The organism is Microbacterium timonense (assembly GCF_900292075.1).
GTDB lineage: Bacteria > Actinomycetota > Actinomycetes > Actinomycetales > Microbacteriaceae > Microbacterium > Microbacterium timonense.
The window spans coordinates 452428-509510 of sequence record NZ_OLMV01000002.1 but is presented as its reverse complement, the minus strand read 5'-3'; the positions used below and the strand labels follow the sequence as shown (position 1 = coordinate 509510).

The 57083-nt window shown below is 66.5% G+C and carries 49 protein-coding genes, 2 tRNA genes and 1 pseudogene (1 of these 52 running past the window's edge); 20 read left to right on the top strand and 32 right to left on the bottom strand.

What is annotated here, in order from left to right:
- Positions 1–54 precede the first annotated feature (54 nt).
- From C9992_RS08225 to C9992_RS08210, 4 genes are all read left to right on the top strand, one after another.
- A tRNA-Ser gene (locus tag C9992_RS08225) sits at positions 55–139 on the top strand.
- A gap of 45 nt (positions 140–184) precedes the next feature.
- Entirely contained in the window at positions 185–1471 is a 1287-nt protein-coding gene (locus C9992_RS08220) for an LCP family protein (RefSeq protein WP_235008122.1), read from the top strand.
- On the top strand, positions 1471–2805 hold the full coding sequence (locus tag C9992_RS08215) for an LCP family protein (RefSeq protein ID WP_200826261.1): 1335 nt from the start codon (positions 1471–1473) through the stop codon (positions 2803–2805). Before C9992_RS08220 ends, C9992_RS08215 begins: the two co-directional genes overlap by 1 nt.
- Positions 2806–2880: 75 nt before the next feature.
- Positions 2881–2969, top strand: a tRNA-Ser gene (locus tag C9992_RS08210).
- A 161-nt stretch (positions 2970–3130) separates the two neighbouring features.
- Here C9992_RS08210 and C9992_RS18385 read toward each other — a convergent pair.
- From C9992_RS18385 to C9992_RS08100, 24 genes are all read right to left on the bottom strand, one after another.
- The gene (locus C9992_RS18385; protein WP_235008120.1) at positions 3131–3499 is read right to left on the bottom strand and encodes a tyrosine-type recombinase/integrase; all 369 of its coding nucleotides are present in this window, start codon (positions 3497–3499) and stop codon (positions 3131–3133) included.
- Between the two features lie 4 nt (positions 3500–3503).
- Positions 3504–3860, bottom strand: a complete 357-nt coding sequence (locus tag C9992_RS18380) for a site-specific integrase (protein ID WP_235008118.1) — start codon at positions 3858–3860, stop codon at positions 3504–3506.
- Positions 3861–3863: 3 nt separating this feature from the next.
- Positions 3864–4259 carry an Arm DNA-binding domain-containing protein gene (locus tag C9992_RS18375; protein WP_235008116.1) on the bottom strand — a complete coding sequence of 132 codons (396 nt, stop codon included), beginning with the start codon at positions 4257–4259 and terminating at the stop codon, positions 3864–3866.
- Positions 4252–4473, bottom strand: a complete 222-nt coding sequence (locus tag C9992_RS18200) for a hypothetical protein (protein WP_200826260.1) — start codon at positions 4471–4473, stop codon at positions 4252–4254. Before C9992_RS18200 ends, C9992_RS18375 begins: the two co-directional genes overlap by 8 nt.
- 229 nt (positions 4474–4702) lie before the next feature.
- Complete coding sequence (locus tag C9992_RS08195; RefSeq protein WP_106815327.1) at positions 4703–4918, bottom strand: dodecin; 216 nt, start codon at positions 4916–4918, stop codon at positions 4703–4705.
- Between the two features lie 57 nt (positions 4919–4975).
- Positions 4976–5872 (bottom strand): intradiol ring-cleavage dioxygenase, encoded by an 897-nt coding sequence (locus C9992_RS08190; RefSeq protein ID WP_106815082.1) that lies wholly within the window; start codon positions 5870–5872, stop codon positions 4976–4978.
- The gene (locus C9992_RS08185) at positions 5869–6948 is read right to left on the bottom strand and encodes a maleylacetate reductase (RefSeq protein WP_106815081.1); all 1080 of its coding nucleotides are present in this window, start codon (positions 6946–6948) and stop codon (positions 5869–5871) included. Before C9992_RS08185 ends, C9992_RS08190 begins: the two co-directional genes overlap by 4 nt.
- Positions 6945–8756: an FAD-dependent oxidoreductase gene (locus C9992_RS08180; protein ID WP_106815080.1), complete on the bottom strand. Its 1812-nt coding sequence runs from the start codon at positions 8754–8756 to the stop codon at positions 6945–6947. The genes C9992_RS08185 and C9992_RS08180 overlap by 4 nt, the downstream gene beginning before the upstream one ends.
- Before the next feature lie 109 nt (positions 8757–8865).
- Positions 8866–9885 (bottom strand): helix-turn-helix transcriptional regulator, encoded by a 1020-nt coding sequence (locus tag C9992_RS08175; RefSeq protein ID WP_160150851.1) that lies wholly within the window; start codon positions 9883–9885, stop codon positions 8866–8868.
- A gap of 73 nt (positions 9886–9958) precedes the next feature.
- On the bottom strand, positions 9959–10981 hold the full coding sequence (locus C9992_RS08170; RefSeq protein ID WP_106815078.1) for an acyl-CoA dehydrogenase: 1023 nt from the start codon (positions 10979–10981) through the stop codon (positions 9959–9961).
- Positions 10978–11757: an enoyl-CoA hydratase-related protein gene (locus C9992_RS08165; RefSeq protein ID WP_106815077.1), complete on the bottom strand. Its 780-nt coding sequence runs from the start codon at positions 11755–11757 to the stop codon at positions 10978–10980. Before C9992_RS08165 ends, C9992_RS08170 begins: the two co-directional genes overlap by 4 nt.
- The gene (locus C9992_RS08160) at positions 11754–12614 is read right to left on the bottom strand and encodes a 3-hydroxyacyl-CoA dehydrogenase family protein (RefSeq protein ID WP_106815076.1); all 861 of its coding nucleotides are present in this window, start codon (positions 12612–12614) and stop codon (positions 11754–11756) included. Before C9992_RS08160 ends, C9992_RS08165 begins: the two co-directional genes overlap by 4 nt.
- A gap of 30 nt (positions 12615–12644) precedes the next feature.
- Positions 12645–13523, bottom strand: coding sequence for a 3-hydroxyacyl-CoA dehydrogenase family protein (locus C9992_RS08155; RefSeq protein ID WP_106815075.1), 879 nt, complete (start codon positions 13521–13523; stop codon positions 12645–12647).
- On the bottom strand, positions 13520–14779 hold the full coding sequence (locus tag C9992_RS08150) for an acyl-CoA dehydrogenase family protein (RefSeq protein ID WP_106815074.1): 1260 nt from the start codon (positions 14777–14779) through the stop codon (positions 13520–13522). The genes C9992_RS08155 and C9992_RS08150 overlap by 4 nt, the downstream gene beginning before the upstream one ends.
- A complete protein-coding gene (locus C9992_RS08145; protein WP_106815073.1) occupies positions 14776–15561 on the bottom strand; it encodes an enoyl-CoA hydratase/isomerase family protein in 786 nt (261 codons plus the stop codon). Before C9992_RS08145 ends, C9992_RS08150 begins: the two co-directional genes overlap by 4 nt.
- Positions 15558–16823: a CaiB/BaiF CoA transferase family protein gene (locus C9992_RS08140; RefSeq protein ID WP_106815072.1), complete on the bottom strand. Its 1266-nt coding sequence runs from the start codon at positions 16821–16823 to the stop codon at positions 15558–15560. The genes C9992_RS08145 and C9992_RS08140 overlap by 4 nt, the downstream gene beginning before the upstream one ends.
- 11 nt (positions 16824–16834) lie before the next feature.
- Positions 16835–17272 carry a carboxymuconolactone decarboxylase family protein gene (locus C9992_RS08135; protein WP_106815071.1) on the bottom strand — a complete coding sequence of 146 codons (438 nt, stop codon included), beginning with the start codon at positions 17270–17272 and terminating at the stop codon, positions 16835–16837.
- Positions 17273–17283: 11 nt separating this feature from the next.
- On the bottom strand, positions 17284–18501 hold the full coding sequence (locus C9992_RS08130) for an acetyl-CoA C-acyltransferase (protein ID WP_106815070.1): 1218 nt from the start codon (positions 18499–18501) through the stop codon (positions 17284–17286).
- 31 nt (positions 18502–18532) lie between these two features.
- The gene (locus tag C9992_RS08125; protein ID WP_160150850.1) at positions 18533–19408 is read right to left on the bottom strand and encodes a VOC family protein; all 876 of its coding nucleotides are present in this window, start codon (positions 19406–19408) and stop codon (positions 18533–18535) included.
- An 85-nt stretch (positions 19409–19493) separates the two neighbouring features.
- Positions 19494–20549 carry an ABC transporter permease gene (locus tag C9992_RS08120; protein WP_106815068.1) on the bottom strand — a complete coding sequence of 352 codons (1056 nt, stop codon included), beginning with the start codon at positions 20547–20549 and terminating at the stop codon, positions 19494–19496.
- On the bottom strand, positions 20546–22075 hold the full coding sequence (locus C9992_RS08115; protein WP_106815067.1) for a sugar ABC transporter ATP-binding protein: 1530 nt from the start codon (positions 22073–22075) through the stop codon (positions 20546–20548). The genes C9992_RS08120 and C9992_RS08115 overlap by 4 nt, the downstream gene beginning before the upstream one ends.
- Before the next feature lie 4 nt (positions 22076–22079).
- The gene (locus tag C9992_RS08110) at positions 22080–23225 is read right to left on the bottom strand and encodes a sugar ABC transporter substrate-binding protein (RefSeq protein WP_160150849.1); all 1146 of its coding nucleotides are present in this window, start codon (positions 23223–23225) and stop codon (positions 22080–22082) included.
- Between the two features lie 176 nt (positions 23226–23401).
- The gene (locus tag C9992_RS08105; protein ID WP_106815065.1) at positions 23402–24103 is read right to left on the bottom strand and encodes a FadR/GntR family transcriptional regulator; all 702 of its coding nucleotides are present in this window, start codon (positions 24101–24103) and stop codon (positions 23402–23404) included.
- Between the two features lie 145 nt (positions 24104–24248).
- Entirely contained in the window at positions 24249–26237 is a 1989-nt protein-coding gene (locus C9992_RS08100; RefSeq protein WP_106815064.1) for an acetoacetate--CoA ligase, read from the bottom strand.
- Between the two features lie 227 nt (positions 26238–26464).
- Here C9992_RS08100 and C9992_RS08095 point away from each other — a divergent pair, with 227 nt between their 5' ends.
- Positions 26465–27220 (top strand): SDR family NAD(P)-dependent oxidoreductase, encoded by a 756-nt coding sequence (locus tag C9992_RS08095; protein ID WP_200826258.1) that lies wholly within the window; start codon positions 26465–26467, stop codon positions 27218–27220.
- A 56-nt stretch (positions 27221–27276) separates the two neighbouring features.
- Positions 27277–28509: an acyl-CoA dehydrogenase family protein gene (locus C9992_RS08090; RefSeq protein ID WP_160150848.1), complete on the top strand. Its 1233-nt coding sequence runs from the start codon at positions 27277–27279 to the stop codon at positions 28507–28509.
- A gap of 60 nt (positions 28510–28569) precedes the next feature.
- Here the strand turns inward: C9992_RS08090 and C9992_RS08085 are convergent, their stop codons facing one another.
- Entirely contained in the window at positions 28570–29460 is an 891-nt protein-coding gene (locus C9992_RS08085) for a fumarylacetoacetate hydrolase family protein (RefSeq protein ID WP_106815061.1), read from the bottom strand.
- Between the two features lie 150 nt (positions 29461–29610).
- Positions 29611–30348: a FadR/GntR family transcriptional regulator gene (locus C9992_RS08080; RefSeq protein ID WP_106815060.1), complete on the bottom strand. Its 738-nt coding sequence runs from the start codon at positions 30346–30348 to the stop codon at positions 29611–29613.
- A 125-nt stretch (positions 30349–30473) separates the two neighbouring features.
- Here C9992_RS08080 and C9992_RS08075 point away from each other — a divergent pair, with 125 nt between their 5' ends.
- Positions 30474–31625 carry an alcohol dehydrogenase catalytic domain-containing protein gene (locus C9992_RS08075; protein WP_106815059.1) on the top strand — a complete coding sequence of 384 codons (1152 nt, stop codon included), beginning with the start codon at positions 30474–30476 and terminating at the stop codon, positions 31623–31625.
- A gap of 11 nt (positions 31626–31636) precedes the next feature.
- On the opposite strand, the gene C9992_RS08070 is transcribed toward C9992_RS08075, so the two are convergent.
- Positions 31637–32866: a flavin reductase gene (locus C9992_RS08070; protein ID WP_160150847.1), complete on the bottom strand. Its 1230-nt coding sequence runs from the start codon at positions 32864–32866 to the stop codon at positions 31637–31639.
- 373 nt (positions 32867–33239) lie between these two features.
- On the opposite strand from C9992_RS08070, the gene C9992_RS08065 reads away from it, so the two are divergent.
- The 5 genes from C9992_RS08065 to C9992_RS08045 all read left to right on the top strand — a co-directional run bounded on the left by C9992_RS08065 (position 33240) and on the right by C9992_RS08045 (position 41245).
- Positions 33240–34691 (top strand): ABC transporter substrate-binding protein, encoded by a 1452-nt coding sequence (locus C9992_RS08065; protein WP_160150846.1) that lies wholly within the window; start codon positions 33240–33242, stop codon positions 34689–34691.
- Between the two features lie 208 nt (positions 34692–34899).
- Entirely contained in the window at positions 34900–35841 is a 942-nt protein-coding gene (locus C9992_RS08060; RefSeq protein ID WP_106815056.1) for an ABC transporter permease, read from the top strand.
- Entirely contained in the window at positions 35838–37820 is a 1983-nt protein-coding gene (locus C9992_RS08055; RefSeq protein ID WP_106815055.1) for a dipeptide/oligopeptide/nickel ABC transporter permease/ATP-binding protein, read from the top strand. The genes C9992_RS08060 and C9992_RS08055 overlap by 4 nt, the downstream gene beginning before the upstream one ends.
- Positions 37813–38820 carry an ABC transporter ATP-binding protein gene (locus C9992_RS08050; protein ID WP_106815054.1) on the top strand — a complete coding sequence of 336 codons (1008 nt, stop codon included), beginning with the start codon at positions 37813–37815 and terminating at the stop codon, positions 38818–38820. The genes C9992_RS08055 and C9992_RS08050 overlap by 8 nt, the downstream gene beginning before the upstream one ends.
- A gap of 178 nt (positions 38821–38998) precedes the next feature.
- The gene (locus C9992_RS08045) at positions 38999–41245 is read left to right on the top strand and encodes a zinc-binding dehydrogenase (RefSeq protein ID WP_106815053.1); all 2247 of its coding nucleotides are present in this window, start codon (positions 38999–39001) and stop codon (positions 41243–41245) included.
- Between the two features lie 52 nt (positions 41246–41297).
- On the opposite strand, the gene C9992_RS08040 is transcribed toward C9992_RS08045, so the two are convergent.
- Entirely contained in the window at positions 41298–41834 is a 537-nt protein-coding gene (locus tag C9992_RS08040; RefSeq protein WP_106815052.1) for a cupin domain-containing protein, read from the bottom strand.
- Positions 41835–41942: 108 nt separating this feature from the next.
- Between C9992_RS08040 and iolM the strand changes: the two genes are divergently transcribed.
- Entirely contained in the window at positions 41943–43109 is a 1167-nt protein-coding gene (gene iolM, locus C9992_RS08035) for a scyllo-inosose 3-dehydrogenase (protein ID WP_160150845.1), read from the top strand.
- A gap of 45 nt (positions 43110–43154) precedes the next feature.
- Here the strand turns inward: iolM and C9992_RS18480 are convergent, their stop codons facing one another.
- A complete protein-coding gene (locus C9992_RS18480) occupies positions 43155–44663 on the bottom strand; it encodes an FAD-binding oxidoreductase (RefSeq protein WP_160150844.1) in 1509 nt (502 codons plus the stop codon).
- 124 nt (positions 44664–44787) lie between these two features.
- On the opposite strand from C9992_RS18480, the gene C9992_RS08025 reads away from it, so the two are divergent.
- The 4 genes from C9992_RS08025 to C9992_RS08010 all read left to right on the top strand — a co-directional run bounded on the left by C9992_RS08025 (position 44788) and on the right by C9992_RS08010 (position 49813).
- Positions 44788–46467 carry an FAD-dependent monooxygenase gene (locus C9992_RS08025; protein ID WP_200826257.1) on the top strand — a complete coding sequence of 560 codons (1680 nt, stop codon included), beginning with the start codon at positions 44788–44790 and terminating at the stop codon, positions 46465–46467.
- Positions 46468–46636: 169 nt separating this feature from the next.
- Positions 46637–47446, top strand: a complete 810-nt coding sequence (locus tag C9992_RS08020; protein ID WP_160150843.1) for a nuclear transport factor 2 family protein — start codon at positions 46637–46639, stop codon at positions 47444–47446.
- Between the two features lie 94 nt (positions 47447–47540).
- Positions 47541–48182, top strand: a complete 642-nt coding sequence (locus C9992_RS08015) for an NADPH-dependent FMN reductase (protein WP_327317186.1) — start codon at positions 47541–47543, stop codon at positions 48180–48182.
- Positions 48183–48808: 626 nt separating this feature from the next.
- Positions 48809–49813 (top strand): acyl-CoA thioesterase, encoded by a 1005-nt coding sequence (locus C9992_RS08010; RefSeq protein ID WP_106815047.1) that lies wholly within the window; start codon positions 48809–48811, stop codon positions 49811–49813.
- A gap of 910 nt (positions 49814–50723) precedes the next feature.
- Here the strand turns inward: C9992_RS08010 and C9992_RS08000 are convergent.
- The 3 genes and pseudogenes from C9992_RS08000 to C9992_RS07985 all read right to left on the bottom strand — a co-directional run.
- Positions 50724–50948, bottom strand: a pseudogene (locus C9992_RS08000) (hypothetical protein); the annotation flags it as partial.
- A gap of 1053 nt (positions 50949–52001) precedes the next feature.
- Positions 52002–52988, bottom strand: a complete 987-nt coding sequence (locus C9992_RS07990; protein ID WP_106815045.1) for an alpha/beta hydrolase — start codon at positions 52986–52988, stop codon at positions 52002–52004.
- A 400-nt stretch (positions 52989–53388) separates the two neighbouring features.
- Positions 53389–54063 carry a TetR/AcrR family transcriptional regulator gene (locus C9992_RS07985; protein WP_106815044.1) on the bottom strand — a complete coding sequence of 225 codons (675 nt, stop codon included), beginning with the start codon at positions 54061–54063 and terminating at the stop codon, positions 53389–53391.
- 189 nt (positions 54064–54252) lie between these two features.
- Here C9992_RS07985 and C9992_RS07980 point away from each other — a divergent pair, with 189 nt between their 5' ends.
- The 3 genes from C9992_RS07980 to C9992_RS07970 form a co-directional block, all read left to right on the top strand.
- On the top strand, positions 54253–55782 hold the full coding sequence (locus C9992_RS07980; protein WP_106815325.1) for an ABC transporter substrate-binding protein: 1530 nt from the start codon (positions 54253–54255) through the stop codon (positions 55780–55782).
- Positions 55783–55848: 66 nt separating this feature from the next.
- Complete coding sequence (locus C9992_RS07975; RefSeq protein WP_106815043.1) at positions 55849–56790, top strand: ABC transporter permease; 942 nt, start codon at positions 55849–55851, stop codon at positions 56788–56790.
- Positions 56787–57083: the beginning of a dipeptide/oligopeptide/nickel ABC transporter permease/ATP-binding protein gene (locus C9992_RS07970; RefSeq protein ID WP_106815042.1), read on the top strand. It continues 1572 nt past the right edge of the window; the window shows 297 of its 1869 coding nt (coding positions 1–297); the start codon lies at positions 56787–56789; its stop codon lies off the right edge, out of view. Before C9992_RS07975 ends, C9992_RS07970 begins: the two co-directional genes overlap by 4 nt.

Genomic DNA, 57083 nt, shown 5'->3' with positions numbered 1-57083 from the left:
TCCGCTAGACTCGACGCCTGTTCGACGGATGCCTCCCCGGGGGCGGCGTCGTCGGGAGGGTTGTCCGAGCGGCCGATGGACCTGGTCTTGAAAACCAGTGGGCAGCAATGTCCCGTGGGTTCGAATCCCACACCCTCCGCAGAGACGGGGTGAACGAGAGACGGCAGCGTCCGAAAGGAACCGAGTGAGCTCGACGCACAGGCCCGGCAAGCGGGGCCGCCGCACGGTGGCCCGCCACGGTGAACTGTCGTCTCCGAGCCCGGTCGGGTTCGTGCTCAAGCTGCTGGCCGTCATCGTCGCCGTCGTGGCGGTCTCGGGGGTCGGGGTCGCCGCGTACGCGACGTATGACCTGACCGCCAGCTTCGCCGACGACGCGGTGGAGCTCCAAGGGCAGAAGTCGGTTCCGCCCGACATCGGGGCGATCGAGGGCGGCGTCGACATCCTGCTCGTGGGCACCGACGAGTGCGAGGAGCAGTACGCGTACCTCTTCGGCGCACGGTGCACGGGGGCGGATGCCGGCGGTCAGCTCAACGACGTCAACATGCTCGTGCACATCTCCGACAACCCGCGCCGCGTGACCGTGGTGTCGTTCCCGCGCGACCTCATGCTGGGGCTGCCGTCGTGCACCCGCGAGGACGGGTCGACGAGCTCGGCGACCTCCAAGTCGCAGATCAACGAGGCGTGGGGCCGTGGCGGTCTGTCGTGCGTCGCCCGCACCATCTCGGATCTGAGCGGTCAGAACATCCCCCTGGCCGCCAAGGTGAGCTTCGGCAATGTCATCAACATCACCGATGCCATCGGCGGCGTCGACGTCTGCATCGGCAACGGCGGCATCAAAGACAAGTACACGGGCATCAACTGGCCGGCCGGTCCCCGGACCATCCAGGGCGTCGAGGCGCTGCAGTTCCTGCGCACGCGCCACGGTCTCGAGAACGGCAGCGACCTCGCGCGCATCTCGAACCAGCAGCAGTACATGTCGAGCCTCGCACGCAAGCTGGTCAGCGACGAGGTGCTCTCCGACCCCGCAACTCTGTACAAACTCGCCACGACGGCGGTCGACAACATCACCCCGAGCAAGTCGCTGACCAACCCGATGACGCTCGTGCAGATCGCCCTCGCCGTGAAGGACGTGCCGTTCGAAGACATCGTGTTCGTCCAGTACCCGGTGCTCACCGATCCCGCCGACGTCAACCGCGTCGTACCCGACTACGACTCCGCCGAGAAGCTGTGGGAGGCGCTGGCCGCCAACGAGCCGCTCGAAGTGACGCACGACCAGGACCTCACTGGCGGCGTGATCGTCGCCGACCCGCCGCAGACCGAGACTCCGGTCGACCCGGTCCCGACCACCGAGCCCACAGAGGGCGCGACTCCCGCGCCCAGTGAGACGGCGGTGGCGCTGCCGAACAACATCCCCGGCCAGAACGCCGCCCAGCAGACCTGTTCGGCCGGAAACGTCAGGGCCAACGGCTGATGGCGCGCTCGAAGCGGTCCTCGGCAGAGGGCCAGGCGCCGATCGCGCGTCACGGGGCGCTGAAGTCGCGGCATCCTCTCGTCACGATGCTCGCGATGCTGGGCGTCGTGCTCGGCGTGGTCGGGCTGAGCGCCACGGGCGTCGCCGCGTACAACGTGTGGGACGCGACGCAGGCGATCACGGCGAACGCGGTCGTGCTCGACGAGGAGAAGCCGCTGCCCCCGTCGCTGGGTGCGATCGAGGGCGGCGTGAACATCCTCATGGTCGGCACGGACTCGTGTGAGGGGCAAGACGTCAGCATCTTCCCGCGCTGTGCGAACGACGATTCGCCGGGGGAGCGCAACGACGTCACGATGCTCGTGCACATCTCCGACGAGCCGCGCCGTGTGACCGTGGTGTCGTTCCCGCGCGACATGCTGGTGCCGATCCCGTCGTGCCAGAAGCCCGACGGCAGCGGCAGCATCTCGGCGATGTCGTCGCAGATGATCAACGCCTCGTACTGGTACGGCGGGCTGGGCTGTACGGTCGACACCGTCGAGGCACTGGTCGGCGATGAGCGCTTCCACATCGACTTCGCGGCCGCCATCCGGTGGACCGGCGTGATCAACATGTCGGACGCCATCGGGGGTGTCGACGTGTGCGTGGCCGGTGACATCAGCGACAAGCACACCGGCCTGAAGCTCACCGCCGGCAATCACACCCTGAAGGGCGTCGAGGCCCTGCAGTTCCTGCGGATCCGCCACGGCATCGGCGACGGGTCCGACCTCGGTCGCATCTCGAACCAGCAGCAGTTCATGGGGTCGATGGTGCGTAAGCTCCAGTCCGACGCGGTGCTCGCCAATCCCGCCACGCTCTTCAATCTCGCGACGACCGCGGTGAGCCAGGTGCAGCAGGGGCAGCTGGTGCTGAGCTCGGGCCTGACGAACCCGACGCTGATGGTGCAGATCGCCATGGCCGTCAAGGACGTGCCCTACGAAGACATCGTGTTCGTGCAGTACCCCACCCGTTACGCCTCCGGTGAGGGCGCCAGCCGGGTGCTTCCGGTGAAGGATGCCGCGAAGGTGCTGTTCGACGCGATCCTCGCCAACGAGCCGCTGGCGCTGACCGGCGATGCGAGCCAGGGCTACGGTGTCGAGGTGACCGGCGAGGCCACCCAGCCCGTGACGCCCGACCCCACCGCCACGGCCGACGCCGGCGGCGCTCCGAGCGGCGAGGCGCCCCCGGCCGGTGACGCCGGTGCCGAGACCCCTGCTTCCGGGCAGCGTGTGGAGCTTCCCTCCGACATCGCCGGGCAGACCGCCAAGGACATCACCTGCACGCAGCCGGAGAAGTGACGCCGGTTCGGAACCGCGGCGCCGACCCGTTATGATCGATGGGCGCGACCAAACCGCTTCGGCGTCCGGTCGCCTGGAGACGTCGCATAGTCAGGCCTAGTGCACCACCCTGCTAAGGTGGAGTCCCCGTAAGGGGACCGAGGGTTCAAATCCCTCCGTCTCCGCAGTATCTTCCCGCCCGGATCTGTTGATTTTCTGCGGATTTTCGGCCGCCTTCGAGTTCCTCGATTGATTCCGTGCCCACATTCTGCCCACATCTGATTCGTGGCGGGCATCGTGCGCTGCCGGAAAGCATGCGGGCCGTGCCGGGTGCCGAAGTGCGGCGTCAATCTCGTGCGAGCGGCGCGCGCCCTGCGCGGGCGTCAAGTTGTGCGGCGCGCGCCTGATCCAGCGCGGTCGAAACGGCGTCGAGGTCGTCGTCGAACAGGTCGGCGTACACGTCCAAGGTCATCGCGGCGGAGGCATGACCGAGCATGCGCTGGATCGCTTTCACGTTTGCGCCGGACTGCAGAGCGAGCGATGCGGCCGTGTGGCGCAGATCGTGGATGTGCAGTTGGGCGACTCCGATCGACTCCGCGGAAGTCTTGAACCACGACTTCGAGGCTGCGCTGGTACGAACTGGCCTCAGGTAGGTCCCCTCCTTGTTGGGGAACACCAGATCGTCGGGGCCGAGTCGCGCGACGCGTCCCGCCAACTCGTCACGCAGGAACCCGGGGCATCGGCACGCTTCGTATCTTGTGAGACTTCGGGGTGCCGACGTAGATCTCGCCATTGACCTCGACGGCGTTCGTGACGACCCAGATCCGGGAACGCGTGAAGTCGATGTTCTGCGCGGCGAGCCCCGATATTTCCGCCCAGCGCGTGCCGGTATACGCGAGAGTTCGAACCAAGGTCGCATACTCTCCGCTCGCGCTTGCGAGATCCTCGACTTGCGCGTGGTTCAAGTAGATGTGCCGCGATGTGGTCTTCTTCGGTAGACCGATCTTGCCGCCACGAGCCGGATTGACGGCGATGCGGCGATCGTGGACCGCATCATCGAGAATCGACGCCAGCACGCCTTAGGTGCGAATCACAACCGAGGCGCCTAGGCCCCGGTTGAGCTCCGTAACCCACGCTTTGACATCCGAATGGGCGATGTCTGTGATCGCTATCCGGCCCCATCGCGGGTTGACGCGCAACCGCCACGCCGTCTCGATTGGCGAGTAGGCCGAAGGCTTGAGCGACGCGTGCTTCGATTCGAGCCACGGAATCGCGAGCTCTGCGACCGCCACACGAGATCTGCTCGGAGCGACGAATGTGCCCTGAGCCTTGCTGACTTGGATGCTCGCGAGAAACTGCTCGGCGTCCCGCTTCGTCTTGAATCCGCGTTTGTCGGTCTGCGAACCGTCGGGGCGGCGATACCTCACCCGGTAACGCCTGCCCTGCGTCGTTGAGTACGAAGCGACGCTACCCATAAGCGGGCCGCCCGATGTTGGAGGTGAGGCCGGTGAGCCATCCCGCGGCGCGCGCATTTTGGATCCACTCGGAGGCGGTGCGCTCCGGAATGTCCAGTTCGGCGGCGATGAGTTTGACGGGTGGCAGGTCGGCGAGCGCGGCCGTGCCGTAGAGGATTTCGATGACTTGCCACCGTTCGTCCTTGACGCCCCGCTTGATGACGGCCTCTGCCATCCAGGGTGGGATGATGCGGCTGTCGCTGCTGGTGAGGTCTACGACGGTGGTCCAGGGTGCCGGGGTTGTCGTCGAGTTGGAGCGCGATGCGACGGGGGGATGGCGGTCTGCACGATCGCTTGTGGGGCGGTGTGCTTAAGGCGGTCCTCATTGAAGTCGTCGGCGATCGCGCGGTTGCCGATCGCGGTGATGAGGTACCGGCCTCGCTGCGCTGTGTAGTGCGCCTCGACTACTCGGTGTCGTCGAGTCGGAACCCGACCTTGAGTGTCACCTGGACGTGGTGGATGCTGTTCTGCTCAAGGTGACCCCGAATGGAGACGACCTCGAACCAATCCAGATTGTGGAGCGTCTTCGCGGCTCTTTCGATCCCGCTTCTGATCGCTGCATCCACTCCATCGGTGGACGTACCCACGATCTCGGTGACGCGGTAGGTGTGTTCAGTCATCACGTGCCTTTCGTCGAGCGGTCAAGCGGCAACTTACTCCACCTTCTCCGACGTGCGTCAGACGTCCGCAGGAGCCAGGACGATGTCGAATCGGGCGCTTGACCACGTGTGCCCGTCGAGGTCGCGCCCATCGGGAGTCGCCTCGTCCGCGTCGTGAGAGACGAAGTCCTTGATCAGCGACTCCTTCACGCCGAAGACGGCGTCGCGTTCGAGCAACTCGTCCCCTCTCACGAAGATATGGGTGACGAGAGTGCGCTTCTCGGGGGCCGTGACCATGAAGTGGAGATGCGAGGCACGCATGGGGGACCGGCCGACGGCCTCGAGCATCTTGCCCACGGGGCCGTCGTACGGAATGGGGTATGGCGTCGGGGTGAGGCCCCAGAAACGGTATCCGCCGTTCTCATCGCTGAACAGACGAGCGCGCGCGGCTTTGCGATCATCGCTGTACTGGATGTCGTAGAAGCCGTCCTCGTCGGCTTCCCAGACCTCGATCCGGGCCCCCGCGATCGGGTTGCCCTCGGTGTCTGTGACCGTGCCCTCCACCCAGCAGGGTTCGCCGGCCGCCCCGAACGCGATGTCCGCACCGTTCTCGACCAGCGGCGCATCCTGGTCGAAGAAGGGCCCGAACACCGTCGCCTCAGTCGCGTTCGCGTACGCCTCGTTGTTGACGGCGACGACCTGCATCGAGGCGCCCAGCACATCCGACAGGAGGATGAACTCCTGGCGCCTGTCGTCGGTGATGTGTCCGCACGCGGTCAGGAAGGCGATCGCGGAATTCCACTCCTCCTCGGTGAGGCGCACGTCACGGATGAAGGCGTGAAGATGCCGTACGAGTGCCTGCATCACCGTTCGCAGCCGATCGTCCGGGGCATTGCTGAAGGACTCGACGACGGTCTGGATCAGTTCCTCCTCGCGAGCGCTCTGCGCGGCGGAGATGTCAGCGGTGGCGGTCATGCGGGAACCTCCCTTTCTGTGATCGGTGTTCCGGCCCACGCGTCTCGGAGCAGACTTTCGATATCGGCGACGGCGGCCTGACGGGGATTGGATGCCGGGATGGCCTCCGCCGCGAGCAGTGCCGCCTCGGAGATCTGGTCTTCTTCGAATCCGATCTCGCGCAGGGAGGCCGGAGCGCCGAGCTCCTCGCGCAACGCCCAGAGTCCGGGTGCTGCCGGCTCACCGTCGAGAGCCGCCGAGATCCGGCTGCCGGCGTCGGGTGCGGCGGGCACGTTGAACGCCGCAACGTAGGGAAGCACGACTGCATGCATCTCCGCGTGCGGCAGGTTGTACGCGCCGCCCAGCACGTGGCAGATCTTGTGGTGCAGGCCGGAACCAGCCGACGCGAATGCGACTGCGGCGAGATAAGCGCCATAGAGGGTCTGCTCTCGGGCGTCCATGTCATTGCCGTCTCGCGCGACGGCGCGCAGTCCCGGCACGAGCGCACGAAGCCCCTCGCTGCCCAGGGCCCGGTTGATCGGGTCGGCGCGCGGCGCCCAGAAGCCGTCGACCGCGTGGGCGAGGGCGTTGAGGCCGGAGGCGACCGCCTGACGTCCGGAGAGCCCGGCGCTCAGCGACGCGTCGTAAACGATGACGCGAGGCAGTACCCGCGGGTCGGATCCGGTGGTCTTGCGCTGATTCTCCGTCAGCCCCCAGACATTCGTCGCCTCGGATCCCGCGAAGGTCGTGGGAACGGCGATGATCGGGATGCCGGTGCGCAGCGCGACGATCTTGCCGAGTCCCGTCGCCGAGCCACCGCCGATCGTGATGATGGCGTCCGCACTTTGATGCTCTGCGAGCTCTGTGGCGGCATCCGCTCGGTCGCTCGGTACGTGCTGGATCACATCATCGATCCGCGCGACGGGGTTCACTCTGGCGGCGACAGCGTCGGCGAGGTCGGTCACGAAGGCGTCCGCGATCAGGAGCACGCGCTCCGCCTGCAGAGCAGCGGCGGCGGCGACCGTGTTCTCGAGCGCCTGGCCCGCGCCGAACAGCACGCGCTGCCCCAACGTGGTGTGGTCGAAGACGACGGTCACCGGCGAACCTCGGAGCTCACGCGGCTCAGGGCCTGCGTGAGAGCGTCCTCCAGGGCGAGCGCCGGATCCTCGACGAGGGACATGGAGCGCCAGGCGATGATCTTGTCCGGCCGTACCAGGATGACCCCGTCCTCGTCGATCTCGCGTGCGCGCGCCCAATCGAAGTAGAGATCCTCCACCTCGCGGCCGGGTCCGATGACGACGGCGTGAAGGTCGATGCCCAGCCGCTCGGCGACAACAGGAGCGGCATCCGCCCACCCCTGACCCGAGATGCCGGTGAACAGGGTGAAGCGCGTCGACGGAGCAAGGTCGAGGGTCGACCACTTGTGCTGGTTGTTCCCGAGCCAGACATGAGGCAGCGGCGAGCCGGGCACCGTGGACTGCTGGTAGTACAACTCGGGGTCGCGCGTCGGGCTGGGTCGCTCGGAACCGTCGGAGACGACGGCTGTGGAGGTGTAGAACTGGCCGAGTTCGACGCCGTGGGCGTTGAACTCGTAGTCCTTCAGCTCCATCGCCTGACGAAGGGCCTCGCGACGCATCCGTCCCGTCGGGGTGTCGAGTTTGCGCTCCTCGATCGCGGCGACCATCTCCTGCTCGTTCTCGGCGGTCGTGACGCCGAGGGCCTCGAAGAACCCCCCGAATTCGCGCGAGGACTTGTTCGCCCGAGTCACGATCTGCCGGGCGACCGGCGCCCGCTCCGCGGTGTACGTGTCGAGCAGGGCGGGGCCCGCCTGCCCTCGCAGAACGGCGGCGAGCTTCCACGCCAGGTTGTAGGAATCCTGGATCGACGTGTTCGAGCCGAGTCCGTTCGAGGGCGGATGCCGGTGGATGGCGTCGCCGACGCAGAAGACGCGTCCCGTCTGGAGCTCGGTGGCGAACATGTTGTTGTTGCCCCACAGCGACGTGCCGGTGATCTGGATGTCGATGTCGCGGGAGCCGAGCAGCTGGTAGACGACCTCCTTGGCGGCGGCCTCGTCGAGCTGCGGCGCCGGCTGGGTGATGTCGTACCCCCACACGATGAGCCACTCGTTCCAGGTGCGCACCATCCGCACCAGACCAGCTCCGATGCCGCCGACGTTCGCACCCGGCTGGACGACCCAGTAGAGCACCGAGGGACGGTGACCGACGAGTTCTTCGAGGTCGGCGGTGAAGGTGATGTTCATGGAGCCGGCGATGTCCATCTCGCCCTCGTACGGGAGACCGGCGTGCGCGGCGACCTTCGAGCGGGCGCCGTCGGCCCCGATGAGGTACTTCGACCGCACCTGGTAGTGACTTCCGGTCACCCGGTCCAAGACGGTCGTCGTGACCCCGTCGTCGTCCTGCACGTGCGACACGTACTCGCTCGAGAAGCGGGTCTGAGTGCCTCGCATGGTGGCGTTGCGAACCAGGATCGGCTCGAGGAGGTGCTGCGGCATATCGCAGTTGAGCGTCGGCGACGACGCCTCGTAATCGGCGTGCCGCTGTGGACTCGTGCCCCACGTGAGGATGCGTCCGAACTCTTCGCCGGCAATCGATGAGCAGAACACCGTGTCACCGATGAGCTCATGCGGGGTGGCGAGCGCGTTCACCTCGTCTTCGATGCCCATGTCGCGGAAGAACTCCATCGCCCGCTGATTGGTGATGTGGGCGCGCGGGGTGTTGGCCGTCCACCGGTACTTGGTGATCATGATGTTCGGGATGCCGTAGGTGGCAAGGGCGAGCGCCGCTGATGAGCCCCCGGGTCCGGACCCGACGATGAGGACGTCGGTCTCCGCGATGTTACCGGTGGGCAGCGCGGTCGCTGCGATCCCGTCGTTGAACTCCGCCATGAATGCCTCCGAGCACGCCACGATCGTTGTGGCCGTCCCGCCAGTCTCGACCTCGTCTGGGCGCACGGCCAGACGGTGGCGGAAACGGACAAGCGCATGTCCGGATCCGTCAGATGCGGTCGGCCGCCGCCCGCACTTCGCTCGGGGTCTGTTCGTAGCGCTCGCGGAAGATGCGGCTGAAGTGAGACGCCGAGACGAACCCGCAATACTGCGCGATGTCCTGGACGGTCATCGAGCCGGGTGCGCTGAGAATCTTGTGTGCGAGGGACAGGCGCAGTTCGGTGATCGTCCGCCCGACGCCCGTGCCGGTTTCTTCGAAGGCTCTCGTCAGATGGCGCTCGCTGACCCCGATGCCGCGGGCGACGGAGGAGACGGAGATCGACGGATCGCGGAGGTTCCGCTTCATCCATGCCATCGCTGCCCGCCGGCGGGCGGAGGCCGAGTTCGCCCCGTCTGTGCTGAACAAACTGCGCATCAGATCCAGGGCGCTGCGCTCGATCGCGGCCAGGGATTCTGCATCCGCGTCCATGAGACTGTGGCGGATGAGTCTGGCGAGTGCGGCCGCGTGCACGTCTCCGGTGGGAGCATCGGAGAAGTTCATGATGATCGGAGCCTTCGGGAGCTCGCGCTCCGACACTTCTTCGAACACCGCCCGGGGCACGGTGAGGACGAACTCGTGCAAGCCCTGGGCGAAGCCTCGCATGAAGGGTTGGTTGACGTCGCAGACCAGCATCGTCCCTGGACGCTGCAGATGCACCCCGTCCTGGTGATAGAAGAACGCATCCCCGGCGAGCGTGAAGTAGAGGGCAGCCCCGTCGGCCGCGGCCGCCGCGATGTGCGCTGGTGTCCGCTCCACGATGTGGGAGTTGGCGCCCACGCGCGCGAAAGTCAGTTGAGGCAGGCGAAGATTCACCTCCGTCGCCTCGAGCGGCCGCCCCTCGAGGGACCGTGCCGTCAGGCGCAGCAACGCTCGAGCGTTGTGGTGCTCCCACTGCGCGATCCGTTCGTCGCGGTTCAGCCCTCGGGTCGAGAACGATTCGTACCGACCCTTCAGCTCTGCGCGACCGCGGACCGGCTTGGGGGCCTCGAAGGCCCCCGCCGTCCAGTGGGGTGACTCGCCGCTTGCCATGCCGCCCTCCGCATCGTTGCGCATTCGGTCCGGCGAGCGTATCGCGCGGTTCTGACCCTCCACGGTGGGAACCTCACCCTGGTATCAGGTCGAAGGATGCGCGGAACGCGCTGCGGACGTCGGTGGCGGCCCGCAAAGACACGGCGTCCCGCAGGAGCCGTTCGACACCGTACTCGCGGATGTAGCCGTAGCCGCCATGTGACTGTACCGACGACGCGGCGACCGAGATCGCCCGCTCCACGTTCTCGCGCAGCGACCAAGCGGCGCCGGCGGGCGACAGGCTGTCACCGTCGAACACTGCGGTGACGCACTCTCGCGCGAGCGCGGACTGAGTGGCAAGCGATTGCTGCACGGTCGGGAGAGCCCGGAGAGGGGCGCCGAACTGCACTCGCTCCGTCGAGTAGGCGATCGCGCGCTCCGCCGCGTCGACGGCGATTCCCGCCGCGATCGCGGCACCAGCCCGATGAAGGCGCGCACGGATGGCCGGAACGGGCACGCCGGACAATCGATCCGCTGGACCGCCCACCGTTGCCGTCGAGGTGGATGCTCCCGCCAGCCCGGTCCGCCGGAGCGGGACGAGCGAGCCGACGGATGGCGGCTGCACCAGCCACGCCGTCTCATCTCCGTCGAGGATGACGAGAGCCGGAGAGGTGCCGGCGGGGTCGATGCGGTCGACGCTTCCCGTCGCGTGTCCGTCCGTGATCTCGAGTCGCGTCTGCGGAGCGCTGCGCTCGACGACGCACACGGGCGTCTGGCCGGAGACGATGCCGTCGATCAGCGCGGCGACGTGATTGACGGCATCCGCGGCCCCCAGCGCTTCGACTGCCGCGTGTGCCTGCGCCGAAGCCCAGGCCAGTGCGGGCCGGTGTGCGCCCAGAGCCACGAATGCGGCGAGACGCAGTTCGAGCGGGGCGCCCCCACCGCCCCAAGTCTCGTCGATGCCGATAGACCACAGTCCCGATTCGACGAACGACGCCTTCACTGACGAACCGTCGTCGTGCTCGGCATCCACGTCCGAGACGGAGGCGAGCCAGTCGTTCGCGAGGTCGACGACTTCGACCTGGTCTCCGCTGAGCAGCGTGTTGAACCAGGTCATCGCCAGAACTTCTCCGGGTCGGGATCGCGGCGTTCGTCGAATGCCGCAGACATCTCGTGGGCTTCCTGGGTCGTGAGGTACAGCGTGAGGTACTGATCGTGCGCCAGCCGCGACTGCCCTGCGACGCCGTTGTGACGAGCGGAGAACGCGGTCTTGAGCGCGCCGATCGCGATCGGGCTGCGCGATGCGATCTCGGTTCCGATCTCCACGGCACGGTCGAGAAGCGCGCCGGGCTGGACGACCTCGTTCACGAGTCCCATGGCGAGCGCGTCGGCGGCCGTGTACTTGCGGTTGAGGTACCACAGCTCCTTCGCCCGCTTCCTGCCGATGGAGTCCTCCAGGTACCACGTGCCGTACCCGGCGTCGAAACTGCCGACCATAGGTCCCACCTGGCGGAAGACAGCGGTGTCAGCGGCGACCGAGAGGTCGCAGACGTTGGCGAGGACGTTCCCACCGCCGACGGCGAATCCATTGATGGCCGCGATGATCGGCTTCGGTACGGTGTCGATCGCCTGGTAGACATCGACGATCGGGATGACCTGGGACGGGTCGACGGAGGTGGTCTCGTCGTGTTCGCCGCCGATGCAGAAGAACCTGTCTCCCTGCCCTGTCAGCACGGCCGCGCGCAGCTCGGGGTCGAGGCGGAGCTCGCGGAACGCGTCGACGAGCTCGAGGCACGTGCGCGGGCGCAGCTTGTTGCCGGCCTCCGGACGGTTGATCGTGACGACCAGCACCGGGCCGCGGCGTTCGAGGACCACGTCTTCATAGCGCGTCATGACTGCACCGCCTCTCGGAAGCCCCCGCCGGACTTGTTGCCGAGCTTGCCGGCGGCAACCATCGCCTGAAGGAGCGGGGGCGGCGCGAACGCGGCATCGAGGGTCGCGTCATAGGCGCTGCGTGTCGCGTGCTCATGGACGTCGAGTCCGATGAGGTCGAGAAGCTCGAACGGGCCCAGCTTGTAGCCGAGTCCGAGCCGGATCGCGACGTCGATGTCCTCGGCCGTCGCGAGCTCGTCGTCGAGCTCCTGGATCGCATCGTTCAGATACGGCATCAGCAGCCGATTGACCAGGAAGCCCGGACGGTCCTTCACCGGCACGGGATCCTTGCCGATCTCGACGACGAACTGCACGAGGCTGTCGATGACCTCGGGGGACGTGGCCAGTCCCTTCACGATCTCCACGACGCGCATCAGCTGCGCGGGATTGAAGAAGTGCAACCCCGCGAAGCGCTGCGGCTGCGGGATCGCGGTGGCGAGGTCCGACACCGAGAGCGCCGACGTGTTGGTCACGACCACCGAGTTCGGCGATACGACCGCCGCGACGTCCGCGAAGATGGCGCGCTTCACGTCGCGGCGTTCCGTGGCCGCCTCGATCACGAGCTCGGCATCCGCCAGCTCCTCGACGGCGGTCGTCCCCCGGATGCGGCCGAGGACCTCGTCTCGTCGCGCCTCGGTGACCTTGCCGCGCGCGATGCCTGCGTCGAGGAACTCACGCACCGCTGCGAAGCCCGCGTCTACGCGCCCGGAGTCGCTCTCGAGCACCGTCACGTTCCGGCCGCTCTGGGCGATCACCTGCGCGATGCCGCCGCCCATCCTGCCGAAACCGACCACCGCTGTGTTGCCGAAGAGTGTCATGTCAGCTCCCGTCCATCCGATCGAGGCGTCTCAGGCGCCGAAGAGTGTGGTGTCGTCGTACGTGTAGAAACCGCGACCGGTCTTCCGGCCGAGGTCACCCGCGGCGATCATGCGCTCGACCATCGGCGGGGGCGCGAACCGCGGCTCGCGCAGTTGCTCGTAGAGGCGCATGGCGACCTGCCAGTGCACGTCGAGACCGACGATGTCGAGGAGGCGGAACGGCCCCATCGGGTGTCCGAGAGCGCCGGTGACGGCGGCGTCGATCGTCTCCTTCGTGCCCAGCCCCGCCTCGAGCGCGTCGATGCAGCTGTTCTCCCACGGGATCAGGAACCGATTGAGGATGAAGCCGGGCCGGTCCTTCGTGACCACCGTGGTCTTTCCGACCTCCGAGAGGAACGCGAGCGTCGCCTGGTGGGCCCAGTCCGCGGTGTGCCGACCGTCGGCGACCTCGACGAGCTTCATCAGCGGGGCGGGATTGCAGTAGTGGGTTCCGACGACGCGCCCGGGGTGCTTCGATCCGGCGGCGATGGCGGTCACAGACAGCGTAGAGGTGTTCGTGTGGAACAGCGTCCGCTCGTCGACGATATCGTCCAGCTGACCCCAGAGGTCCTTCTTCACCGCGAGGTCCTCGAAGACGGCCTCGACGACGACGTCGGCCCCGGCGAGATCTGCCAGGTCGGTCGTGCCGGTCACTCTCGATTTGGCGAGCGCGGCCGCATCGGCGCCGATCTTCCCCAGCGCGAGGCTCTTGTCGAGAAAGCCGTGGACGTAGTCCACCGCGCCCTTCACCCGGACATCATCGAGGTCATAGACGATGGTCCGCTGGCCACCGCGCGCCATCACCGTGGCGATTCCTGATCCCATCGTGCCGGCGCCGAGCACCGCCACGGTCCTTGCGGTATCGGTCATCGGATGCCTCCCTGGGGCTTGGGTGCCGGGTCCCGGCGCTGCGTGTCGCGGGCGATGAGGAGGCGCTGCACCTCGTTCGTCCCGTCGTAGATCTGGGTGACTTTGGCGTCTCGAAGGGTCCGCTCGACCCCGAGGTCGGCGAGGTCTCCATAGGCGGCGAGCAGACCCGTCGCCGTGAGGGCGGTCCGCCAGCCGAGATCGGTGCATGCCTGCTTCATGATCGCGATGTGTGCGGTCGAAGGGTGCGCGGAGCGATCCACTTCGCGCGCTGTGGCAAGCAGCAGCAGGCGACCCTTGAGGATGTCGCCGCGCAGTTGAGCGAGCTCGAAAGTGATGTCCTCCGGGAGTCGGGGGCCGTGGATGCGGTGGAGCGCGATGAGGGTGCGCAGGTAGGCGTCTCGCGCCAGGCCGACCCCTTGGGCCGCTGCACTGATGCGGGACTTGATCACCGACGACATGACGATCTGCCATCCGGATCCCTCGCCGCCCAAGCGCTGCGACGCGGCCACGGGAACGCCGTGCAGGAAGACCTCGGCGGTGGAGGAGCCGTGCATGCCCATCTTCTCGAACGGAGCGCCGGTCTCGACGCCCGGCGCGTCGCCGTCGACGACGAAGGCCGTGACGCCGTCCCTGCCGAGCTTCGGATCGACGGTCACGAAGCAGACGATGACGTCCGCCCGGTCACCCGTCGTGATGAAGGTCTTCGCCCCCGAGATCTCGTACGACTCGCCATCCGCGGCCCGCGCTGCGCGGGTGCGGATGCTGGACACGTCGCTGCCGGCATCCGGCTCGGTGATCGCCATCGATCCGTACGTCCTCGCGGCGAGGAGATCCGGGATGTACTTCTGCCCCAGCTCCTCGCTGCCCGCAAGAAGGATCGGGTATGCCGCGTGGGTCTGAGTCATGTAGACGAGACTCGTCGCGGCGCAGCCGGCCGTGATCTCCTCCATGGCGACCGCGTAGGCCACGTGACTGTCTCCCGATCCGCCGAACCGTTCGGGGAAGACGAGTCCGCCCAAGCCGGCGGATGCCAGAGCGCGCACCCCCTGGCCGGCGAACTCGTGGGTCCGATCGGTCTCGGCCGCACGCGGCGCGACCTCCTCGGCGACGACGCGACGGGTGAGGGCGCGGATCTCCCGCTCGCGGTCGGTGAGCAGAGCATCCGCGACGGACTCATCGAGGGAGCCGTGCGCGGCGACGTACGCGTCGGGGTCTTCGTCGATGACGACACGACTCAGGGTCTGCGTCAGGCTCATGGCCGTCCTCCCTCTCCGAACCGCGGGGCGCGCTTCTCCCGAAAGGCGCCGATGCCTTCGGCGGCCTCGGAGCCCCCGGTAGCGATGGCACCGAGCACCGCCTCCAGGTGCAGGTCCATCGCTGAGGGAGCGCTCGTGCGCAGCGCGGCGAGGATCGCCCGTTGCGCACGGGGACCTTTCGAGGTGAGGGTCCCCGCAACGCCCAGGGCCTCGGCGAGGAGGGCCTCCGGCTCGACAGGCGGAACCGGCGTGAGGCCGAGCTGGTACGCCCGATCCGGCCCCATGCGGGCACCGGACAGCATCAGATGAGCCGCCACCGCCCGGCCGACGGCGCGGGGAAGCCGCTGTGTGCCGCCGTACCCGGGGATGAGCCCGAGGCCGGATTCCGGAAGCCCGAGCGAGGCTTTCGTCGACAGGACCGAGAATGTGCATGCGAGCACGAGCTCGAAGCCTCCTCCCAACGCGACGCCGTTGACGGCCGCGATGACCGGAATCGTGCTCGACTCGACGGCATCCATGACACGCTGACCGGCGAGGAGGCGATCCTGCGCCGTCGCGGAGTCAAGGCCGGCGAACTCGTCGAGGTCCGCGCCCGCGCTGAAGGCCTTCTCTCCCGTCCCGGTGACGATGACCGCACGGGCTCCGGATGCCGTCGCCTCAGCCAGCCCGGATTCCAGACCCGCGAGCACGGCGCCGTTGAGGGCGTTGTAGACGCCCGGCCGATTGATGGTGAGGATCGCGACGTCGTCCCGACGATCGCTGAGGATGATGCTGTCAGTCATCGAGCAGGGGCCCCTTTCGTGTCGACCGTGACGGGAGCGCCGACCACGCCCGCTTCTGACATCCGCTCGATCTCGTCGGCGGAGCATCCGAGTTCCTCCAGAAGTGCGCGAGTGTCGGCCCCGAGCTCGGGGAAGCGCTCGTTGCGAGGCCCAGGGATCGTCCGCAACCGGAACGGGCTGTGAACGGAGTGAAGTCCTGTTCGGCCCCCCGGTACGGGGAGGATGCTCTCGCGCTCGACCACCTGCGGGTCCGTGACCACTTCGGAGAGCGACTGGACGAGCGAGCACGGCACGCCGCGCTCGCCGAGCACGGCCAGCCAATGTTCGGCACGGTGCTCGGCAAGCTTCGCCGCAATGGCCGCGGTGATCCGCCCGCGTTGCTCCCGGCGCCCGGCGTTGGTCGCAAGGTCGTCATCCGCGGCCAGTTCGGTCAGCCCGAGGCAGGTGGAGAAGCGCTGCCACATCGAGTCGTTCCCGATCGCGACGACGATGTCCCGATCGGCCGTGGGGAACGTCTGGTAGACGGCGAGTACCGAATCGGTGCCACCGCTCGGCGCAGGCTCCGGGTCGCCGGCGAGGTAGGCGGCGATGCGCGGTGCCATGAGCGCGAGGTCGGAGTCGAGCAGCGAGACGTCGATCACCTCGCCGACTCCCTCGCCGCGCTGCCGGACCACGGCTGCGCTGATGGCCAGGGCCGCACACATTCCGGTCACGATGTCGGAGAGGGCGGTCGATACGCGCTGCGGAGACCCGCCCCTCGCGCCGGTCACGGACATGAGACCCGATCGGGCTTGCGCGGCGAGGTCGTAACCCGGCTGGTCCCTGGCCGGTCCGTCGAAGCCGAAGCCGGAGATCGAGCAGTAGATCAGCCTGGGGTGCCGCTGCGTGAGCTCGTCGGGATCGATGCCGAGACGGCCGAGTTTGGAGGGATTCACATTCTGCAGGAACACGTCGGCTGTGGCGATCAGGCGGTGCAGCAGCGCCCGTCCCTCCTCTGAGCCGATATCGAGGGCGAAGGAGCGCTTGTTGCGATTCGCCGACGCGAACCATGCGGAAGCTCCGTCGACGAACGGGGGTCCCCACGTGCGTGCGTCGTCACCGACCCCGGGACGCTCGACCTTCACCACCTCGGCCCCGAGGTCCGCCAGGTACATCGAGGCGGTGGGGCCGGCGTAGGAGGTCGTCAGATCGAGGACGCGCAACCCTGCGAGCGGTCCGCTGCGGGGCTCGCCCCCGCGGGGACCGGTGGATGGTGTGGACATCTCGCCGTCTCTCAGTCCGGGTCCGGGGGAGTGATGGACCCATCGCCGAAGACCTCCGCGGCGACGCGATACGCCGCATTGGCCGCCGGTACCCCGGCGTAGATGGCTGTCTGCAGGATGATCTCCCGGATCTCGTCGACGGTCAGCCCGTTGCGGTGCGCTGCCACCAGATGCATCCGGAGTTCGGCGTGGTGCCCCCCGGTGATGAGGGAGGAGAGCACCACGATGGAGCGGGTACGGCGATCGAGCTGCGGGCGGGACCAGATCTCTCCCCACGCGACCCTGGTGATGAAGTCCTGGAAGTCCTCGGTGAGCCACGTCGTGCGCTCGATGGCGCGGTCGACGTGACCGTCCGAGAGCACCTCCCGCCGCACACGGAACCCCGATGCGCGGCGCTCGTCGTCGCTGAGATGAGGCTCGTTCGGCCCGTGCGAATCGTGATCCTGCATACGAGGCTCCCTCAGCTCATCCGTTCGACCACGACTGCCATACCCTGACCTCCGCCGACGCAGAGCGTCGCCATGCCGAGGGTCTGGTCGCGCGTGCGCAAGCCGTTGATCAGAGTGGTCAGCAGCCGCACGCCGGTCGCTCCATACGGGTGCCCCAACGCGATCGAGCCGCCGAAGGGGTTGAGCTTCTCGGCGATGTCGATGTCCAGCTGTCGTGCGCTCGGAAGCACCTGCGCGGCGAAGGCCTCGTTCATCTCCACGATGTCGATGTCGTCGATCGTCATGCCCGCGAGCCAGAGCGCGCGCTCGGATGACTCCACCGGCCCCAGGCCCATGATCTCCGGTGACAGTCCGCTTACGCCCGTCGCGACGATACGGGCGAGAGGCGTGAGGCCGTGTGAGGCCGCGAACTCCGCGGAGACGATCACGGCTCCGGAGGCCCCGTCGTTGAAGGGGCAGCAGTTTCCTGCTGTCACTGTTCCCGCTGGGTCGAAGGCGGGTTCGAGCGCCGCGAGTCCTTGACGCGTCGTGCTCGGCCGGATGCTGTCGTCTGCGGTGAACCGAGATCCGTCGGGGCGGATGATGGGAACGATCTCTCGGGCGAAGAATCCGTCCGATGCCGAACGCGCCGCGAGCGACTGGGAGCGCAGGGCGTACTCATCCTGATCGGCTCGGGTGGTTCCCGTCATGCGCGCGACGTTCTCGGCGGTGAGTCCCATGCCGAAGCCGAGCGTGATCATGCCGTCCGGCGCCACACCGTCCGTACGGGGATCGCCCCAGCTCTTGCCGCTGGCGATCCGCTCACCGATCTCCTTGGTGCGGTCGGAGAATCGCAGATTCGGCTGCGGGTCCAGCGCGGGATAGCGGGAGATCGACTCCACTCCGCCGACCAGGAACGCGTGGCCCTCTCCGGCCTTGATGGCGTGGTATGCCATGCGTGTGGCCTGCAGCGACGAGGCGCAGAAGCGATTGACGGTAGCCCCGGGCAGGTCGTCCAATCCGAGCAGAGCCGCGACCTGCCGGGCGAGGTTGAAACCCTGCTCCCCGCTCGGCTCGGACACGCCGAGGTAGAGGTCCTCGAGGGCTGTCGGATCGAGATCCGGCACCTGGTCGAGAACTCCTTGGAAGACCTGCGTGGCGAGTTCGTCCGCTCGTACGTCGACGAGCCCGCCTTTGCGCGCACGTGCGATCGGCGAACGACCGATCGCGACGATGACCGCTTCAGTCATATCGGAGTCTCCCCGGTGCGGTGCGCGACGATCAACGGGCCACCGGTGCGAGCCCGTAGTGGAGCATCTCCGGGATCTGCCCGTCCCACTGGTTGATCCACCGGAGGTCCTCTGGGTCCCACTGCTTGACGCCGCGGTCGGGGTTGAAGATCTGCTCCATCTCGGCGTACACCTCGACGATCCCTCCCGCGGGCTCGAGGTAGTACGCCGCGATGTTGTGCCCTGCGCCGTGCCGGACCGGCCCCCAGACGAGCCTCGACCCGTTCGCGATCAGCCGGTCTCCCAGCCGTCCGAGATCGGCGATGCTCTGCACCTGCCACGCGTGGTGGTGAAGTGCGACGTCCGGGCGCTTCATTACGGCGATGCCGTGGTTGTCGGGGTTGCACCGCAAGAAGAACGCGACGTCGTCGCCGATCTGGTCCGACACCTTCATTCCGAAGATGTTCACGAGGAAGTCGCGCTGGGCGAGGGAGTCGTTGACCTTGAGGTTGATGTGACCGAACCGGTCGACTCCGACTCCGCCGGCACGCACGTCGTACCGATCGGCAGCCTGATGGATATGCCAGGTGTACCCCTCCGGACCCACGAAGGCGAAGCCGGCCTCGGCGTATTCCTCGATCGGCTGCTCCGCGAGCACTCGGTATCCGGCCCGGTCGACCTTCTCGCGGATCGCCGCGAGCTCGTCGGAGTTCGAGGCCAGCAGGCCGAAGTGGTCCGCCCCGTTCTGCTCCGCCTGAACGTAGACCAGCTCGTGATGGGTGTCCTGTGCGGCGAGGTATGCCTTGTCGGCGGTGGTCTCAGTGACGCGTAGCCCCAGGAACTTCTCGGCATGGTCGATCGACGCCTTCAGATCACGTGTCCCCAGGCTCACGTAGCCGACTTCAGAAATCGTTCCTGCTGCGGTCATTACTGACCCACCTCCTCGTAGGATCCAGCGTGTTGAATGTTGGACATACTCACTATAGGGCATCAGCCCTACAATCGCGTTGCTCTCATCCGTGCGAATCGGCCAATCTCCGACGCACGGCCATGGCCCGCAACGACCTGCCCTCCCACTTCGCGAGGCCGACCGCGAGGATGATCGCCAGACCGTTGAAGAGGTCGGGAATCCACGTGGGCGCACCCGCGAGCTGCAGTCCTTTGCTTCCCGCTGCCAGCACGAACACGGACACCAGGGTGCCCAGGATGTTGTAGCGGCCCGCTCGGAACTGGGTCGAACCGAGCGTTGCCGCAGCGAAGGCGGGCAGCAGGAACGCCGGCCCGATCGTGGGGTCGCCCACGCCGATCCGCGAGGAGAAGAGGATGCCGGCAAAGGATGCGATGACACCGCCGACGACGAGGCTGATGATCGTCACGCGACCGACAGAGACTCCGGCGAGCCGAGCGGCTGAGGGGTTGCCACCCGTGGCGTAGATGTGTCTCCCTGCCGGCGTGCGATCGAGCACGTACCAGCCGAGCACGCCGACGATCGCCATGACCCACACGGGCAGTGTGATCCCGAGGATGTCGCTCGTGCCGAGAGCCTGGAACTCCGCACTGAGGTTCAGGATCTGCTGCCCGCCGGACACCCACTGGACGGCCGCCGTGAGGACAGAGGCCAGCGCAAGCGTCGCGATGAACGAGTCGATCCGGAGCCCCACCACGAGCAGGCCGCTGACGAGGCCGACGAGCGCGGATACGACGATTGTGATCGTGATCGCGATCGGAATCGGAAGCGAGAACGCCGACAGGAGCTGCGCCACCACGATGCCGGCGAGACCGACCTGCATTCCGATGGCGAGGTCGAAGACGCCCGCAGCAAGCGAGATCGTCAGACCGATCGCAACGATCGCTGTCAGCGACTCGGTGTCCAACATCGATCGCCAGGTGTTGACGTCCAGGAACGTCCGGGGGACCCACAGGCTGAAGACGATGAAGATAACGATGAAGAGGTAGATCGCGCTGATATTCCGGAACGAATACCACCGGATGGATGTGCGCGATCGGTCGTCCGGTGCACGACGAGGCTTCGCCGCCGCCGAAACTTCCGTCTCCCTGGCTACGGTCATTTCTCACTCCCAGATCGTTCGAAACGGGCGGAATCGGACAGCGGATCGGCAAGCAGCGCCTCTTCGGTGAGGTCGGCGCCGGCGACTTCGGTCACAACCAGTCCGTCTCTCATGACGAGGACGCGATCGCACAGAGCGACCAGCTCCTCTGTATCCGACGAGGAGACGAGGACAGCCGCGCCCGCCTCCGCAGAGCGACTGATCAATCCGTACAGTGCGGCTTTCGCGCCGACATCCACCCCCTGGGATGGCTCGTCCAGCAGGAGGACCTTCGGTGAGGTGCGCAGCCATTTGGCGAGCACGATCTTCTGCTGGTTGCCGCCGCTGAACAGCGTGAGCGGGCGGTCGACATTGCGGGGTTCGAGTTCAACTTCACCCGCCCATGCATCTGCATCACGCGCTTCGCCGCGTCGGCTGATCCAGCCCAGCACGCCTGTCACCGTCCGCAGTGCGGGAAGCGTCAGGTTCTCCTTCGCCGTCAGTGTCATGACCGCTCCGAGGGCCGGGCGATCGGCGGGTACGAAGCCGACACCCGCGGCGATCGAGGCGCGGGGTCTGCCCGCAGCGAGTGGTCGTCCATGCACGCGGATCGTCCCGGCGTGAGGGCGGTTCTGACCGAAGATGAGTGAAGCCAGCTCCTCACGCCCGGACCCCAGGATGCCTGTGACCCCGACGATCTCACCGGCACGGACCTCGAGGCTCACCCCGTCGATCTCCTCTCCGTACAGGTCGACGACCTGGAGGGCGACGTCGCCGAGCTCCCTCGCGCTGGATTCCGCGGCGGACAGTTCCTGGCCGACGATCATCCTGACGAGCGAGGCGCGGTCGACGTCTTCGATCGGCTCGTCGGCGACGACTCGTCCTCCTCTGAGCGCGACGACCCGGTCAGCCAGCTGCATCACCTCGTCGAGATGGTGAGAGATGAAAACAACCCCGGCGCCCTGGGCCGCAACTCCTCGCACGGCGGAGAAGAGCTTCTCGGCTTCTTGAGAGGGGAGCGCGGCAGTCGGCTCGTCCAGGACCAGCACGTGGCGGCGACCCTCCCATCCATCCAGTGCGCGAACGATCGCGATGATGGCGCGTTCACTTGCAGAGAGCCCCTGCACAGGCTCGTCGACTTCGATGGATGCACCCAGCTCAGCGATCAATTCGCGAGCGTGCCGGCGCTCCCGGCGGGCGTGTGTCGGCAAGAGCCCGCCCAGCCGGTGGGGCTTGCCGAGGTCCAGGTTCTCCACGGCGCTCAGGGTTGGGATGAGCCCGAGGTCTTGATGGATGAAGTAGAGCCGCGGCGGCTGTTCCGACTCCCCGGCGCGCGGGATCAGTTCGATCACGCTTCCGGGGTCAGGCGAATAGAGGCCGGCGAGCGTCTTCACGAGTGTGGACTTGCCCGATCCGTTCTGACCCACGAGCGCCACGATTTCACCGGAGTGCACCGTCAGATTCACTCCATCCAGCGCCGTCAGGCCCGGGAAGGTCTTGCTGAGCGATCGCACCCGCAGCAGCGGATCGCCGGTGAGAGCTCGCATCGGCTCAATTGCCCCCCGAGCCGCTCCAGAGCGTGGCGAACTGCTCGGCGAAGTCGGGATAGGCCGAGTAGCCGTTCGTCACGTCCTTGCCCTCGAGGCTCGAAGCATCGACGAGCTCCAGCGGGGGGATGCCTGATTCCTCGCCCGCCGTGAGCGGTTGGTCGGTCATCAGACGCGCAGCCGCATCGACGAGGCTCCACATGATGACGGGAACATCCACGGCCATCGAACCGGCCAGCTCCCCGTCCTGGATCTCTTCCAGTTGCGCGGGCGTGGCGCCGAAGCCGTTCACGAGCACCTGATCCGAGAGCCCCGCGACCTTCAGCTGGGCGGGCAAGCCCGTGGCCGCCTCCTCCGTTGCGAAGATCGCGAGGTTCGTGTCCGGATTCGCCTGCAGGTCGCTGACGACCTCCGCGGGCGCGGTGCTCCCGATGGAGGCGACCGGGATGTCCTTCACCCGGACCTTGCAGTCGGGGCAGAGCTCGGCGTACGTGGAGGTGAAGGCGTCCTCGATCTTCCCGGAGAAGACGAGCTCAGGGGTGGTGTAGAACACCGCGTTCGCCTCCGCACCGCGTTCCTTGATCGCCCACGCGGCGAGCACGCTACCGACCACTTCCATCGCGGCGGTGTCGTTGAACCCGACATCGATTCCGTACGACGACGCGTCGATCGCCCCATTGGAGAGGACGGGGGTGCCCGAGTCCTCCAGTGTCGCGAGCTGGTTCTTGATGGCTGCCGGGTCGGTGCCTGCCACGATGACGGCGTCGGGCTTCTGGCTGATGATCGTCTCCGCGGCTCGCTGCAAGCCGCTCGCGCTGGAGTCGGCCTTGGTGACGGTCAGATCGACGCCGAGTTCCTCCGCAGCGGGGGCGAGGAGGTTGGCGAAGATCGCGCAGAACGGCGTGGCGCACTGAAGGTAGGCGATCGTGCCCCCTTCAGGCGTGCGAGCGAGTGGCTCGTCGACCGGGAACGCACTCGCTTGTCCGACGTACGGGGCCAGGATCTCGTCGACCTGGCTCGAATCCACGCTTCCGGAGGTTGTGGGTGACGCGTCGTCGCTGCCATCGGTGCCTGCGCAGCCGGAGACGAGGAGTCCCAGTGCCGCGGCAGAGGCGAGGACGAGGGCGACACGCTTGGAGAAGATTCGCATCATGCGCTCCTGAGTTCGGGCTCTCTTGCCTCGCGCGCCGATGCGGAGGCGGTCGAGCCGGGAGCGCTTGTCGGTTATCCGTTGAGGATGCCGGCAGCGAGACGCTCACGACTCGAATACCCCAACACTAATGTCGGACTATACCCCTTGTCAACAAAGAGCGAATGTCAGACGTTCTACAGGGCCAGGTCGCGAACGTAGTCGAGATGCTTTCTCATGGCCTCCGCCGCGCGATCGGCGTCCTGCTTCCGGATGGCGTCGACGATCGCCATGTGCTGGAGGACGGTCTCTCGGCCTTCCTCGGGGCCGAGACGCACGAAGGTGACCGGCTGCGTGGTGCGATGGAGCGCGGCGACGAACGCCGAGAGCGCGCGGTTGCCCGACGCAGCGGCGATCGCCCCGTGGAATGTGATGTCCAGGGTGGGCACGAGGGGATCGTGCACCGTCGTGGTGCGCTGACGGTCGAGGACATCGCTGAGCAGGTCGAGGTCGTCGGCGCTGCGGTTGGCTGCCGCGAATCGTGCGGCGGGTACTTCCAGCATCTCCCGCACGCTCGAGACGTCGTCGAAGGAGACCGTTCCCAGGGCGAGGATCGTGCGCATGGTCCCGCTGAGGAGATTCTCGAGCGAGTCGTGGTCGGGAGTCTGAACGAAGCTTCCGCCGTTCGAACCGCGCGCCTTGGTGATGAGACCTTCGGCAACCAGGGACCGCAGCGCCTCGCGGACGGTCGATCGACTCACGCCGAAGTTCTCTGCAAGTTCGGCTTCCGTGGGAAGGCGATCGCCGCTCTTGAACTCCGACGCGGTGATGGCTTCCCGCAACTGGCGCTCCACCTGCTGACGCGGCCTCAGCACGGGCTCCAGTTTGACGTTAGACATTTCCCACCCATCGTTGCCGGAATCAGCGGAAAGCTGTCCAATTCAGGACTCCGTCCGGTGACTCAGATCATAGTCCAACGACAGACAGGGGGCTTCAGGGCCACGCGAGTCGACGAGTGCAGGCGGTCTCCCATCGTCGTCCCCGTCAGCCCGTCGACGCGGGGGTTCTCCAACGGAGCGCTGCGAAGCTGTCGAGTGCGGCGACGTCGTCCACGGCGTCCCGACTGACGGCGTCCTCGGGCGGCATTCCCTGCAGGATGCGCTTGATCGGTACCTCGAGCTTCTTTCCTGTACGGGTGTGGGGGACGGCCGGGACCGCGATGATCTCATCGGGTACGTGCCGGGGTGAGGTGGCCACCCTGATGGCCGTGGCGATCGATCTGCGCAGCTCGTCGTCCAGCACCGTGCCGGGCTCGAGCACGACGAACAGCGGCATCCAGTAGCCACCGTCCGGCAGCTCGATACCCACCACCAGCGACTCCACGATTCCGGGCTGCCTCTCCACCACGTCATAGATGTCGCTGCTGCCGAGCCGGACGCCGAACCGGTTGAGCGTGGCATCGGAACGCCCGTGGATGATGACGGATCCATGATCGGTGATGGTCGCCCAGTCTCCGTGGCGCCATACGCCGGGATAGACGTCGAAGTATGCCGACTTGTATTTGCTCCCATCCGGGTCGTTCCAGAGCTTCACCGGCATCGACGGCATGGGTTTGGTGACGACCAGCTCACCCACTTTCCCTTCCACCGGCTGGCCGGTCTCGTCCCATGTCTCGACCGCCATGCCGAGGGCTCTGGCCGGCAGCTCACCCGGCCAGATGGCCTTATTGGCTGCTCCAGACGCGAGGGCCGAGCAGATGTCGGTGCCGCCCGACATCGAGACAAGGGGTACGTCGCCACCGAGCTGAGCGCGGACCCACGCGAAGGCGCTCGGAGGGACCGGCGAGCCGGTGGCGCCGATCATGCGGAGCTTGGGCGACGGCGGGACCCGGTAGCCCGCCCGCTCGCATGCTTGGAGATAGCCGGGACTCGCCCCGAGGATCGTCGCATCAGAGGCGTCCGCTATCTCCCAAAGACGTCCGACAGAGGGGTAGGTGGGACTGCCGTCGTAGATCACGACCGAAGATCCCAGCAGCAGCGCGTTGACGACGAAGTTCCACATCATCCAGTTCGGAGACGTGTACCAGAAGAGCCGATCCTTCGACGTCATGTCCATCTGGAGGCCCAAGTTCTTCTGAGCGTCGAGAGTGATCCCGCCGTGGCCGTGAACGATTCCCTTCGGGATTCCCGTCGTGCCTGAGGAGTACAGCACCCAGAGCGGGTGGTCGAACGGAACCTGGAGCGGCTCCAGACCGCGGGGGGAGGCGGGGAGGGAGTCCCACTCGAGGACGGGTGGGCCGTAAGCGGGAGTCTCCAGACCGAGGTGTGCGATGTGGACGACGTGCTCGATCGTCGGAAGCATGTCGGCGAGGCCGACCGCATCAGTACGTCGGTCGAACGACTTTCCGCCGAAGTAGTACCCGTCGGCGGCCACGAGGATCTTGGGCTCCAGCTGAGCGAGTCTCTTGGCTGCGGCGTCCGCGGCGTAGTCGGTGCCGCAACAAGACCACACGGCACCGAGAGAGGCTGTGGCAAGGAAGGCCACGATCGCTGAGGAAGTGTTCGACACATATCCGGCGACCCGGTCGCCCGGAGCGACCCCGAGAGCATCGAAGGCGTCGGCGACGTCGGCGACCCGGCGTTCCAAGTCCCGCCACGTCACCGCGCTGGAGTGCCCGTCCTCGAGCACCTCGATGATCGCGACATCATCCGGGTTCCTGTCTCGGAACACGTGGCTCACATAGTTCAACCGCGCGCCCAGAAACCAGTTGGCGCCCGGCATGCGCATCGAGTCCAGGACCTGGCCATAGGGAGAACTCGATCGCATGTCGAAGAACGCCCAGAGCTCTGCCCAGAACTCCGGGAGGTTGTCGACCGACCAGTTCCACAGACTGTCGTAGTCGGGAAGATCGACGTGGTGGCGGGCCTCCACTTGCTTGGTGAAGGCCACGATTCTGCTGTCCTTCACCCTCTCAGGGTCGGGGGTCCACGCCGGCCCGTGGGGCGACAGCGAGTCAGGGGAATGCTGTGTCATGAAGGGTCTCCGCTTTCGCTCCGGACGTCGTAGTCGGGGCGGTCCGTACTTGACTTACGGTCTCACGAATGTCCAAACTAGGTCAACGTGCAAATGCTGGACTGTTGACGCTGGCGGATCCACGACGAGGAAGTCCGCGAACGCACCGCTGAGGAGTCGGCGTTGCCCACGGCCGGATGCCGGTGTCCACCGGACGGCGAACAGGAGAGACCTTGAACGATATTTCGGTGGGAAGACCCCTCGCGGGCAAAGTGGCCATCGTGACCGGCGCCGGACGTGGACTCGGCCGGGAGATGGCCGAATCGTTGCTTCGCGCCGGCGCCGCGGTGGGGGTCGCCGGACGCACGAAGTCCGCATTAGACGAGATCGTGGCCAACGCCGAGGCCGAGGGAGAGCGTGCGATCGCGTGCGTCACCGACGTCACGGACGAGTCATCCGTCGAAGAATTCGTCGAGGCGACTCGCACGAAGTTCGGGCGCATCGACATCGTGGTCAACAACGCGGGAGTGCTGAGCAGCGTCCCCCTCCTCGACCAGTCCGTCGATGACTGGGACCGGATCGTCGAAACCAATCTCCGCGGGAACTTCCTCGTGACCAAGGCCGCGGGAAGGCACCTGGTTGCGCAAGGCTCGGGAAAGATCGTCAACATCGCATCGAACTTCGCGATCGTGGGCGTACCCCATCACGGTGCCTATGCGGCGTCGAAAGCGGGCATCATCGCACTGACGAAATCGCTGGCGGTGGAGTGGGCGAGATACGGCATCCAAGTCAACGCGCTGGCGCCCGGCTACTTCGTCTCCGACATCAACGCGGAACTCCGTGGCAACGACGAGTTCTACGGCAAAGTGCTGAAGACGATCCCGGCTCGACGAATGGGCGAGCCCTCTGAGCTGGTGCCGTGGCTTCTCCATCTCGCCGGGCCCGAGTCCGATTACATGACCGGCCAGGTCCTGGTGATCGACGGCGGCCTCACCGTTCCGTGACCGGAACGTCAGAACAACAGATCGGATGATGAATGTCGGATGTTAGTCTCATGGGCATGACCGTCAGCGCGAGTCCAGATGTCTCCGGCGAGCTCCCTCTGAAGGATGCGCTCGCCTTCGCCGAGCGCATCCGCCCCAGCCTGATCGAGGAGCAGGCCTCGGTGGAGGCGCGAACCACCTATTCCCCGGAGCGTCATCAGGAGTTTCGCGACGCAGGTCTGTACAAGCTCCTGATCCCGCGGCTCTACGGGGGCTATGCCTACGACATGCCGAGCTTCCTGAAGGTGATGGGATCCATCGCCCGTGGCTGCATGTCGACCGGCTGGTGCCTGACGCTGGGGGCGAGCCACGCGCTGCTGGTGGCGTCGCTCTGGCCGAAGGAGGTGCAGGACGAGATCTTCGCGGACGGGCACGTGGTGATTCCGTCGACCGCCCGGCCCGGTGGTCCCGCACTTCGCAACGATGACCGCACCTGGACGCTCAACACCACCCATCCCTACTCGTCGGGGAGTCCGTACTCGACCCACTACCTCGGTCAGGCGTTCGAGATGGGCGACGACGGAAAGCCCCGGGGGCAGGTGTTCTTCATCGCGCCGCGTGATCGCTACGAGATCCTGGACGACTGGGGCCGCACGCTGGGACTCAAGGGGAGCGGCTCAAATACCATCGTGTTCCGGGATGCCCGGCTGCCCGAAGGCTACGTCCTCGAGAAGACCATGCAGGTCGACCTCAAGACGTCATCCACCTCTCCCGGTTTCGAGCTGCACGGCAACCCCATGCATCTCGCCCCGGGGCAGGGCTTCTTCGGCCTCGACCTCGCCACCGTCTTCATCGGAGGAGCGTTCGGTGCGTTGGATGAGTACGAACGCCTCCTCCATGAGCGGAAGACAGCCGGCGATGCCGGTCGCGCGCCCGCGGCTCGACTCTACGACCCGGATTACCAGCGCTGGTATGGCCTGGCGTCGGTGCGACTCAACTCTGCACAGGCAATCGTCAACGATGCGGCCGAGCGTTGGATGGAGATCTGCGCCCGAGCGGCGAGTGGTGGCGAACCCTTCACCACCAAGGAAGACATGATGATCAACATGATGTGCCGGGAGGCTACGCGGCTGGCGTGGAGCACCGTCGAGGAGACGATCTATCGCACCGCCGGCTCGAGCGCTTCCGTGAACGGCGAGCGCATGGAGCGCGCGTACCGCGACCTCTCCCAGGCGTGGGGCCACGTCAACATGATCATCGAGGACACGATGGCGCGGGCGTGGTCCACCCTCGAGCTCGGGGTGAGTTGAGGTTGCAGAAGGGGCGGGGGGGGGGGGGCGCCCCCCCCCCGCCCCTTTCGCGTCGCCATCTCAGACGTACAGAGTGCTCGGCGCCTCGATCCGCTCGACGGGGGGCGGCTCCTGAACGATCACATTCTCGATCGCGCCGATCCCGTCGATCTCGACGCGGACGACGTCCCCAGGCGCCAGATAGCGGCCCTCCATGACACCCACTCCGCCCGGCGTTCCGGTGGCGATGAGGTCGCCGGGTTCCAGGGTCGCGGCGGAGGAGAGCTCAGCGATCAGGGTGTACACGTCGAAGATGAGGTTCTTCGTATTGGACTCCTGCCGCACCTCGCCGTTCACGATCGTGCGAATCGGGAGGTTGTGGGGATCTACTTCGTCCGGCGTGATCACCCACGGACCGACAACGCCGTGGCCGTCGAACGACTTGCCGAGCACCCACTGACCGCCGCGCATCTGGTAGTCGCGGACGCTGTAGTCGTTGATGACGGTGAAGCCCGCGATGACACTCGCCGCGTTCTCCTTCGAGACGTGCTTCGCCCGGCGCCCGATGACCACCCCGAGCTCGCACTCGAAGTCCAGCTTGTCGGACACGGCCGGGACCTGTACTTCCGCGTACGGTGCGGCGATCGTGTTGTTCCACTTCGCGAACACGGTGGGGTCGGTCGGCATCTCCTCGCCGATCTCCCGGACGTGCTCGATGTAGTTCTTGCCGATGGCGATGAACTTCGGGGGATTCAGCACGGGCGACTCCAGCCGCTGGAGGTCGAGAGGCGCCCGTCCCGCACCGCTTTCAACGGCCTGCTGCACAGCTTCCGCCCCGGTGGGCCCGAGGGCCAGGATCTCGACCACATCGTCAGGGAGTTGCGGTGCGGCGACGCTCAGATCCACGATCTCGTCACCGACGACGGCTGCGGCGACGATGCCCGCTTCCGTCCGCAGAGAAGCCAGCTTCATTTGATCTCCAATTCTGAATGGGTGAATACCCGACAAGAGTCAGACTATCAACCTAGAGACCAAAGGCAAAAGATGGACATTTAGCGACCAACGCCACTCCTGGACAGAGGAGGCGGCGCCACCAGGTTTCGTGCGGCGAGCGCGAGGGCTTCAGCGGTCGGCTCGGGACGCCGCGAGGCGGTGGCGGTCCTCGATCTGCCCGAGTGCCGTTGCCATCGTCTCCTCGGCCAGGTCGGCATCTCCGGCGACGATGGCATCGACGAGCGAGCGGGTGACCTCACGGGCCTGCTCGGCCTCGTCGGCGGGAAGCTCCCGCATGTAGACGCCGATCGTGACCTGGCTGATGGCGGCGATGAACGAACCCAGTAGTCGGTTGCCGCTCGCTTCTCCGACGATCGTGTAAATCGACTGGCCGATCTCGAACTGCTCGGGGTCGCGGCTGTCGCGGCCCGAGTCCGCGACGATGGCGTCTTGCCGTGCGATCAGCGTCTGCAGCTCGGCGGCCTGCTCCGGGGTCCGGTGGTCGGCTGCGAGTCGCGCTGCTGGGACCTCGAGAAGGCGCCGCACGACCGTCACCTCATCGAGCGTGAGGGCGCCGAACTTCAAGATCGTCTCCAATGACCCGGAGAGCAGATTTCGCAGCGAGTCATGGTCGACGTTCTGAACGAAGCTGCCGCCACCTGCGCCTGGGACCTTCGAGATCAGACCCTCTGAGACGAGGACACGCAGCGCCTCGCGGACGGTCGTTCGGCTGACCTGGAAGTCCTGAGCGAGAGTCGCTTCGCTCGGCAGCCGTTCCCCCTTCTTGAACGTCCCCGAGACGATCGCGTCTCGCAACTGCTTCTCCACCTGTTCGCGGGGTCGGCGAACGCGGTCTGGCGTGAACATGGGGCTGATCTTATCGTTCACTCGTTCGCCTCCGGTTAGGTCCGTGCGTGCAGCGAGTCCGGCGTTTGCTCGGACGTTGACTATTATCAGACTATTCGCAAAACCGCCGTTCAGATGGGTTCGACATGCGTGCGTTGGTACTCAACGGGGAATGGAAGCCTCGGTCCGGCTACGAGTTGACGGCGGAGGAGGTCGAAGGACGGTGGGCGCGCGAGGCCCGTCAGGTATGGCGGCACCCCTCGTGGCGCGTGACCGACGTCGAGCGACCCGCGATTGCTTCGGCAGACGACGTCGTCGTTCGCGTTCGAGCGGCAGGTTTGGCCGTTTCCACGCTGCGGATGACGCGCGAGGACGCCGAAGGGTATGTGATGCTGCCGTACCGGATGGGCCTCCCCGTCATTCCGGGCCACGAGTTCTCGGGGGAGGTCGTCGAAGTCGGTACCGCGGTCGACCGGCTGCGCCCGGGCGACGCTGTCGCGGTTCAGGCCCTGCGCCCGTGTGGACATTGCACGGCCTGCCGGATGCTGCTGCCGAACTCGTGCCAGCAGGCGGACTTCGCCGGCTTCACACTCGACGGGGGGATCGCCGAGTATGCCGTGGCCCCGCAGGCTTATGTCCACTCTCTGGAATCCCTTCGCCCCACGTTCGACGCGGACGCCGTCTTCGACATCGGCGTGCTCTGCGAACCGGCCGCCGTCGCGTATCTAGCCCTGTTCGAGAAGGATCGGCATCTTCGACCCGGCGTCAGTGTCGCCGTCTTCGGGTGCGGCCCGCTCGGGCTGGCGGCCGTGGCACTCGCGAGGTGCGCGGGGGCCGCGACGGTCATCGCGGTCGACGAGATCGAAGAGCGCGCAGAGCTCGCGAGGCTCCTGGGCGCGGACGAGGTCTGCGCGGACTCCGCGGCCGAATCCGGCACGACCGTCCTACGCGCCACTCGCGGGATCGGGGTGGATGTGGCGGTCGACGCGACCGGCGCTGCGAGTGAGGTGCTTCCGACGATCCAGCGAGTGCTCGGGGTGGGCGGGCACATCGTGCACCTCGGGGTCGGAGGCCCGGCGGCACCCTTCTCGCCGATCGCCGCAATGGTTCAAGGAGCCACCCAGACCTTCAGCATGGGTCATGTCGGCGGCTACCAGCCCGTGGTCGAACTCCATGCCCGGGGGAGGATCGATCTTCGCGCGATGATCGGCAAGCGATGGCCCCTCGAGCAGGTGCTCGGGGGTCTAGCCGATCCCGCCACGAGTTCGCGGGCGAAGGCGGTGGTCATCCCCGCCTGAGCCGCGGGGAGTCAGGCGAACATCGACCTCGCCCAGGCCAGCGACTGGTCCAGGTCGACGGAGTCGTCCGCGCGAAGCTCGGACTCGACCGCAGCTGCCGCTGCGCGGATCTCCGAGATCCAGCGCTTGACCTGCCTGCCATCCACGCTCTGCGGGAGCTGCGAGAGCCGCAGCAGCATCACGATGTTCCGCTGCTCGTTCAGGACGGGCGCCATGACTCCGCCGAGGTTGTAGGTCCCGTCGTCATCGAAATCCGACGTGTCGAAGAAGTGCATGAGCTGGGCCATTCTGCCGAGCAGGGATCGCTCGCGAGCCGGCGTGAGGTCGCCTGCCGCATACTCGGCCATGAGCGCGACGAGCTGATCGCGGTGGCTGCCGCCCTCGGGGCCGATCTGAGACACCGCGTATCCCTGGGCGCGGAGCGTCGCCAGTCGCTGCCTCAGGCTTTCGACCGTCTCAGGGTCCCTCGCCGCGCCGGAGAGCCATCGCTCCAGGGCGGCGTCGGGGGCCCACGCGATGAACGCCTCGCCCAAGGGGGGCTTCATCGGGAGGCGTTCGCCGATGCGTTCACTCATCTTGGCCTCCCCGCCGTATGCCGAACCGACGGTGGTCAGTTCATTCGCGGTGACGGCGACGAGGACTGCGGCCTCGCACTGCTGCTCACGCGCGAGGAGCTCGATCTGGGGCCGGGCGAATGCGGCGAGTCGAATGCCTTCGATCAGATCGGCGTCGCCGTATGCGGTCATCCCGTGAGGTGAGAAACCTCCGTACCCGCCCTGGAAGAAGAGGAGCGGGGTCGTCTGCCGGTTCGCCTCGAGGGAGAGGACGTCGCAGAGTGCGATGTAATGATCCCCGGCATCGATCGGAGGCCGAGGTGAACAGTGGATGTACGCGACGGCGCCCTCGATCATCGGCGCGCCGAGCGAAGACGGCTTCCATTCGACCTTGTCGAACTTGTCCGGATCAGGGCCCGAGAGGAGCCGGCACACATCGACCTGATCGTGCGCCAGGACGTTGATGCAGTACGCCCCGGCGTTGCGCAGTCGCGCGTATGTTCCCGAGCGCGTCTGCGGGAGGAAGGCGACGAGTGGCGGATCGAGGGAGACCGACGAGAACGTGCCGACCACCATGCCGATCGGGCCGGCGTCGTCTACCGCTGTCACCACCGTCACGCCCGTGGGATAGTTTCCCATCACCTCGCGGAACTGGACGGGATCGATAGGCGTTCGCACCGTTGCCATGCCGTTCTCCTCACTGCTCGGTCTCATTGTTGTCTTTCGTCCGACATTTATCAACCCTCCACACCCGGCCCCCTGTTACTGCGCAGCGAGGCCCGCGATGCGCCAGATTGACAGGGATGCATGCGCGGGATATTCTCTGGCCCAGATTCAGACAAAAGGGTCTGAGTCAAAACTCAGACAATGGCGTCCAGAGCAGGACGGACCCAGACAGGGGACAGTGCATATGCCGATCAACAATCGCTGGCGCCCCCGCGCCATCGCCATGTCGGGCACCCTGTTGCTCGCGATAGCTCTCTCAGCTTGCACAGGCGGGGGCGGTGCCGATCCGTCGGAGTCGGCCGATGCGGGCCGCGGCGGAACCCTCACCCTGGCCGTGACCGGAGACGTGGCGAACATGGACACGGCGAACTGTGTGCCGGTCATCTTCTGCAGCGTCTCGTACGACACGCTGACGCACATCTCGCCCGAGGATGGATCGATCGGACCCGGGCTCGCGACGTCGTGGGAGTGGACCGATGACAGCCGGACCGTGCTCCGGTTGACGCTGCGCGAAGGCGTTAAGTTCTCGGATGGCACGCCGCTCGACGCCGAGGCCGTCGCCGGGTCGTTCACTTCGTACCTGTCGGCACCCGGCCCCTTCGCGGCTCTGGGTTATCCGTTCCAGGGCGCCGCTGCCGCGGGCGATGATCAGGTGGACATCACCTTCGCCGAGCCGTTGACCGACGAGTACGCGCTCTATCTCCTCTCGGGTCAGAGTGGCCTCAGCTACATCGTCAACCCTGCTGCGGCAGCGGACCGGAGCCTCATGGTCGACGAGACCTACGGGAGCGGCCCGTACGTCCTGGACTCTTCCCAGACGACGAAGGGCTCGAAGTACGTCTACGTGCCCAACGACAACTACTACAACCAGGATGCGATCCACTACGAGAAGGTCGTTTACCAGCCGATGCAGGATCCGGCTGCGAGGCTCAACGCGATCCGCTCCGGCCAGGTGAGCTCGGCGACCAACATCTCCACCGCGGATCTGGCGACAGTCGAGAGCGCGGGTCTCACCCTGTCGCGAGGGCCCCTCGGCAAATTCGCGACGCTCTCGCTTTCGGCACGCGATGCCGGGCCCCTGGCTGAAGTCAAGGTGCGCCAGGCCCTCGCCTTTGCGACGCCCCGCGAGGACATCGCCACGGCGCTGTACGGTGAGTCTGCGACGCCGACGAGTTCCTTCATTCCCGAAGGAGCGCAGGGCTACAACGAGGACGACGTCGACATGTACGCCTACGACCCCGAGAAGGCGAAGGAGCTGCTCGCCGAGGCAGGCTATGCGGACGGCTTCACGATCTCGATGTTCGATCCGGCCTTCTTCGACCCCGGGTCAGCACTCGGCCAGGCGCTCAAGGCGGCTTACGCGGAGGTCGGGGTGACACTGGACCTGGTTCCCTTCGACGGAAGTCCGGGGGAGGTGGCGCTGCAGATGGGCCAGTACGACTCGGTCATCCTGTCTACCGGTGCCAACGGCATCTCGGGCGCCGTCTACACCCTGTTCCGGACGGGTGGCCTGGCCAACCCCAAGAACGTTCCGCTCGACGAGAGTCTGGTGAGTGCGCTGAACGCCGCCGCGACGGCACCAGACGTCGACGCCCAGACCGCGCTCTCGATGGAAGCGACGAGCGCGCTCAACGAGTTGGTCTACGCGGTCCCGATCGCCGGCATCACCACCCTGATAGCCGTCGACCCCGACGTGCAGAACGTGCCTGAGCAGTTCTGGACGATCGAAGCGAACCCGTTCAGTCCGGTGACCGACGAGGCATGGCAGGGCGGCGGAACCGAGTAAACGACGCTGACGGCGACTGTTGCGGGCGCGTCCTCAAGGGCGCGCCCGCAACAGTGTGCTGAGGGGACGGCCGCCAATTGGCCGAGAATCGTGACGGTTTTCAAAAGCGGTCTAATATCCTACAATTGCGTTTACCGCACTTACAGACGGGGGCAGAGTTGCTCAGATCTCAGACCAGGTCGGTTGCGCCGGCGGTTGGCGACGCGCGATGATCCGCCTCATCACGCACCGTCTGCTGCTGGCGGTCGTACTCCTGTTCGTGGTGTCAGCCATGACTTTCGTGCTCACCGCCATCGCTCCCGGTGATCCTGCCGCAACGATTCTCGGCACGTCTGCCAGTCCCGAGGCAGTCGAAGAGCTGAGGGATCAGCTCGGACTGAACCAACCCATCGTGGTCCAGTACTGGACATGGCTCCAAGGCGCGGTCCGGGGTGACTTCGGCAACTCGCTGGTGTCATCGCAGAACGTGACGGAGGCGGTCGCCGATCGACTTCCCGTCACGATCTCCCTCGTGCTCCTCGCGACTCTCGTGACCGTGATCGTCGGCGTCGCCCTCGGGCTGATCAGCGCCGTTCGAGGCGGTGCGGTGGGAAAGGCGACGGACGTCCTCGCGGTGGCCGGCTATGTGATCCCCAACTTCTGGCTCGGGCTCATGCTGGTGCTGATCTTCGCCGTCAACCTCGGGTGGCTCCCCGCGACGGGGTACGTGGACTTCTCGGCATCGCCGATCGAGTGGCTCCGGTCTCTCATCCTGCCGGTGATCGCTCTCGCGGTGATCGGCATCACGGCGATCGCAAAGCAGACCCGTGACGCCATGCGCCAGGTCATGGGCAGCGAGTTCATCACTGTTCTGCGCGCGGATGGCTTCCCGGAGTGGCGGATCGTGCTGAGGCACGGGCTGAGGAACGCCGCGATCCCGATCGTGACGGGAGCCGGAGTGCTCGTCATCGGGATGTTCGGCGGCACCGTGCTCATCGAGTCCGTCTTCGTGCTTCCGGGGATCGGAAGTCTCGCGGTCACCGCCGCTCGTTCCGGTGACATCTACGTGCTTCAGGGAGTCACCGTCGTCTTCTGTGTCGTCGTGATCGTGACGAACCTGATCATCGATCTCCTGTATGGCTGGCTCAACCCGAAGGTGCGTGTCCGATGACTGCGACGAGCAACCTGGTGGTGCCCGCCCCTCCGCCGCGAACGTGGACCAACATCGCCCGTGCATTCGGGCGGAACAGGCTCGGGATGGCGGCTCTGATCGCCCTCGTCGCGATCGTGCTCGCCTGTTATCTGGCACCGGTTCTGTTTCCCGCCGGTCCCAACGTCGTCGACCTCAAGGACTCCCTGCAGCCGCCGAGTCTGGAGCACTGGCTGGGAACGGACCAGCTGGGTCGCGATCTGCTCACGCGTGTGCTCTACGGCGGCCAGGTCACCCTCCCCAACGCACTGATCGTGACAGTGGTCGCGATCCTGGTGGCGGTTCCGCTGGGACTTACGGCAGCCCACGCCCGCGGGTGGGCTGACCGGTCGATCATGTTCGTGACGGACGTCGGCCTCGCCATTCCCGCCATGGTCGTGATGCTCGTCATCATGTCCCTGTTCGCCGGCTACACGTCGCTCGCGATGATCGGCCTCGGGCTGCTTCTCGCGCCGCCCGTCGTCCGGAACATCCGGGGTCCGGCGCTCGCGGTCAGTCGCGAGTTGTACATCGACGCTGCCGTCGTCGCGGGTGTGACCGGTACCGGCATCGTGTCCAAGCACGTCCTTCCGCGCGTGATGGGTCCGATTCTCGTTCAGTGCGCGCTCGTATCCGCGATCGCCCTGCAATTCGCGGTCGGTCTGGCCTTCCTCGGTTTCGGGACCCAGCCCCCGAATCCCGACTGGGGCTCGATCATCTTCGAAGGATCCCAGGTGCTCAACCTGAGCCCTTGGCCCGTCATCGCGGGTGGTCTTGCTCTGGGTGCGGTCACTCTTGCGCTGGTTCTCATCGGTGACGCCGTTCGGGATGTGACGGTCGACGCGTGGGCGGGGGCTCCCTCGAGGCGCAGGAGGTCCCGATCCGAGAAGTCGCGGAAGCCGGTGGTGAGCGTCGCTTCTGCAACCGTCCCTGACGCGTCTGTCGGATCGTCAGCGAGCCTTGTGTCGGTCCGCGAGCTGACGGTGGGATTCGTCGTGGACGGCGTCGCTCGCCCGGTCGTCACCGGGGTGGATCTCGACATCGCACCGGGAGAGACGGTGGGAATCGTCGGTGAGTCCGGGTGCGGCAAGACTTCTGTCGCGCGAGCGATCGCGCGGCTGCTTCCAGGGGGCGGCGAGATCCTCGGCGGAACGATCGATTTCGAGGGGACAGACGTCGTACGTCTGGCCGGGCGCGAGCTCTACGCGTACCGCCGGGACGACGTGAGCTATATCGCTCAGGATCCGATGACCGCACTCGATCCCACGCTCCGGGTGGGAACGCTTCTGAAGAGGATCGTGCGTCTGCGGGACGGGGTCTCCGGTCGTCAAGCGGACCGGCGTGTCATCGAGCTCCTCAGACAAGTACAGCTGCCGGATCCGGAGGGCGCTGCTCACCGGTATCCACACGAGCTCTCCGGAGGAATGGCTCAGCGGGTCGGGATCGCACGCGCGATCGCCACTCGCCCGCGGCTGCTGATCGCCGATGAGCCCACCACGGCGCTCGACGTCACGGTGCAGGCCGAGATCCTCACCTTGCTCCAATCGCTGCAGGAACAGTACGGGATGGCCATTCTGCTGGTCAGCCACGACTGGGGTGTCGTCGCCGAGTTCTGCGACAAGGCGCTGGTGATGTACGCGGGTCAGGTCGTCGAGCGCGGCGATCTCGTCGATGTCGTGAACAGGCCTGTCCACCCCTACACGGCGGCGCTGCTCGCCTGTCGGCCATCGAATGTCACGGACGACTCGCTCATGCTCCCGACGATCGAGGGCAGTGTGATCGCGCCGGCTGACTGGCCGGTGGGGTGCCGTTTCGCGGCACGCTGCGCCTTCAGAACGGATGCCTGCGACGCGGCCCCGATCCCGATGATCAGAGGTGCAGACGGGCACGCGGCGCGATGCATCCACCCCCTTCCCGGGCTCGAGGCGCGGGAACCCGAGAAGGAGGACGCCAGTGCCTGATCGACCGTTGCTGGAGGTCTCCGACCTGACTGTCGAGTACCGACGAGGCGGCGAGCGCGTCACCGGCGTCTCCGGGGTGTCGTTCACCATCAAGGAAGGACAAGCCGTCGGACTGGTGGGGGAGTCGGGCTCAGGGAAGACCACGATCGGTCGCGCGATTCTCGGTCTCGTGCCCATCACCTCCGGGAGCATCCGTTTCGATGGGGTGGATGTCGGCAGCCCGGAGCATCAGCGCCTTCGTTCAGGACCCGGTCAGATCCGAGCGGTCTTCCAGGACCCCTTCAGCTCACTCAACCCCTCTCTGCCGGTCGGCGTGAGCGTGGCGGAGGAGGTGCCCGGCGGCCGTCGCGTCCGCGCGGAGACCTTTGCGCGCATCGCCTATCTCTTCGATCGCGTGGGATTGCCCTATTCGGTCTCGGCGACGTATCCCTCGAAGCTCTCAGGTGGTCAGCGTCAGCGAGTTGCGATAGCCAGGGCGCTCATGAGCGGGCCCCGCCTGATCGTCTGCGACGAACCGGTCAGCGCTCTGGACGTCTCCGTCCAGGCGCAGGTGCTCAATGTGCTGCGCGAGGCACGCTCCAGCGACTCATTGACCTATTGCTTCATCGGGCACGACCTCGACGTCGTGCGCTACATGTCCGATTGGATCATCGTCCTCTATCGCGGGCAGGTGCTCGAGGACGGCCCCGCCGCCACGGTGGCCCACAACCCACGTCACCCGTACACGCAGGCGCTCGTCGCCGCCACGCCCGAGACCGATGTGACGGGGACGCGCAAGAAGCGGCTGCCGCGGACGCGCGATCCTCGGCCGGAACCGCGTGCGGGGGAAGGCTGTCCCTTCGCGCCCCGCTGCCCGCTTGTCATCGACAGATGCTGGACCGAGCCTCCGCCCTTGCGCACAGCGCCGGACGGCGGACGGGTCGTCTGCCACCGGTATGACGAGGTCGCCGACACGACCGGCGGCGTGCAGAACATGCCGGTCCGCAACGCGGCGGTCTGAGGCGCGGAAAGAGTGATTCGAGAGGTTCGTGGACGGCCTTATGTTGGACGATTGACAAATGACCAACAAAAGACTTACGGTCTAATCGAGTGCTGAAGCTCGAGCCGGTGCGGGTCGGGCGCATCACAACCCCAAAGCAAGCGGACTGGAATCGCTTAAGACCGCAGGAAGGCAACAGATGAGCATCGTGGAAGCTGCCAAGGCACCCACCGGAAGCCCCGCTTCCGTCGGGGCCGGTGATCCCGACTTCGAAGAGGCGACAGACCGCCTCATCGAGCGGGCGAAGGTCCTCATCCCGACGCTGCGAGCGCGCGCCCAGGAGGCCGAGGCTCTGCGCTACCAGCCGCCGCAGACGGTGAAGGACGCGGAGTTCCTCATGGACTCCCTCACGCCGCGAGTCTGGGGTGGCCAAGGCCTGGGCTCCCGTGCTCTGTGCGAGGTCTCGCGCGTCCTTGCGCACGGCGACACCTCGGCTGCCTGGACCCTGGCATTCCTGATCGAGCACAGCTGGATGGCCGCCCACCTTCCGTGGAAGGCACAGGAGGAGCTCTTCAAGGACCGGACCTTCATCCTCGCGGCGGCACCGCTCACCCCTGCCGGCAAGGCGGAGAAGGTGGAAGGCGGCTTCCGGGTGTCGGGTACCTTCCGCTATGCCTCGGGGCTCTGGAACTCGGACTACACCTTCTGCTCGTCGATCGTGTCGGTCGACGGCGTTCCGACTCCCACCACGTTCCTCGTTCCGCTGGCGCAGCCCGGCGTCACTGTGAACGACGACTGGTTCATGTCGGGTATGGCGGCGACGGGCAGCGCGAGCGTCACGATGGATGACGTCTTCGTCCCCGAGCACTACGCGGTTCCGCTGGAGCAGATGCTGTCGATCGACAAGCACCCGGGCATCGTGCACGAGGAGAAGTTCCTCCGGTACCCCCCCTACGCCAGCCTCGGGATGATGATCACGGCGATTGCACTCGGGTCCGCAGAGGCCGTGGTCGACATCGTCAAGTCGCGTCTGGCGACGACTCGCGCATTCGGTGGCGCGATGCGATCGGATCTACCCCAGTCACGGATGCGCTTCGCGCAGGCATGGGAGAAGCTCCGCTGTGCGCAGCTGCTCTACAAGCACATCCTCGAAGAATCGATCCGCAAGTCCGACGCGCTCGAGCCATGGAGCCAGCAGGAGATCGGCCAGATCGAGCTCGACCAGACGACGATCGTCCATCTCGCCCAGGAGCTCATCGGCATCCTCTGCGACGGGATGGGCTCGAGCCCGTATCAGACGAAGGAAGCGCTGCAGCGCTATCGCCGGGACATCGACGTCATCGCGAACCACGCGTTCATGGACTGGGATCTGGTCGGCGAGCGGTCGATCCGCTACGTGCTCGGACTCGGGACACGATCGACCGATATGTTCCGCAGTCAGGTCACGTCGCAGAAGAGTGCTTCGGACGGGAACTCTGCGGAAGGAACCACGAGCGAGGAGAAGCTTATGAAGGCAGCCGTTTTGAGTGAGGTGGCCGGAACTCCGGCCGTCGGCGAGTTCGCCGCACCGGTGCCCGAGCCCGGTGAGCAGGTCGCCGAGGTGATCGTCGCCGCGCTGAACCCGATCGACCTCCGCCTTGCCGCGGGTGGCCCGTTCGGCCCGCCTGTCGTGCCGTCGGTCGTCGGAACGGAGGGCGTCGCTCGGCTCGAGGACGGCACCAAGGTCTACTTCAGCGACTCGAAGCCGCCGTACGGTGCCCTGGGCGAGAAGGTCCTTCTGGGTGACCGGTCGCGCGTCTACCCGATCCCGGACGGCCTCGACGAGGGTCTCGCGGCCGCGCTCGGCACGTCTGGTGTGATCGCCCTGACCGGGCTCCAGTGGCGCGCTCAGGTTCGGCCCGGTGACGAAGTGCTGATCCTGGGTGTCACCGGAGCGGTCGGTCAGATCGGTGCGCAGGCCGCCAGACTTCTCGGGGCCGGGAGGGTGATCGGCGCTGCTCGCAACGTCGAGGTCCTCGAGGCGCTGAAGTCCAAGGGGGTGCTGGACGACTACGTCGTGCTGACCGGTGGCGAGGGCGATGCGGCGGCCATCAAGGAGTCGGCGGCCATCGGCTTCGACGTCGTGCTCGACGCCGTGATGGGGCCCGCTTTCGCCGCCGCGCTGCCCGCCACCAAGATCGGCGCTCGCTACGTTGTGGTGGGCATGTCCGGCGGACAGCCGGCGACGACGATCGCCTACCCGTTCCTCACTGGACGAAGCGTCTTCGGTCACCTCAAGCCGCTCGTTCCGCTCGACGAGTGGGAGGCCTCCTACCAGCAGCTCGCCGGTTGGGCGAACGCCGGCCAGCTGTCTCTCGAGGTCGAGCGCGTGCCCTTCGATTCGATCAGCGAGGTGTGGGGCCGCATCGACAAGAGCCCCCACAAGAAGCTCGTCGTCGAGATGTGACGAAAGGAAGGGGGTGTCGCTCAGGTCAGCGACACCCCCTTCCCCATGCCGGTCAGTTATCGGCTCTCACCCCGATCGACACGGCGGCGAGGATCGCAGGCTGCTGCGCGCGGTTCGTCCACGCGTGGCTCGTCCTGTTCTGGATAACCACATCTCCCTGCCTCACCAAGGTCTCCTCACCGGACTCCAGGCCCAGCCAGAGCTCGCCGCTGAGCACGATCTGGTAATCGATCGTCTGCGTCGTGTGGAAGCCGGGCCGCCTGGGATCGAAGGTCTCGGCGAGCCCGGGAAGTTCACGGGCCTGCTCCTCCGCGGCCTGGGCGCCGTCCACCGTCTCCATCGTCCCCACCGGAGGGAACTGGACGATCGTGAGCGCAGACGCCCCGTCGGAGGGCATCAGGGACGACAGGGCGGTCGTGATGTCCTGCGGCGACGCCGCCGGTGCGGAGTTGTCGGCGAGCGCCCACACCACGGTGTTGCTGAACCCAGGGATATGGACGAAGTCGTGGGTACGGGGGGCGGGTCCGTCCTGGACCACGCAGCTGCGACCCTGCTCGTCCAGACCCGTGACGACTCGGCGGACCTTCATTCGATCTCCTTCGATTGATTGAATCGGCCACTCGGCCGGATAGATTCCATAATAGTTAATGTCGGTTGTTTGCCTTATGGATGTCGAGAGGGGGCCCGGATGGGCCGGATGAAGGTAGTCGAGGTTGCCGGTGAGTGGGATCCGAGACCCGATGCTGAGCTCTCTGCGCAGGAACGAGAAGGCCGGTGGACCAGGAACGCCAGCCTGGCGTGGCGCAGCCCCCGATGGAGCGTCGGACAGCGCGAGGTCCCCAGCATCCGCCATCCTCATGACGTACTCGTCCGCGTGCGCGCGGTCGGGATCTGCGGATCGGACGCGCACCTGTTCGAGACCGACGCCGACGGGTACGTGCTTCTTCCCTACCGTGTGCGGCTGCCTCTCGTGCCGGGTCACGAACTCGCGGGGGAAGTCGCGGAGGTCGGTGCGGCCGTGCGCTCGGTCCGTCCGGGCGATCCGGTCGCCGTACACACCCTGCAGTACTGCGGTGTCTGCAGCGCCTGTCGCGCGGGTCTCCCCAGCCACTGCACAGATGCCGAGGACCAGGGCTTCAGCATCGACGGCGGCATGGCGGAGTACGTGCTGTCCCGCGAATCCAATGTGGTTCCCCTCGCCGGCTTGCGTGAACGGTTCAGCGAGTCCGACATCTACGAGATCGGGGCTCTCTGCGAGCCCGCCTCCGTCGCCTACCTGGGCATGTTCGCGAGGGCGGGCGGCGTCCAGCCCGGCGCGACGGTGGCCGTGCACGGATGCGGTGCCATCGGCCTGGCGGCCATCGCCCTCGCCCGTGCCGCCGGGGCGGCATCCGTGCTGGCGTTCGCGACGAATCCCGCCCGCGCAGAGCTCGCGCTCCGGCTGGGCGCTGACGAAGCCTTCGATGTTCGTGCCCTCAGCGAGGCGGGGACGGCCGCCGGGGAGGTCACCCTCGAGCGCACGGGTGGCAACGGTGTGGACATGGCGATCGAGGCGGCAGGGGCCGCCGGCGCTGTCCTGCCCCAGATCGAGAGGTCACTCGCCGTGGGCGGCAAGGTGGTGCTCCTGGGTTCCCAGGGTGGCAGTGTGCCTCTCCAGACCATGGCTTACATGGTGAAGGGCGCCAGCATCTACGGCTCCATCGGCAACATCGGAGGTGTCGAACCCGTTGTCGCTCTCCATTCAGCAGGACGAATCGACCTCCGGCCTATCATCACCGACCGGTTCCCTCTCGACAGAGCAGTCGAGGCCGTCAACCGAGCCACGGAGAAGTCGGCAGCGAAGGTCATGATCCACGTACCGTGAACGCGACCGCCGGATCCCTTCGGATCCGGCGGTCGCGGGATGCGGCTAACCGCGATACGCCTGCGGCCAGATGCCCTGCTTGCCCGGCTGGAGCACTCCGTTCGGGTCGACAGCGTCTTTGATGGTCTCGACGAACCGGCGGAGAGCGTGGTCGTTGAAGTCGAAGGTGTCGGCGACGGCATCCATCTTGTAGATGCCGGTGCGGTAGAGCCCGTAGCCCTCGCTCTTCATCTTCGCCAGCATCGGGTCGAAGTTCTCGAACATGCGAAGGGTCTTCTCCTTGTCCTTCGGATCGAAGAACATGACCGATACGACGATGATGCTCGTCGGAAGCAGCATGCATCCGGCCGCGTAGGGCTCGCCGAACTCGTCGTACAACTTCTGGACCTGCCGGACCATCTTCAGCACCTCTGAGCCGATGAGGGGGCCGATGGGGGAGAAGTCGAGGTGGCCGGTGTCCGGGCCGAACGGGACCTTGTACAGGTCGAGCAGTTCCATGCCCGGGATCCCGGCCTGGACCCGGTCGTCGTGGATGCCCTTGTCAGGGCCGACCCGATCGGTGCCGTCGTACACCTTCCTTCCGATTTCGACGCCCGGGATCGATCCCAGCACCCGCTCGACGATCCGCCACTTCGCCTCCACGATCTCCTCGTAGCCGTAGAGCGCGAATCGGAGGGCCCATTTCTGGCTGTTCGGATCCAGGTCAGGCTGTCCTTCAGCATTCGCCGAGACGCCTCGCCCCAGGAACGGGTAGTTGTTGATGGTTTCGTCGAGCTGAAGCTCTCGCATCGCGTCGATGACCGGGACGATGATCTCGTCGCCGTCGAAGTGCACCCAGCACGAGGCGTACTTCTCGGGTCGGGGCATGAGCCGCCACCCGATCCGCGTGACGATTCCCATGCTCGACTGCATGAAGAGCCCGTCGACGGTCGGGCCGTACGAGAACGGGTAGGCATGCCACGCCTTGTTCCCCGTCATCGCGCCCATGCCGGTGCGCATCACCTCGCCGTTCGGGAGCACAACCTCCATCCCCGCGATGTTGTGTCCGTGCGACCCGAAGCGCGTGTGGCCCCGGCCGTACTCCAGGCTGTTGCCGATGACCGATCCCCACCCCAGGTCCGGGATCGAGGACCACCACTTGCCTCCGGCAGCTTCGAGGGCATCCACGAGGTCGAACCAGCGGACGCCGGGTTCGACGACGGCGTAGCCCAGCTCCTCGTTGATCTCCAGGATCCGATTCATCTTCGAGAGATTGACGAGGATCGAACCCTTGACCCGGGGTGCCGCCCCGCCATAGCCGTAGTTGCGACCCTGGCTCACGGTCCACAGCGGCACCTTGTGCTCGTTCGCGATCCGCACGACCGACTGCACCTCTTCGACGGAGACCGGGAAGACCGCCGCCGAGACGTCGTGGCTGTCATCGCCGAGGACGTAGAAGGGATCCCTGAACTCGTTCAGTTGGTCCCGGTCTGCGATGACAGCGTCGGAGCCGAGTGCGGCCCTGAGCGCGTTGATCGCCGCTTCGATTGCATCTGCGCCTACTCGGGCTTCCATCTTGCTGCTCCTCTTCATCGAGTCGTGCTGATCCGCGGCCGCGGTCGGTCCAACATTATCCTATTCCGGGAATTGTGCTAAGAATGGATGTATACCCTTCGGGCGCTACGGCGAGGCCGTGCGGATGCCCACCAGCTTCATAGGAGAAGAGGTCGCCATGGGTGAACAGACGTATGACGCGCCCGTCATCATCGCGGGAGGCGGCCCCGTCGGCAGCTCGCTCGCCATCGACCTTGCGCTCAGGGGTGTGGGGAGCATCGTCATAGAGCGTCGCGAGCGAGGCAAGCCGTTCCTGCTCAGGACCAACATGACGAACGTTCGGTCGATGGAGCACTTCCGGCGCTGGGGAATCGCCGATGCCCTCCGCGCGAACGACCCGGTTCCCGACGACGTCCGCCGCGACGTCTCGTTCGTGACCCGGCTGAACGGGGAGCTGATCCTAAACCTTCCCAACTCGTATGAGTGGAAGGAGCCGCTCCCCTTCGCCGCCGAGCTGGCCGAGTGGGCGCCGAACGAAGGCATCGAGAAGACCATGTGGGAGCGGGTCGCGCAACTACCCGAGATCGATTATCGGAACGTCTCCGAAGCCGAGACCTTCGTGCAGGACGAAGACGGCGTCACGCTGACCGTCACCGGCCCGGACGGCGAGTACCAGGTCCGCGGACAGTTCCTCGTCATCACCGACGGTAGCCGCGGGCACCTGCGTCGCGACGTCCTGAACGTCCGCCTCGAGGGCAACCCGAACCTCGCCCCCAGCACGTCGTGGCACTTCCGGTCGACGCAGCTCAAGGATGTCTGGGCGAACGGAGCCGGCCCGGTCGTGTCGATGGTCTACATCTACAACGAGGACCGAGGCAGCGACCTCATCACGGCTCAGGGTCCCGACACGTGGCAGTACTTCGCGGGGCCCGTGCCCGACGGTGTCGACGGCGACGACTGGGAGCAAGTGAGGGAACTCATCGTCAAGGCCGTCGGCCAGGAGATCGATCTCGAGCCGTTGAGCGGCGGCGCCTTCTCTCAGCGGTCCCTGCTGGCCCCGCGCTTCGATTTCGGTCGGGTCGCGCTCGCCGGCGACGCCGCGCACCTGGTCTCGCCGCAGGGCGGCTTCGGCATGAACAGCGGGATCGGCGACTCCGCCGACCTGGGTTGGAAGCTCGCCGCGCTCGTCGACGGATGGGGCGGCCCCGGCCTCCTGCCCAGCTACAGCATCGACCGCCGGGAAGCCGTGCGCTTCATCCAGCTCGGGTCGGAAGCCAATCATGCCCTCGGCGCGATCGAACTCGTCCGGCCGGGTATCGAAGCGCCCGGCGCTGAGGGCGCGGCCGTCCGGGAAGCGGTGAAGAACGACATCCTGGACAAGAAGATGGTCCAGTTCAAGAGAATGGGCGGCCAGCTCGGGTATCGATACTCGCTCTCTCCGATCATCTGGCGCGACGGGACAGAAGAGCCGCCACCCACTTTTGCGGACTACACCCCCAGTGCGGCTCCGGGCAACCGCGCCCCGCATCGCTGGCTGACCGATGGGACATCGCTGTACGACCACTTCGGACTCGGCTTCACGCTGCTCAACTTCGGCGGGCTGGATGCCGCAGCGCTTGTCGACCGCGCCGCCGAGCGTGGCATCCCGCTGGACGAGTTCATCCCCAGCGAGGAGGACATCCCGGGGCTCATCGAGCAATACGTACGCAACGCAGCCCTCGTGCGGTCCGATCATCACGTGGTGTGGCGCGGCGACGAGCTGCCCGCTGAGATCGACCGGCTGCTGGACATCGTCACGGGCCACGCATCGTGGTCGGCACGCTGACACCGCTCCGGGTTCGGACGCGATGGCTCGACCCCGACCTTGCATCCGTGAAAAACCGGCACTTCTTCGCTCGATCGATTTGAAGTCGCGGGATTCCATCTCCCTAACGTTGAGGCAGAGGGGGAGGAGAGACGATGCCAACCCTGATTATCACCGGAGATCACAGCTCATGCTCGAATCCGAACGCCGCCGTCAGTCGGTACTGGGCATCTACGACGCTCTGACGGCCGGACGACTCCACGTCGAGAGCGACGTCCTCGACGCGATCTTCCGGCCGGATGCGCGCCATCACGGCTCCCCCGAGCCCTTGAGAGATGGGCCGGCCGGAGCGCGTCAGCTTTACCTCGAGCTGCAAGCTCGTCTTCCCGGAGCGGTCGCGACGGTGAAGCGCAGCGTGTCTGATGGCGATTTCGTCGCCGTGCACTGGCAGGCGTCAGCGGATCCCCGCGACGAGTTCAGCGGTGAGTCCTGGTGTGAGTTCTTCCGCTTCGTCGACGAGCAGGTAGCGGAGCACTGGCAGCTCCACGTCGCCGTGCCGTCGAGCACGGTGAGCGGGCGGTCGGTGTTCAGCGATGCCTACCATGGCGCTTATGCTGCGGGGGACAGGAACCCCGCCACGACAGCGATGAACCGCGAGATCGCGTCTGCCGCATTCGCGCGATTCCTCGAGTTCGACCATGCCGTCGTGGCTGAGCACTGGGGAGAGGTCTACTACCAGCACAACGAGATGATTCCCGACGGAACTGAGGCCCTCCGCCGATCCCTGGAGGAAGTCGGCGGACTTCCCGATGAGTTCAGACCGCACTTCACAGTGCTCGTCACTGTCGCCGAAGGTGATCTGGTGTGGTTCCTCGAGCGCGTCCGCCTCGGCGATCTGACCGGCCTTGGCGTCGACATCTTCCGCGTGGTTGATCGCCGAATCGTAGAGCACTGGGACATCCCGGCGCTCAGACCGGATTCCGTCGATGCCGGGCGTTGACGCGACGATCCCCCCGGCGCTGTCGGATGAATCCGGCTCCCGAGCGACGTGTTCGGTAGGGCCGGTCGATGAATCATCCAAGGAGGAGACTGACATGGGACCGAGTGCGATGATACGAATCGCGATAGTCATCGCGTCGGTTCGTCCACAACGGCGAGGACCGGTGGTGGCGCAGTGGGTACTGAACCGTGCCCTTGAGAGGGGCGACGCCGAGTACGAGTTGTTGGACCTCGCGGATCACCCGCTTCCCATGCTGGACGAGCCCATCCAGGCTGTGAAGCAGAAGTATGCCCACGAGCACACGCGCGCATGGTCGAAAGTCATTGCGGCCTACGACGGATTCGTCTTCGTGACGCCTGAATACAATCACGCTCCGCCTGCTTCCCTGAAGAACGCGATCGACTATCTGTTTCACGAGTGGAACGACAAGGCAGTGACTTTCGTGGGGTACGGCGCGGTCGGCGCGACAAGAGCGATCGAACAACTGCGCCTCATCGCGATCGCCGTGGACATGGTGCCCAGTAAAGCGCAAGTCGCCATTTCCGCCTTCTCCGAGTTCGACGGCGACGACTTCACCCCCGCCGAACGCACCGAGGCCATGCTCACCCACGCCCTCAGCCGCCTGGTCGCACGGGCTCACGCCCTGCGCTGGTTGCGTCTCGGTGGGTGCACGGGTGATGCGCTGGAGCCCTCACTCATCCGTGCGTCCACCATTCCCGTCAAGCGTCTCCAGTAGATCTATGCGGCCCCTCCTTCACCTGCGTCTTTGGGAAGACGGTCCTCGGAGTCGGCGCCCGCACAGGCTCGCACGATCTTGTCGGCCGCGCACACGCGGTGCCATCTCAGCGGTCTCCCAAGCTCGGCTCGGGGCAGCACGTTTGCGTGTCGCACCGAGGTTCCGGTCCTGACGTCGAAGAGGCCGTTGCCGCGCTCGAGCCAAGGTTGCGCGTTCCGCCGGAGGTTGGCGGATGGGCTCGGCTGTTCCACATCGGTCAGCTTCCCGACCTCCGAGTGGGCGCGCGAGAGCACTTTCGCGACGGATGCCACGGCCCGGCATGCCCTTTCTGCCGCCGTGATTCCGACCATTCCAGCTGATCGGGAAGCGGCGCGGCTACGCGTGCACGACTGCGGGTTCCCGATCGGGACACGCTCCGAGCGCGACGACGCGGCGTGTCAGGCATCCCCGTCGGCGCGTCGGACGGCGCGTCGGGTGTCCGCCCACTGTCGCACACGCCTGCCGGCGGTCGCGCCCGCAGGTGGCGGTCTTCGGACTCTGCCCCGTGGGAAAGATTGCCGGTTCTTGCGTCGGCCTCGACGGTCATCCTCCAGACGCGCCCGCCCTGCCCGCAATACGCTGACAGCATGAGCGATGCGCCGCACCCCCGCGCCGCGGGACGCGATGACCGCATCACGCTGCGGTTCATGGCGGTCCCCGCTGACATCGTCGCGAGCGGACGCTCCGTCGCCGCGGGCAGCGTGATGGAGTGGATCGACAAGGCCGGGTACGCCTGCGCCGTCGGCTGGGCAGGCGCCTACTGCGTGACGGCGTACGTCGGGAACGTGCGGCATCGGCGGCCCATCGCCCCGGGAAGCCTCATCGAGGTGCAGGCGCGCATCGTCTACACGGGCCGCACGAGCATGCACGTGGTCGTGACGGTGTCGTCCGCCGAGGTCAGCGAGCGCGTGTACACGCCGGCCACGACGTGCATGCTCGTCTTCGTGGCCAAGGACGCCGGCGGCCGGCCGACGGCGGTGCCGGAGTGGCGCCCGGTCTCGCGGTCCGACCACAAGCTCGCCGAGGCCGCCCGGGAGCGCATCGAGTCGCGCGCCGAGATCAAGCGGCTGATGCTGGCGGAGGAGTACACGGATGCCTCCACCTCCCCGCGCACGACGCTCCGCTTCCTCGCCCCGCCGGGGGTGGTGAACTTCGGCGGCAAGGCCCACGGCGGCACGGTCATGCGGTGGATCGACGAGTCCGGCTACGCGTGCGCCGCGGCCTGGGCGAGGGACGGAGATGAGGCGAGTGCCGCGGTCGGCGTCTACTCCGGCGGCATCCACTTCCTCGCTCCGGTCGTCATCGGCCACCTCGTCGAGGTCGACGCGCGCATCGTCTACACGAGCCGGCACAGCATGCACCTGAGCACCCGGGTGTGGACGGCCGATCCCCGTAGCCCGGGGGAGCGCACGCTGACCACGCAGTGCCTGAGCGTGTTCGTGATCCCGGGGCCCGACGGCGTCGCACAGCCGGTCCCGCAGTGGACGCCGCACCTGCCCGAGGACGAGCGGCTGCAAGAACACGTCCGGGAGATCATGGCGCTGCGGGAGCAGATCGTCCCGATCGCGGCGTCGCTCACGCTCGAACCCTGAAGCGGAGGGCGCGCCCCCGCGGGCCTATGCCGAGTGGCGAGTCGCCGTGCGGGGGAGCGATGATCGATCCGACCCGACCCGACCCGAGTCGCTTCAGCGGGCGCTGCGACGCGTCAACGATCGGCCGTGAGTTGACCCAACCTAACCATCCGGGCATCGGGTGCACTCGCTGTCGGAGACTTGCTGCAGCGCGGGGGCCGCGATCGCACATGTGTTCGGCATCGCACGGCCCACACGTCAACGCTGCCCGGCGTGGTTGCGATTTCGATTCGGACGCTGGCCGACCCGCTCTACGTCGCTGCGGTCATCGAGCTCCCAAGACCCTCGAAGGCGGAGCGTCACTACCTGAGCCATCTACAGGTGCATGCGCTCGCAGACGGCGTCGGGGAGTGGGGCACGCTGGTCATGTTCCTTGCCGATAGCGGGCTGCGCTGGGGTGAGGCTTCAGCGCTGAGGCCGGCTGACGTGGATCCGGCGATCCGAATCGTGCACGTGCGTCGCGCGGTCGCTGATGTGCGTGGCTCCCTAGTCTTCGGTACCCCGAAGCACATGAGCAGCGCATCGTTCCCTATCCGTCTCTGTTCGACGAGGGAATCGCCACACATCTCGCGACCGGACGCCGGCACGATCTCGCCTTCTCCGCTCAATTCATGAGTGATCCGCCTGTTGCGACGACCGCTGGAATGCAAGCCGTCGCTTTGGCCGGTTCTTCAACCGTCGCTGGCACGCCGGTTCACCTGGTGCCCACGGATGTCGCGGAACGAGGGGGATCGAGAACGACTGGAGGGAACTCTCGTACCGGTGCCGAACGCGTAGATCCGCGGATTCGGGGACGAGAAGGACTTAAGAGGCTCCGAGCGTACGCCTCTCGGCGAGTTTCGAATCCCTCCGTCTCCGCGGTACATCCGCGTCAAGGATCGTTGGTTTCTTCGGATTTCTGGGATACGCGTGATGATTTAGCGACCCGTGCCCACATTTTGCCCGCATCCGTTGAGGGATGGTGACTTGAGGCGTCGCTACAAAGCTGTGCGGCTCTTGACCGATCGAGCGCGTAGGACACGGCGTCGAGAAATGCACCTTTCGCTCTTGTGAGTTGCACGCTTGCGAGAAAGAGCTCCGCGTCGCGCTTCGTCTTGAATCCACGTTTGTCGGTCTGCGTGCCGTCGGGTCGGCGGTACCGGACTCGATAGCGCCTACCCGCGTTCGACTTCCCACTTCTCGTCTTTCATTCCGCGCTTCACGACGGCTGGGGCAAGCCAGGGTGGGATGATCCGGCCGTCGTCGGCGGTGAGGTCGCGATGGCGGTCCATTCGGCGTCGGGGTCGTCGTCCAGTCGCAGTGCGATGCAGCGGAGAAAGCGGCTCGCAGGATTGCCTGCAGGGTGGCGTGCTTGAGCCGGTACTCGCTGAAGTTCTCGGCGATCGCGCGGTTGACGATGGTGGTGATGTTCGGCCGCGGCGGTAGCGGCGGCGATGTCGAGCCTCGACCTTAGATGCGACCCAGTTGCGTGCCGCGGTCGGCAAGATCCTCGCTACTCATGAGTGCGACGCCGGCACCAGTCAAGCGCACCGGCATCGCGTTCTCGCCGCCGGCATCGGGGGACTCGCGGCCTCGTTCATGCTAATGATCGAGAGAATCCACCTCCTCGAGGACCCACGCGCTCGTTGACGAGGCCGTGTGCGCGGGCATGGCGGAGGCCGGGCAGCTGCGCATCGACCAGGCGCTCTTGCGGCATGAAGGTAGACGGCCCCCAGTCAATCGAGCCCGCCGCCTGATGACCTATCTCGACTTCGACGCCGGGACGAAGCCCCGATGCTCTCGCTGCCATATCGTGATGCCCGACATCGCCCGCGCGTCCGTGCGCCTGAGCTGCTGGCACACGGAGCCTCACGAGCACGTCGTGATGGCGGCCGACTTCGACGGCACCACTGACCCGTTCTGCCACGCGCAGATTATGTGCGACTTCACCGATCCCGCTCCGGGCAGCCACACCCCACAAAGCTCTCCTTGGTTCCCACAAGGTGCGATGCACATGATTGGGACGTCTCCGCACGCGACGTACCTCAGTCTCCGATTGTGCCTGTGCGCGTCGGTCATGACCCGGGCGAGGTCACCCGCGCTCGTCCATACACAGCTGAAAGCGTTGACGCCGCTAGCGCTCTTCTAGGGACGGGAGGTCGAGGGTTTCCTAGCCAGACCGGGAACTAGTAAGAACCAGGATGCGGTCCAGCCATTGTTCTCTCGCCGCCGCGGCGGCACGGGACACGGTGGCGTGCGGGACGATTTCGAACCCGTGGAACCCGCCAGCCCACACGTGCAACTCGGCTTGAACGCCGGCCTCCCACAGTCTCGTGGCGTAGGCGACATCCTCATCACGGAACACCTCCGCACTGCCGCAATCTATGTAGGTGGACGGCAGGTTGGATAAATCCGTTGCGCGTGCTGGCGCAGCGTAGATCGAGACATCCGGCGTGCCTCTCCGATCGCCTAAGAGCGCTGTCCACCCAGCAATGTTGGCCTCTCGGTCCCAAAGACCCACACCATCGATCTGCCTTGTCGAGACCGTCGCGTCGCGATCATCGATCATCGGGCACATCAAGACCTGGCCAAGCAGTGAGGGGCCGCCCCGGTCGCGGGCGAGCAGTGCCGTGCCGGCCGCGAGACCCCCTCCGGCGCTACCACCGCCGATCAGAATGCGGGATCCATCGATGCCCAGTTCCTCAGCGTGCTCCGCCATCCACAGGAGACCGGCGAAGCAATCTTCGACCGGATAGGGATCGGGGAACTCCGGTGCCAATCGGTAATCGACGCTGACCAGCACCGCATCGTGGCGTTCGATCGCGCCGAAGAAGACCTCCACGCCGCCCAGGCGGTCGCCGAGCATCATCCCGCCGCCATGCGTGTGATAGATGCCGGGCCCGCTTCCGGCGCGGTCATTCCGAGCGATCACCGTCAGCACAATGTCGTCTCCGCGATAGCCCGGAACCGTAACGTCACGGCGTGACAGACCCAACGCGGTCAAGCGAGCCTCAAGAGCCTCCTGGTCGGTGATGAAGTTCGCGCGGAGCGCGGGGATCATATCGAGCGTCAGTTCCAGCGGCATCTGCCCTCGGATTTCCTGCAGCGGCGCTTCCAACTCGGGGTCGAAGGGCGGGCGTGCGAGTGTCGCTGTCATTGTGAACTCCTTCGTTTACCGCCACTGGATCATGGCAGGTTTGCGAACTTGGGGCGTGTGCGGTCGAACGATCTACCCGCGCAAGCTGGTTGCTCGTCGACTCGCAGGCGATGAGGTTCTCTGCAGGATCAGGGACCAAGAGTTCGACGTAGCGTGGTACTCCAGATGTCGGGACGGTCCCCCCTGGGCCACTTTGTCTGGACTGCCGATTCGAAGTGTCGGCGAGAGTCGCGACGATATTCATCTTGACATCAGACTTCTCACCGAATCGCGTGCAGACGTTGCGGACTGCATCGCTATCAGCGGCATTCGTCGAGACGGTCAGCTCGTCCGCAATGAAGGGCGCGGTGCCGTCGGCCACCACCCCCGTCTTGGCTCGAACCGCCGATTGGACGGCGCGTCATCCCTCGCCCTCCTCAGCGGGACCCGCGGCGTCGGCGGGTTCCTCCCACTCCACGTCGGCCAGCGCGTCGATGAACCTGCGCAGCGAGGCGGCGATGTCGACGATTCCGCGGTTGAGCAGCCACTGCACTTGCAACCCGTCCCAGAGCGCAATGAGAGCGATCGCGGCCTGCTGCGGCTCGACGCCGGGGCGCAGCACGCCTTGGGTGGCGAGGTCGGTGAATAACCTGACGAACGACGTCCGCGTGGTGTCGTAGCGGCGTGCGAAATAGGCGTGAGCGGGGTGGTCAGGCGCCGTGGCCTCCGCAGACAGGGTGCAGTAGAGCTCGACCACTCCCGGCACCGTCGCGTTGTGCGCAGCCAGCGCCACGACTCCGCGCAGCACGGCGTGCGGGTCGTCCGAGTCGAGTGGCACCATCTCGAACGAGCGGTCGTCTCGGCGCTCGAGCACGGCCTCGAGCAGTGCGACCTTATTGGGGAAGTGGTGCAGCAGGCCGGCTTCGCTGATGCCGACGCGCTGTGCGACTTCGCGGAGGGAACCGGATCTGTAGCCACCCTCGGCGAAGACCTCGAGGGCGGCGTCGAGGATCGCCTTGCGGCGTTCGCGGGACTTCGCGTATTCTCCGCGCGCCTTGCGCGGCGCTTTCGCGGTACTTGTCGAGGCGTTCGTCATCGCTATCACCGTATCCCTGTCATCTGCGCCGTCACGGGTCTGCGCAGCCCCCACGACCGTTCTATAGCCAAATGCGAGTGATCGCTAGCTTTTTCTGGGCTAAAACCTAGTGATCACTCGTTTTTATGCTAGCTTCTTTCGTCAGAGGCGGTCCGCAGGGGTGCCGCCCACCCGATGAAGGGACCAATGATGATCCGCTGGAAGGCCACAGCAGCCACCTTCGCCATCGCCGCCCTCGCCCTCACCGGCTGCGCCGGCGCAGCCGAAGACGGCGGGACGGGCGACGGGAGTGGAGGCACCCTCACCCTCGGTGCGATGCTCGCACCCACCACCCTCGACCCGGCCGGCGCCGAGTGGGGCAACCGCGCCCCGTTCTATCAGTCCGTGTTCGACACGCTCCTGCTCGCGACGCCCGAGGGCACGATTGAGCCGTGGCTCGCGACCGAGTGGTCGTACAACGAGGACAACACCGTTCTCACCCTCACGCTGCGCGACGACGTTACCTTCACCGACGGCTCGACCCTCACCGGCGACGTCGTGGTGCAGAACCTGCAGCGCTTCAAGGACGGCACGTCGCCGGACGCGGGCTACCTCGCGGGCGTCGCGAGCCTCGACGCACCCGACGACCAGACGGTCATCATCACGCTCGCGGCGCCCGACCCCGCGTTCCTCAACTACCTCACCCGCGACCCGGGACTGATCGCCAGCGCCGAGTCGCTCGACAGCGCCGACATCGCGACGAACCCGGTCGGCTCGGGCCCCTACGCCCTCGACACCGCGGCGACCGTCACCGGGACCTCGTACGTCTACACGAAGAACGAGGACTACTGGAACCCCGATGTCCAGCACTACGACGGCGTCACGATCAACGTGCTGTCCGAGCCGACCGCCGCGCTGAACGCCATCAAAGCGGGCGAGGTGAACGGCGTCACGCTCGTCACCAACGACAACCTCGCCGAGGTGGAGCGCGCCGGCTGGACCATCAACGCCCACGAGCTCGACTTCCAGGGACTGCTCCTGCTCGACCGCGCCGGCATCCAGGCGCCTGAGCTCGCGGACGTCAGGGTCCGCCAGGCCATCAACTACGCGTTCGACCGCGAGGGACTGCTGAAGGCGATCGGAGCCGACAAGGGCACCGTCACCACGCAGGTGTTCAGCGCAAGCAGCGAGGCCTACGACCCCGAGCTCGACGAGTACTACACGTACGACCCCAAGAAGGCGAAGAAGCTCCTCGCGGAAGCCGGCTACCCCGACGGCTTCACCTTGAGCATGCCCACCGGGTCGGCCCTCGGCACCACCGCCCCGACCCTCATCCAGCAGCAACTCGCCGACGTCGGCATCACCGTGAACTACACGGAGGTCGCGGCCAACAACTTCATCGCCGACCTGCTGGCACCGAAGTTTCCCGCGTCGTTCATGGTGCTTGAGCAGAACCCGGACTGGCAGCTGATCAACTTCATGCTGGCGCCGTCCGCGGTGTTCAACCCGTTCAAGTACGAGGACCCGAAGGTCAACGAGTACATGCGGGAGATCCAGTTCGGCGACGAGGCGACACAGGCGTCCGTCGCGAAGGAGCTGAACGCGTACATCGTCGAGCAGGCCTGGTTCGCGCCCTTCTTCCGGGTCCAGGGCAGCTTCGCGACCGACGCGAACACGACGGTCGAGACACTCCCGACCAACGCCTATCCCGCCATCTACGACTTCCAGCCGAAGCAGTAGGCGTCCCGGCCGGCCCGCCCGTCGGGGCGGGCCGGCTCCCCACTCACGCACATCCTGGAGCGCAGCATGCTCGCATTCGTCCTGCGCCGGCTCTTCGCCGGCGTCGTCCTCCTCTTCGTGATCTCCGTCCTCGCGTTCTCCCTCCTGTACCTCGACAGCGCGAACATCGCCCGTCGCATCCTGGGGCAGACCGCGACGCCCGAGCTCGTCGCGCAGAAGTCGCAGGAGCTGGGGCTCGACCGCCCGCTCGTCGTGCAGTACTGGGACTGGCTCACCAACGCGCTGACCGGCGACCTCGGACGCTCCTGGTTCAACGGTCAGCTCGTCTCGGTCAGCCTCTCGGGACGCCTGGCGGTGACGCTGTCGATCGTCATCGGCACCACGATCGTCACGGCGGTCGTCTCGGTGATCCTCGGCGTCCTCGCCGCTCGCCGCAGCGGACCGGTCGACGGCACCGTCCAGTTCCTCTCCGTGCTCGGCTTCGCGATCCCGGGATTCCTCATCGCGCTCTACCTGGTGCTGATCTTCGCCATCAACCTCCGGTGGTTCAAGGCGACCGGCTACGTGCCGATGACCGAGTCGTTCGCCGGGTGGCTGTCGTCCATCACGCTCCCGATCGCAGCGCTCTCGATCGGCGCGATCGCCGCGGTGACGCAGCAGATCCGCGGATCGATGATCGATGCGATGTCGCGGGACTACGTCCGCACGCTCCGCGCGCGCGGTCTCGACACCCGCAGCGTCGTCTACAAGCACGCTCTGCGCAACGCCGGCGGCCCCGCCCTCGCGATCCTCGCCGTGCAGTTCATCGGCCTGCTCGGCGGCGCCGTGATCGTGGAGCAGGTCTTCGCCCTTCCGGGCATGGGTCAGCTGACGGTCCAGGCGGGCCTGCAGGGCGACATCCCCGTGATGATGGGCCTCGTCGTGGCCATCGCCGCCATCGTGATCATCGTCAATCTCCTCATCGACCTCGCGCAGGCTGCGCTCAACCCGAAGGTGCGACTGTCATGACCGCCATCGACGCCGCTCCCGCGATCCCCACCCCGCACGCGCGCACGTCGCTGTTCCGGCGCCTCCTGCGTAAGCCGGTCGGCGTGATCGCGCTCCTCTATCTCGCCTTCGTCGTGCTGGTCGCGATCTTCGGCCCGTTGATCGCGCCGTACGATCCGAACGAGGCGTCGCTGCAGCTCGTGCTCGCACCGCCCAGCGCCGACCACCTGCTCGGCAACGACAGCGGCGGCCGCGACGTGCTCTCGCGCCTGCTCACCGCGACGTCGCTCACGCTCGCGGCGGCATCCATCGCG

What these genes read in the sequence shown, in the direction of transcription:
- C9992_RS08160 (WP_106815076.1), bottom strand. Translation starts at nt 12,614, where the DNA reads ATGACACTCTTCGGCAACACAGCGGTGGTCGGTTTCGGCAGGATGGGC.
- C9992_RS07975 (WP_106815043.1), top strand. Translation starts at nt 55,849, where the DNA reads ATGCTCGCATTCGTCCTGCGCCGGCTCTTCGCCGGCGTCGTCCTCCTC.
- C9992_RS08090 (WP_160150848.1), top strand. Translation starts at nt 27,277, where the DNA reads ATGACCGTCAGCGCGAGTCCAGATGTCTCCGGCGAGCTCCCTCTGAAG.
- C9992_RS08025 (WP_200826257.1), top strand. Translation starts at nt 44,788, where the DNA reads ATGCCCACCAGCTTCATAGGAGAAGAGGTCGCCATGGGTGAACAGACG.
- C9992_RS08170 (WP_106815078.1), bottom strand. Translation starts at nt 10,981, where the DNA reads ATGACCTGGTTCAACACGCTGCTCAGCGGAGACCAGGTCGAAGTCGTC.
- C9992_RS08085 (WP_106815061.1), bottom strand. Translation starts at nt 29,460, where the DNA reads ATGAAGCTGGCTTCTCTGCGGACGGAAGCGGGCATCGTCGCCGCAGCC.
- C9992_RS08120 (WP_106815068.1), bottom strand. Translation starts at nt 20,549, where the DNA reads ATGACCGTAGCCAGGGAGACGGAAGTTTCGGCGGCGGCGAAGCCTCGT.
- C9992_RS08135 (WP_106815071.1), bottom strand. Translation starts at nt 17,272, where the DNA reads ATGCAGGATCACGATTCGCACGGGCCGAACGAGCCTCATCTCAGCGAC.
- C9992_RS08075 (WP_106815059.1), top strand. Translation starts at nt 30,474, where the DNA reads ATGCGTGCGTTGGTACTCAACGGGGAATGGAAGCCTCGGTCCGGCTAC.
- C9992_RS18375 (WP_235008116.1), bottom strand. Translation starts at nt 4,259, where the DNA reads ATGGGTAGCGTCGCTTCGTACTCAACGACGCAGGGCAGGCGTTACCGG.
- C9992_RS08195 (WP_106815327.1), bottom strand. Translation starts at nt 4,918, where the DNA reads ATGACTGAACACACCTACCGCGTCACCGAGATCGTGGGTACGTCCACC.
- C9992_RS07990 (WP_106815045.1), bottom strand. Translation starts at nt 52,988, where the DNA reads ATGACAGCGACACTCGCACGCCCGCCCTTCGACCCCGAGTTGGAAGCG.
- C9992_RS08080 (WP_106815060.1), bottom strand. Translation starts at nt 30,348, where the DNA reads ATGTTCACGCCAGACCGCGTTCGCCGACCCCGCGAACAGGTGGAGAAG.
- C9992_RS08015 (WP_327317186.1), top strand. Translation starts at nt 47,541, where the DNA reads ATGGGACCGAGTGCGATGATACGAATCGCGATAGTCATCGCGTCGGTT.
- C9992_RS08215 (WP_200826261.1), top strand. Translation starts at nt 1,471, where the DNA reads ATGGCGCGCTCGAAGCGGTCCTCGGCAGAGGGCCAGGCGCCGATCGCG.
- C9992_RS08190 (WP_106815082.1), bottom strand. Translation starts at nt 5,872, where the DNA reads ATGACCGCCACCGCTGACATCTCCGCCGCGCAGAGCGCTCGCGAGGAG.
- C9992_RS08175 (WP_160150851.1), bottom strand. Translation starts at nt 9,885, where the DNA reads ATGGCAAGCGGCGAGTCACCCCACTGGACGGCGGGGGCCTTCGAGGCC.
- C9992_RS08145 (WP_106815073.1), bottom strand. Translation starts at nt 15,561, where the DNA reads ATGACTGACAGCATCATCCTCAGCGATCGTCGGGACGACGTCGCGATC.
- C9992_RS08140 (WP_106815072.1), bottom strand. Translation starts at nt 16,823, where the DNA reads ATGTCCACACCATCCACCGGTCCCCGCGGGGGCGAGCCCCGCAGCGGA.
- iolM (WP_160150845.1), top strand. Translation starts at nt 41,943, where the DNA reads ATGAAGGTAGTCGAGGTTGCCGGTGAGTGGGATCCGAGACCCGATGCT.
- C9992_RS08115 (WP_106815067.1), bottom strand. Translation starts at nt 22,075, where the DNA reads ATGCGAGCTCTCACCGGCGATCCGCTGCTGCGGGTGCGATCGCTCAGC.
- C9992_RS08105 (WP_106815065.1), bottom strand. Translation starts at nt 24,103, where the DNA reads ATGTCTAACGTCAAACTGGAGCCCGTGCTGAGGCCGCGTCAGCAGGTG.
- C9992_RS18480 (WP_160150844.1), bottom strand. Translation starts at nt 44,663, where the DNA reads ATGGAAGCCCGAGTAGGCGCAGATGCAATCGAAGCGGCGATCAACGCG.
- C9992_RS08100 (WP_106815064.1), bottom strand. Translation starts at nt 26,237, where the DNA reads ATGACACAGCATTCCCCTGACTCGCTGTCGCCCCACGGGCCGGCGTGG.
- C9992_RS08040 (WP_106815052.1), bottom strand. Translation starts at nt 41,834, where the DNA reads ATGAAGGTCCGCCGAGTCGTCACGGGTCTGGACGAGCAGGGTCGCAGC.
- C9992_RS08055 (WP_106815055.1), top strand. Translation starts at nt 35,838, where the DNA reads ATGACTGCGACGAGCAACCTGGTGGTGCCCGCCCCTCCGCCGCGAACG.
- C9992_RS18200 (WP_200826260.1), bottom strand. Translation starts at nt 4,473, where the DNA reads ATGGCAGAGGCCGTCATCAAGCGGGGCGTCAAGGACGAACGGTGGCAA.
- C9992_RS08155 (WP_106815075.1), bottom strand. Translation starts at nt 13,523, where the DNA reads ATGACCGATACCGCAAGGACCGTGGCGGTGCTCGGCGCCGGCACGATG.
- C9992_RS08125 (WP_160150850.1), bottom strand. Translation starts at nt 19,408, where the DNA reads ATGACCGCAGCAGGAACGATTTCTGAAGTCGGCTACGTGAGCCTGGGG.
- C9992_RS08130 (WP_106815070.1), bottom strand. Translation starts at nt 18,501, where the DNA reads ATGACTGAAGCGGTCATCGTCGCGATCGGTCGTTCGCCGATCGCACGT.
- C9992_RS08070 (WP_160150847.1), bottom strand. Translation starts at nt 32,866, where the DNA reads ATGGCAACGGTGCGAACGCCTATCGATCCCGTCCAGTTCCGCGAGGTG.
- C9992_RS08060 (WP_106815056.1), top strand. Translation starts at nt 34,900, where the DNA reads ATGATCCGCCTCATCACGCACCGTCTGCTGCTGGCGGTCGTACTCCTG.
- C9992_RS08150 (WP_106815074.1), bottom strand. Translation starts at nt 14,779, where the DNA reads ATGAGCCTGACGCAGACCCTGAGTCGTGTCGTCATCGACGAAGACCCC.
- C9992_RS08165 (WP_106815077.1), bottom strand. Translation starts at nt 11,757, where the DNA reads ATGACGCGCTATGAAGACGTGGTCCTCGAACGCCGCGGCCCGGTGCTG.
- C9992_RS08110 (WP_160150849.1), bottom strand. Translation starts at nt 23,225, where the DNA reads ATGCGAATCTTCTCCAAGCGTGTCGCCCTCGTCCTCGCCTCTGCCGCG.
- C9992_RS08180 (WP_106815080.1), bottom strand. Translation starts at nt 8,756, where the DNA reads ATGGCGGAGTTCAACGACGGGATCGCAGCGACCGCGCTGCCCACCGGT.
- C9992_RS08010 (WP_106815047.1), top strand. Translation starts at nt 48,809, where the DNA reads ATGAGCGATGCGCCGCACCCCCGCGCCGCGGGACGCGATGACCGCATC.
- C9992_RS07980 (WP_106815325.1), top strand. Translation starts at nt 54,253, where the DNA reads ATGATCCGCTGGAAGGCCACAGCAGCCACCTTCGCCATCGCCGCCCTC.
- C9992_RS08045 (WP_106815053.1), top strand. Translation starts at nt 38,999, where the DNA reads ATGAGCATCGTGGAAGCTGCCAAGGCACCCACCGGAAGCCCCGCTTCC.
- C9992_RS07985 (WP_106815044.1), bottom strand. Translation starts at nt 54,063, where the DNA reads ATGACGAACGCCTCGACAAGTACCGCGAAAGCGCCGCGCAAGGCGCGC.
- C9992_RS08020 (WP_160150843.1), top strand. Translation starts at nt 46,637, where the DNA reads ATGCTCGAATCCGAACGCCGCCGTCAGTCGGTACTGGGCATCTACGAC.